This window comes from Bacillus sp. P4_E1 (genome assembly GCF_056401715.1).
The window spans coordinates 1-56,485 of the sequence record NZ_JBFUIV010000018.1; the positions used below are offsets into that span (position 1 = coordinate 1).

General features: G+C 37.0%; 65 protein-coding genes, 1 riboswitch and 1 other annotated feature. Of the genes, 16 read left to right on the forward strand and 49 right to left on the reverse strand.

Annotated features, from left to right (window positions below; all coding sequences use genetic code 11):
• The first annotated feature begins 482 nt into the window (after positions 1 to 482).
• Positions 483 to 1,064, forward strand: a complete 582-nt coding sequence (locus tag AC1DS7_RS21650; protein ID WP_215588589.1) for an NAD(P)H-dependent oxidoreductase — start codon at positions 483 to 485, stop codon at positions 1,062 to 1,064.
• Positions 1,065 to 1,096: 32 nt separating this feature from the next.
• On the opposite strand, the gene AC1DS7_RS21655 is transcribed toward AC1DS7_RS21650, so the two are convergent.
• The 4 genes from AC1DS7_RS21655 to AC1DS7_RS21670 all read right to left on the reverse strand — a co-directional run bounded on the left by AC1DS7_RS21655 (position 1,097) and on the right by AC1DS7_RS21670 (position 3,763).
• Entirely contained in the window at positions 1,097 to 1,627 is a 531-nt protein-coding gene (locus tag AC1DS7_RS21655) for a hypothetical protein (protein WP_002184742.1), read from the reverse strand.
• Positions 1,628 to 1,739: 112 nt separating this feature from the next.
• A complete protein-coding gene (locus tag AC1DS7_RS21660) occupies positions 1,740 to 2,504 on the reverse strand; it encodes a TIGR01457 family HAD-type hydrolase (RefSeq protein WP_002129729.1) in 765 nt (254 codons plus the stop codon).
• A gap of 107 nt (positions 2,505 to 2,611) precedes the next feature.
• Positions 2,612 to 3,244: a helix-turn-helix transcriptional regulator gene (locus AC1DS7_RS21665; protein ID WP_002015909.1), complete on the reverse strand. Its 633-nt coding sequence runs from the start codon at positions 3,242 to 3,244 to the stop codon at positions 2,612 to 2,614.
• A gap of 78 nt (positions 3,245 to 3,322) precedes the next feature.
• A complete protein-coding gene (locus AC1DS7_RS21670) occupies positions 3,323 to 3,763 on the reverse strand; it encodes a DUF86 domain-containing protein (protein ID WP_002015910.1) in 441 nt (146 codons plus the stop codon).
• Positions 3,764 to 3,910: 147 nt separating this feature from the next.
• Between AC1DS7_RS21670 and glpX the strand changes: the two genes are divergently transcribed.
• The 3 genes from glpX (at position 3,911) to AC1DS7_RS21685 (ending at position 6,034) form a co-directional block, all read left to right on the forward strand.
• Positions 3,911 to 4,882 (forward strand): class II fructose-bisphosphatase, encoded by a 972-nt coding sequence (glpX, locus tag AC1DS7_RS21675; RefSeq protein ID WP_002015911.1) that lies wholly within the window; start codon positions 3,911 to 3,913, stop codon positions 4,880 to 4,882.
• Positions 4,883 to 4,898: 16 nt separating this feature from the next.
• Entirely contained in the window at positions 4,899 to 5,165 is a 267-nt protein-coding gene (locus tag AC1DS7_RS21680) for a DUF3055 domain-containing protein (RefSeq protein ID WP_002015912.1), read from the forward strand.
• A 371-nt stretch (positions 5,166 to 5,536) separates the two neighbouring features.
• Positions 5,537 to 6,034, forward strand: coding sequence for a hypothetical protein (locus AC1DS7_RS21685; RefSeq protein ID WP_016102218.1), 498 nt, complete (start codon positions 5,537 to 5,539; stop codon positions 6,032 to 6,034).
• A 133-nt stretch (positions 6,035 to 6,167) separates the two neighbouring features.
• Here the strand turns inward: AC1DS7_RS21685 and AC1DS7_RS21690 are convergent, their stop codons facing one another.
• Positions 6,168 to 6,470: a YutD family protein gene (locus AC1DS7_RS21690; protein WP_002015914.1), complete on the reverse strand. Its 303-nt coding sequence runs from the start codon at positions 6,468 to 6,470 to the stop codon at positions 6,168 to 6,170.
• Positions 6,471 to 6,588: 118 nt separating this feature from the next.
• On the opposite strand from AC1DS7_RS21690, the gene AC1DS7_RS21695 reads away from it, so the two are divergent.
• Entirely contained in the window at positions 6,589 to 7,167 is a 579-nt protein-coding gene (locus tag AC1DS7_RS21695) for a YhcN/YlaJ family sporulation lipoprotein (RefSeq protein WP_002015915.1), read from the forward strand.
• Positions 7,168 to 7,195: 28 nt separating this feature from the next.
• Here AC1DS7_RS21695 and AC1DS7_RS21700 read toward each other — a convergent pair whose 3' ends face one another.
• Positions 7,196 to 7,927 carry a MerR family transcriptional regulator gene (locus AC1DS7_RS21700; protein ID WP_016102219.1) on the reverse strand — a complete coding sequence of 244 codons (732 nt, stop codon included), beginning with the start codon at positions 7,925 to 7,927 and terminating at the stop codon, positions 7,196 to 7,198.
• A gap of 99 nt (positions 7,928 to 8,026) precedes the next feature.
• Between AC1DS7_RS21700 and AC1DS7_RS21705 the strand changes: the two genes are divergently transcribed.
• Positions 8,027 to 8,842, forward strand: coding sequence for a YhfC family intramembrane metalloprotease (locus AC1DS7_RS21705; protein WP_016102220.1), 816 nt, complete (start codon positions 8,027 to 8,029; stop codon positions 8,840 to 8,842).
• A 23-nt stretch (positions 8,843 to 8,865) separates the two neighbouring features.
• Here the strand turns inward: AC1DS7_RS21705 and AC1DS7_RS21710 are convergent, their stop codons facing one another.
• On the reverse strand, positions 8,866 to 9,309 hold the full coding sequence (locus tag AC1DS7_RS21710) for a hypothetical protein (protein WP_016102221.1): 444 nt from the start codon (positions 9,307 to 9,309) through the stop codon (positions 8,866 to 8,868).
• A 133-nt stretch (positions 9,310 to 9,442) separates the two neighbouring features.
• Between AC1DS7_RS21710 and AC1DS7_RS21715 the strand changes: the two genes are divergently transcribed.
• Positions 9,443 to 9,997 carry a histidine phosphatase family protein gene (locus AC1DS7_RS21715; RefSeq protein ID WP_002143627.1) on the forward strand — a complete coding sequence of 185 codons (555 nt, stop codon included), beginning with the start codon at positions 9,443 to 9,445 and terminating at the stop codon, positions 9,995 to 9,997.
• A gap of 82 nt (positions 9,998 to 10,079) precedes the next feature.
• On the forward strand, positions 10,080 to 10,559 hold the full coding sequence (locus tag AC1DS7_RS21720; RefSeq protein WP_002089362.1) for a YbaK/EbsC family protein: 480 nt from the start codon (positions 10,080 to 10,082) through the stop codon (positions 10,557 to 10,559).
• 20 nt (positions 10,560 to 10,579) lie between these two features.
• Here the strand turns inward: AC1DS7_RS21720 and lipA are convergent, their stop codons facing one another.
• Positions 10,580 to 11,476 (reverse strand): lipoyl synthase, encoded by an 897-nt coding sequence (lipA, locus tag AC1DS7_RS21725; RefSeq protein ID WP_002015922.1) that lies wholly within the window; start codon positions 11,474 to 11,476, stop codon positions 10,580 to 10,582.
• A 189-nt stretch (positions 11,477 to 11,665) separates the two neighbouring features.
• On the opposite strand from lipA, the gene AC1DS7_RS21730 reads away from it, so the two are divergent.
• Positions 11,666 to 12,649, forward strand: a complete 984-nt coding sequence (locus tag AC1DS7_RS21730; protein WP_002184733.1) for a M23 family metallopeptidase — start codon at positions 11,666 to 11,668, stop codon at positions 12,647 to 12,649.
• Positions 12,650 to 12,705: 56 nt separating this feature from the next.
• On the opposite strand, the gene yunB is transcribed toward AC1DS7_RS21730, so the two are convergent.
• The 18 genes from yunB to AC1DS7_RS21820 form a co-directional block, all read right to left on the reverse strand.
• On the reverse strand, positions 12,706 to 13,437 hold the full coding sequence (yunB, locus tag AC1DS7_RS21735; RefSeq protein ID WP_002129745.1) for a sporulation protein YunB: 732 nt from the start codon (positions 13,435 to 13,437) through the stop codon (positions 12,706 to 12,708).
• A 55-nt stretch (positions 13,438 to 13,492) separates the two neighbouring features.
• Positions 13,493 to 13,795, reverse strand: a complete 303-nt coding sequence (locus AC1DS7_RS21740) for a YunC family protein (RefSeq protein ID WP_002015926.1) — start codon at positions 13,793 to 13,795, stop codon at positions 13,493 to 13,495.
• Positions 13,796 to 13,860: 65 nt separating this feature from the next.
• The gene (locus tag AC1DS7_RS21745; RefSeq protein ID WP_206764595.1) at positions 13,861 to 15,276 is read right to left on the reverse strand and encodes a bifunctional metallophosphatase/5'-nucleotidase; all 1,416 of its coding nucleotides are present in this window, start codon (positions 15,274 to 15,276) and stop codon (positions 13,861 to 13,863) included.
• Positions 15,277 to 15,991: 715 nt separating this feature from the next.
• On the reverse strand, positions 15,992 to 17,389 hold the full coding sequence (sufB, locus tag AC1DS7_RS21750; protein ID WP_002015928.1) for a Fe-S cluster assembly protein SufB: 1,398 nt from the start codon (positions 17,387 to 17,389) through the stop codon (positions 15,992 to 15,994).
• 48 nt (positions 17,390 to 17,437) lie between these two features.
• A complete protein-coding gene (sufU, locus tag AC1DS7_RS21755; RefSeq protein WP_002089369.1) occupies positions 17,438 to 17,869 on the reverse strand; it encodes a Fe-S cluster assembly sulfur transfer protein SufU in 432 nt (143 codons plus the stop codon).
• Positions 17,859 to 19,079 (reverse strand): cysteine desulfurase SufS, encoded by a 1,221-nt coding sequence (sufS, locus tag AC1DS7_RS21760; RefSeq protein ID WP_002015930.1) that lies wholly within the window; start codon positions 19,077 to 19,079, stop codon positions 17,859 to 17,861. Before sufS ends, sufU begins: the two co-directional genes overlap by 11 nt.
• A complete protein-coding gene (gene sufD, locus AC1DS7_RS21765) occupies positions 19,079 to 20,371 on the reverse strand; it encodes a Fe-S cluster assembly protein SufD (protein ID WP_476999205.1) in 1,293 nt (430 codons plus the stop codon). Before sufD ends, sufS begins: the two co-directional genes overlap by 1 nt.
• A 15-nt stretch (positions 20,372 to 20,386) precedes the next feature.
• Complete coding sequence (sufC, locus tag AC1DS7_RS21770; protein ID WP_002034576.1) at positions 20,387 to 21,172, reverse strand: Fe-S cluster assembly ATPase SufC; 786 nt, start codon at positions 21,170 to 21,172, stop codon at positions 20,387 to 20,389.
• A 237-nt stretch (positions 21,173 to 21,409) separates the two neighbouring features.
• Positions 21,410 to 22,216, reverse strand: coding sequence for a methionine ABC transporter substrate-binding lipoprotein MetQ (gene metQ / locus AC1DS7_RS21775; protein WP_002129752.1), 807 nt, complete (start codon positions 22,214 to 22,216; stop codon positions 21,410 to 21,412).
• Between the two features lie 71 nt (positions 22,217 to 22,287).
• Positions 22,288 to 23,100: a methionine ABC transporter substrate-binding lipoprotein MetQ gene (gene metQ, locus AC1DS7_RS21780; protein ID WP_002015935.1), complete on the reverse strand. Its 813-nt coding sequence runs from the start codon at positions 23,098 to 23,100 to the stop codon at positions 22,288 to 22,290.
• A gap of 22 nt (positions 23,101 to 23,122) precedes the next feature.
• Positions 23,123 to 23,788: a methionine ABC transporter permease gene (locus AC1DS7_RS21785; RefSeq protein WP_002129754.1), complete on the reverse strand. Its 666-nt coding sequence runs from the start codon at positions 23,786 to 23,788 to the stop codon at positions 23,123 to 23,125.
• Entirely contained in the window at positions 23,781 to 24,806 is a 1,026-nt protein-coding gene (locus tag AC1DS7_RS21790) for a methionine ABC transporter ATP-binding protein (protein WP_002015938.1), read from the reverse strand. Before AC1DS7_RS21790 ends, AC1DS7_RS21785 begins: the two co-directional genes overlap by 8 nt.
• Before the next feature lie 308 nt (positions 24,807 to 25,114).
• Positions 25,115 to 25,222: riboswitch (SAM riboswitch) on the reverse strand.
• 125 nt (positions 25,223 to 25,347) lie between these two features.
• On the reverse strand, positions 25,348 to 25,692 hold the full coding sequence (locus AC1DS7_RS21795) for a hypothetical protein (RefSeq protein WP_002015939.1): 345 nt from the start codon (positions 25,690 to 25,692) through the stop codon (positions 25,348 to 25,350).
• Positions 25,693 to 25,844: 152 nt separating this feature from the next.
• Positions 25,845 to 26,153, reverse strand: coding sequence for a thioredoxin family protein (locus AC1DS7_RS21800; RefSeq protein WP_002015940.1), 309 nt, complete (start codon positions 26,151 to 26,153; stop codon positions 25,845 to 25,847).
• Positions 26,154 to 26,156: 3 nt separating this feature from the next.
• The gene (locus AC1DS7_RS21805) at positions 26,157 to 26,501 is read right to left on the reverse strand and encodes a toprim domain-containing protein (RefSeq protein ID WP_000640865.1); all 345 of its coding nucleotides are present in this window, start codon (positions 26,499 to 26,501) and stop codon (positions 26,157 to 26,159) included.
• 373 nt (positions 26,502 to 26,874) lie between these two features.
• Positions 26,875 to 27,258 (reverse strand): glycine cleavage system protein GcvH, encoded by a 384-nt coding sequence (gcvH, locus tag AC1DS7_RS21810; RefSeq protein WP_000026895.1) that lies wholly within the window; start codon positions 27,256 to 27,258, stop codon positions 26,875 to 26,877.
• Between the two features lie 41 nt (positions 27,259 to 27,299).
• Complete coding sequence (locus AC1DS7_RS21815; RefSeq protein WP_002129756.1) at positions 27,300 to 27,665, reverse strand: arsenate reductase family protein; 366 nt, start codon at positions 27,663 to 27,665, stop codon at positions 27,300 to 27,302.
• Positions 27,666 to 28,085: 420 nt separating this feature from the next.
• Complete coding sequence (locus tag AC1DS7_RS21820; protein ID WP_476999206.1) at positions 28,086 to 28,613, reverse strand: hypothetical protein; 528 nt, start codon at positions 28,611 to 28,613, stop codon at positions 28,086 to 28,088.
• Between the two features lie 144 nt (positions 28,614 to 28,757).
• Here AC1DS7_RS21820 and AC1DS7_RS21825 point away from each other — a divergent pair, with 144 nt between their 5' ends.
• Positions 28,758 to 29,405 (forward strand): phosphatase PAP2 family protein, encoded by a 648-nt coding sequence (locus tag AC1DS7_RS21825; protein WP_016102225.1) that lies wholly within the window; start codon positions 28,758 to 28,760, stop codon positions 29,403 to 29,405.
• Positions 29,406 to 29,462: 57 nt separating this feature from the next.
• On the opposite strand, the gene AC1DS7_RS21830 is transcribed toward AC1DS7_RS21825, so the two are convergent.
• The 8 genes from AC1DS7_RS21830 to AC1DS7_RS21865 all read right to left on the reverse strand — a co-directional run bounded on the left by AC1DS7_RS21830 (position 29,463) and on the right by AC1DS7_RS21865 (position 38,970).
• Entirely contained in the window at positions 29,463 to 30,476 is a 1,014-nt protein-coding gene (locus AC1DS7_RS21830; protein WP_002143642.1) for a PTS sugar transporter subunit IIC, read from the reverse strand.
• A gap of 22 nt (positions 30,477 to 30,498) precedes the next feature.
• Positions 30,499 to 31,449, reverse strand: coding sequence for an L-lactate dehydrogenase (locus tag AC1DS7_RS21835; protein WP_002034621.1), 951 nt, complete (start codon positions 31,447 to 31,449; stop codon positions 30,499 to 30,501).
• A 247-nt stretch (positions 31,450 to 31,696) separates the two neighbouring features.
• Positions 31,697 to 31,945: a spore coat protein gene (locus tag AC1DS7_RS21840; RefSeq protein ID WP_002034620.1), complete on the reverse strand. Its 249-nt coding sequence runs from the start codon at positions 31,943 to 31,945 to the stop codon at positions 31,697 to 31,699.
• Positions 31,946 to 31,958: 13 nt separating this feature from the next.
• Positions 31,959 to 32,144 (reverse strand): hypothetical protein, encoded by a 186-nt coding sequence (locus AC1DS7_RS21845; protein WP_001180550.1) that lies wholly within the window; start codon positions 32,142 to 32,144, stop codon positions 31,959 to 31,961.
• Positions 32,145 to 32,383: 239 nt separating this feature from the next.
• Positions 32,384 to 33,106, reverse strand: a complete 723-nt coding sequence (locus AC1DS7_RS21850; RefSeq protein ID WP_215588591.1) for an MBL fold metallo-hydrolase — start codon at positions 33,104 to 33,106, stop codon at positions 32,384 to 32,386.
• A 116-nt stretch (positions 33,107 to 33,222) separates the two neighbouring features.
• Positions 33,223 to 35,007: an acyl-CoA dehydrogenase family protein gene (locus AC1DS7_RS21855; protein ID WP_002145035.1), complete on the reverse strand. Its 1,785-nt coding sequence runs from the start codon at positions 35,005 to 35,007 to the stop codon at positions 33,223 to 33,225.
• A gap of 387 nt (positions 35,008 to 35,394) precedes the next feature.
• Positions 35,395 to 36,567: an acetyl-CoA C-acetyltransferase gene (locus AC1DS7_RS21860; RefSeq protein WP_001206332.1), complete on the reverse strand. Its 1,173-nt coding sequence runs from the start codon at positions 36,565 to 36,567 to the stop codon at positions 35,395 to 35,397.
• A 21-nt stretch (positions 36,568 to 36,588) separates the two neighbouring features.
• A complete protein-coding gene (locus AC1DS7_RS21865) occupies positions 36,589 to 38,970 on the reverse strand; it encodes a 3-hydroxyacyl-CoA dehydrogenase/enoyl-CoA hydratase family protein (protein ID WP_061673679.1) in 2,382 nt (793 codons plus the stop codon).
• Positions 38,971 to 39,207: 237 nt separating this feature from the next.
• Between AC1DS7_RS21865 and AC1DS7_RS21870 the strand changes: the two genes are divergently transcribed.
• Both AC1DS7_RS21870 and AC1DS7_RS21875 read left to right on the forward strand, forming a co-directional pair.
• A complete protein-coding gene (locus AC1DS7_RS21870) occupies positions 39,208 to 39,354 on the forward strand; it encodes a YuzL family protein (protein ID WP_002129775.1) in 147 nt (48 codons plus the stop codon).
• A 97-nt stretch (positions 39,355 to 39,451) separates the two neighbouring features.
• Positions 39,452 to 40,291, forward strand: coding sequence for a D-alanyl-D-alanine carboxypeptidase family protein (locus tag AC1DS7_RS21875; protein WP_002143652.1), 840 nt, complete (start codon positions 39,452 to 39,454; stop codon positions 40,289 to 40,291).
• A gap of 22 nt (positions 40,292 to 40,313) precedes the next feature.
• Here AC1DS7_RS21875 and AC1DS7_RS21880 read toward each other — a convergent pair whose 3' ends face one another.
• From AC1DS7_RS21880 to AC1DS7_RS21895, 4 genes are all read right to left on the reverse strand, one after another.
• Positions 40,314 to 41,231 carry a proline dehydrogenase family protein gene (locus AC1DS7_RS21880; protein WP_002034609.1) on the reverse strand — a complete coding sequence of 306 codons (918 nt, stop codon included), beginning with the start codon at positions 41,229 to 41,231 and terminating at the stop codon, positions 40,314 to 40,316.
• A 310-nt stretch (positions 41,232 to 41,541) separates the two neighbouring features.
• Positions 41,542 to 41,787, reverse strand: a complete 246-nt coding sequence (locus tag AC1DS7_RS21885) for a YusU family protein (protein ID WP_001290599.1) — start codon at positions 41,785 to 41,787, stop codon at positions 41,542 to 41,544.
• Positions 41,788 to 41,835: 48 nt separating this feature from the next.
• Positions 41,836 to 42,138, reverse strand: coding sequence for an MTH1187 family thiamine-binding protein (locus AC1DS7_RS21890; RefSeq protein WP_001018862.1), 303 nt, complete (start codon positions 42,136 to 42,138; stop codon positions 41,836 to 41,838).
• A 77-nt stretch (positions 42,139 to 42,215) separates the two neighbouring features.
• On the reverse strand, positions 42,216 to 44,216 hold the full coding sequence (locus AC1DS7_RS21895; protein WP_476999207.1) for a methyl-accepting chemotaxis protein: 2,001 nt from the start codon (positions 44,214 to 44,216) through the stop codon (positions 42,216 to 42,218).
• A 208-nt stretch (positions 44,217 to 44,424) separates the two neighbouring features.
• On the opposite strand from AC1DS7_RS21895, the gene AC1DS7_RS21900 reads away from it, so the two are divergent.
• Positions 44,425 to 45,183: a TrmB family transcriptional regulator gene (locus AC1DS7_RS21900; RefSeq protein WP_002034606.1), complete on the forward strand. Its 759-nt coding sequence runs from the start codon at positions 44,425 to 44,427 to the stop codon at positions 45,181 to 45,183.
• 180 nt (positions 45,184 to 45,363) lie between these two features.
• On the opposite strand, the gene AC1DS7_RS21905 is transcribed toward AC1DS7_RS21900, so the two are convergent.
• The 3 genes from AC1DS7_RS21905 to AC1DS7_RS21915 all read right to left on the reverse strand — a co-directional run bounded on the left by AC1DS7_RS21905 (position 45,364) and on the right by AC1DS7_RS21915 (position 48,223).
• Complete coding sequence (locus tag AC1DS7_RS21905; protein WP_476999208.1) at positions 45,364 to 45,537, reverse strand: hypothetical protein; 174 nt, start codon at positions 45,535 to 45,537, stop codon at positions 45,364 to 45,366.
• Between the two features lie 77 nt (positions 45,538 to 45,614).
• Positions 45,615 to 46,910, reverse strand: coding sequence for an MFS transporter (locus tag AC1DS7_RS21910; protein ID WP_476999209.1), 1,296 nt, complete (start codon positions 46,908 to 46,910; stop codon positions 45,615 to 45,617).
• Complete coding sequence (locus AC1DS7_RS21915; protein WP_476999210.1) at positions 46,910 to 48,223, reverse strand: APC family permease; 1,314 nt, start codon at positions 48,221 to 48,223, stop codon at positions 46,910 to 46,912. Before AC1DS7_RS21915 ends, AC1DS7_RS21910 begins: the two co-directional genes overlap by 1 nt.
• Before the next feature lie 65 nt (positions 48,224 to 48,288).
• Positions 48,289 to 48,525 (reverse strand) — a binding site (T-box leader).
• 165 nt (positions 48,526 to 48,690) lie between these two features.
• Here AC1DS7_RS21915 and AC1DS7_RS21920 point away from each other — a divergent pair.
• Positions 48,691 to 48,918: a hypothetical protein gene (locus AC1DS7_RS21920; protein WP_044439236.1), complete on the forward strand. Its 228-nt coding sequence runs from the start codon at positions 48,691 to 48,693 to the stop codon at positions 48,916 to 48,918.
• 90 nt (positions 48,919 to 49,008) lie between these two features.
• Here AC1DS7_RS21920 and AC1DS7_RS21925 read toward each other — a convergent pair whose 3' ends face one another.
• The 3 genes from AC1DS7_RS21925 to AC1DS7_RS21935 form a co-directional block, all read right to left on the reverse strand.
• Positions 49,009 to 49,974: a hypothetical protein gene (locus AC1DS7_RS21925; protein WP_476999211.1), complete on the reverse strand. Its 966-nt coding sequence runs from the start codon at positions 49,972 to 49,974 to the stop codon at positions 49,009 to 49,011.
• A gap of 129 nt (positions 49,975 to 50,103) precedes the next feature.
• Positions 50,104 to 50,886: a membrane protein insertase YidC gene (yidC, locus tag AC1DS7_RS21930; RefSeq protein ID WP_002015966.1), complete on the reverse strand. Its 783-nt coding sequence runs from the start codon at positions 50,884 to 50,886 to the stop codon at positions 50,104 to 50,106.
• 28 nt (positions 50,887 to 50,914) lie between these two features.
• Positions 50,915 to 51,199 (reverse strand): hypothetical protein, encoded by a 285-nt coding sequence (locus tag AC1DS7_RS21935; protein ID WP_002015967.1) that lies wholly within the window; start codon positions 51,197 to 51,199, stop codon positions 50,915 to 50,917.
• 274 nt (positions 51,200 to 51,473) lie between these two features.
• On the opposite strand from AC1DS7_RS21935, the gene AC1DS7_RS21940 reads away from it, so the two are divergent.
• A complete protein-coding gene (locus AC1DS7_RS21940) occupies positions 51,474 to 52,367 on the forward strand; it encodes a YitT family protein (protein WP_000530031.1) in 894 nt (297 codons plus the stop codon).
• Positions 52,368 to 52,707: 340 nt separating this feature from the next.
• Entirely contained in the window at positions 52,708 to 53,094 is a 387-nt protein-coding gene (locus tag AC1DS7_RS21945; RefSeq protein WP_016102233.1) for a DUF3938 domain-containing protein, read from the forward strand.
• A 225-nt stretch (positions 53,095 to 53,319) separates the two neighbouring features.
• Here AC1DS7_RS21945 and AC1DS7_RS21950 read toward each other — a convergent pair whose 3' ends face one another.
• From AC1DS7_RS21950 to AC1DS7_RS21970, 5 genes are all read right to left on the reverse strand, one after another.
• Entirely contained in the window at positions 53,320 to 53,460 is a 141-nt protein-coding gene (locus AC1DS7_RS21950; RefSeq protein WP_429683702.1) for a DUF3985 family protein, read from the reverse strand.
• A gap of 85 nt (positions 53,461 to 53,545) precedes the next feature.
• On the reverse strand, positions 53,546 to 54,598 hold the full coding sequence (locus AC1DS7_RS21955) for a site-2 protease family protein (RefSeq protein WP_016102234.1): 1,053 nt from the start codon (positions 54,596 to 54,598) through the stop codon (positions 53,546 to 53,548).
• A 42-nt stretch (positions 54,599 to 54,640) separates the two neighbouring features.
• The gene (locus AC1DS7_RS21960; protein ID WP_033715183.1) at positions 54,641 to 55,348 is read right to left on the reverse strand and encodes a DUF3169 family protein; all 708 of its coding nucleotides are present in this window, start codon (positions 55,346 to 55,348) and stop codon (positions 54,641 to 54,643) included.
• On the reverse strand, positions 55,338 to 55,583 hold the full coding sequence (locus tag AC1DS7_RS21965) for a helix-turn-helix transcriptional regulator (RefSeq protein WP_002067963.1): 246 nt from the start codon (positions 55,581 to 55,583) through the stop codon (positions 55,338 to 55,340). The genes AC1DS7_RS21960 and AC1DS7_RS21965 overlap by 11 nt, the downstream gene beginning before the upstream one ends.
• Positions 55,584 to 55,857: 274 nt before the next feature.
• Positions 55,858 to 56,472, reverse strand: a complete 615-nt coding sequence (locus tag AC1DS7_RS21970) for a DedA family protein (protein ID WP_002143668.1) — start codon at positions 56,470 to 56,472, stop codon at positions 55,858 to 55,860.
• Positions 56,473 to 56,485: the final 13 nt, after the last annotated feature.

Sequence of the window (56,485 nt, forward strand, 5' to 3'; positions counted from 1 at the left end):
CATTTTCCACCTTGCATTCTGTATGACCAGTTGCGTAAGTATACTTCACAACCCCAGCCTCCACAGCCTTTTACAATATCTGATGCATTCCCAAACTCTACTACCTCTGGCGCTACATATTTCTTTTTCATTTTCATTACCTCCGTTTTTTGTTATTTATTACTTCATCTTCTAATTCTTTTCACAAGATTTATTTTTTCATCTCCTTCGTTTATATTTTTAATTGCTTTACACTTGTAGTGTAGTATAAATAAAAATTGAAACACACCTCGCAAAATGGCATACTTTCAGTTTTTTAATAATTTTCCGTTAATTCAACCGAAATATATCTCTCTACCTCCTATAATCCTTTATCAATAGTAGCCCTATACAAATGCAAATCATTTGACTAAAGTACCCATCATAACGAAAATAATTACATCAGTATGTTATTACACCTCGAGAACAAGCTATTCACATATCCACAAATAGGAGGAAGAACAATGAAACATGTAATCGTTTATGCACATCCGAATACAGAAAGCTTCAACCATGCTATTTTAGAAACTGTAAAAAGTGAATTAGAAGAAAAAGGTCATGAAGTACGCGTTCGTGATTTATACGAATTAAACTTCAATCCAGTATTAGGCGCTTCCGATTTCATCTCATTTTCCAAAGGAAATACACCAGAAGATATTAAAGAAGAACAAGAGCATATCTCTTGGGCTGATAGCATTACATTTATTTATCCAGTTTGGTGGGCGGGACTTCCTGCTATTTTAAAAGGATACGTTGACCGTGTATTTAGCCACGGCTTCGCTTATGCTTACGGCGAAAATGGTATTGAAAAACTATTAAGCGGTAAAAAAGGATTATTATTATCTACAATGGGAAATACGAAAGAAGCATACACAGCAGGCGGTATGTTTGACGCAATGAAGAAAACAGCAGATGTTGGTATTTTTGAATTTACAGGAATTGAAACACTTGAGCATACATTCTATACAAGTGTTCCTTCTGTGGATGACAGTGTGCGTAAACAATATCTTGAAGAAGTTAAAGACGTAGTGAATCGTGCGTTTTAATAAAAAAACTCCGGTTATAACAACCGGAGTTTTTATTTCATCATCAATTTCGGAATATATCTTTGAAGAATGCTTTCTAATTCATTCATATCTTCCTGTCTAATAAGTAAATTCACATTATCATTCATTTTTTCTCGCCCGCGATATAAAAATATATTTTCTTTTGGATTTTCCCATGTTGATGTTTTATAGCCTTTTAATTCTTCGTATGAATAATAGTTCAATCCGTCTATTACGCCTTTTTCATATATTTGTACACTTTTAATAAGATTGATCGCTATTAAAATCATAAAACAACTTGCTACAGCATAACTACCTGACTGAATGAGAAACTGTTCAAATGTACCAATATCACCACTTACGTATTGAGCATATATATACATACATTGTCCGATAAAGTACGCTGGTCCAAGTAAGGCAATCCAACGTCGTTTCACCCGAGGATATGCTGCAATAAGCTTTCCCGCGCTTTTTTTCATTTCATTTATTTTATATATCTTCCATAGAACAAAGAATAAAACACATAATGTAAAAATAAACATAATACATGACATCCAGTACACTCTTATCCCCCTTTTTCATCATTATATATAAATTTTACATTTCAAATCCCTATAGTACATATGCAATTGTGCATAAAAAAACAGGCAACCGCTCCCGGTTACCTGCATTTCATTACATCTTCTCAATCCACTCCGTCAAGTTGTGCACAACTTGCGTCGGTTGTACTTCATATTCTGTTAACTTGTCCACAGTTGTTACTCCAGTGTGGACAAGAAGGGTATGCATACTAGCATTTATCCCCGCTAAAATGTCTGTATCGTAGTTATCCCCAACCATTAAAGCTTCTTCTTTTCCTATGCCAAGCACTTTTAACGCTTGTTCCATAATGATTGATTCTGGTTTACCAATAAAGATTGGGTCCACACCTGTTGATACTGCAACAACTGATGTTAATGAACCGTTACCTGGTAATAATCCGCGCTCAGTCGGAATTGCGATATCCCCATTTGTTGAAATAAACGTTGCACCGTTACGCACAGCAAGGCACGCTTTTGCTAATTTTTCATATGTGATATCGCGATCTAAACCAACAATGACGAAATCAGGATTTTCATCCACAATTTCAAATCCCTTTTCCACAAGAGCAGCGTGTAAGCCCTCTTCACCAATCATATATACAGTCGCATCTTGTTTACGCTCATAAATAAAGTTCGCTGTAGCCATACTCGTTGTGAATACTTGCTCCGCTTTCGCTGGAATATCGAAACGAACAAGCTTTTCTGCAACTTGTTCTGGTTTACGAGTTGAGTTATTTGTAACGAATAAATATGGAATACCGCGCTCTCCTAACGCTTTTACGAAGTCGCTTGCTTCTTCAATTTGCTCTTCACCGCGATACATTGTACCGTCTAAGTCAATTAAATAGCCTTTATACATCTGTTTGTCTCTCCTTCTATGCTAACGTTCTCATCTATCATACCACTCTTATATTAACCCCTTTTTCAAAAGAAAAAAACGCTTTACCTTAAAGCGTCCCATAACGTTCATTTTTTCTCTTTTATTTGGTACGAACAATTACAATCGCCCACGCACATGTTCGTTAGCGCTTTCACATTTGCACCTGCTAATAACCGCTTGTACATATCTTTTTCATCTTCACACACTTGCGGGTATTTCTCGGCTATTTCCTTTAACGGACAGTTTTGCTTTTCAAGTATGAAAGAGCGTTCCCCATCTCTCTTTATTTGAACCATATAACCATTTTTCTCTTGCATAGCAGCTATTTCTTGTACTTTATAGGCTAAATTACTTTGGTTACTTATCTTCTTTTTTAACTGTTCTTCCATTCGTTTCGTTCTCGCTTGTAAAACGTAACGAAGTATTTTTTCATCGCCCATTCGAGCTAAATCATCTAATATTTCAATAGCAAACTGCTTATATTCTTTCGGGAATGTATCTTCTCCCTTTTGACTTAATCCATACAAATATGTTGGGCGTCCAACATGCTGCCTTACCATCTTTGAATAAATTAGCTCATCATTTTCTAGTTTACTTAAATGTCGACGAATCGCCATCTCTGTAATTTCTAAAGCTTCGGCTAATTCTGCTACAGTATGCTCTCCTTTTATCTTCAGTAATTGTACAATCTCTTCTCTCGTAGTACGTGCTTCCCCCATAGCTCACCCTTCTCCCTTTTCTTTCTCCTATACAATATAAGATCCCCAAAGGAATTCCCGGGGATCTTATAAGCACAATTATTCTGGTACAAATGCAGATACAGGTCCTAATTCCTTTTCTAAATAACTGTGAATATTCGCTGGGTATTTCTCTACCACGGCGATATGTTTTTGAATCGTCTTATATAATTCATCATGATTCATTTGAATATAATCTTGCGTAAGCATTTTTCGAAGAAGAATAATTTCTTTAATATGCGCTCCCTCTTCTCCACTTATAACTCTCTCGTCCATTAAAATATCAATAATATCTTCGTAACTTCCTGGATCGCGCATAATAAATCCATCAATCATCGCATTCCCTACATCTAATATACAATCGATAATAAGATGCGCCATGCGCTCTAATGCGTAAAATTCAAACTCGGTTTCATATGTCTTTTTCTCTTGAAATGTATTTGTTGCTCGTTCTAAACATACTAGCATTTGTTCTATTTTTTTTCTGTCTACGAAGTACATGAATGTCACCTACCTGGAAATTAAAGCATTTACATTTTAATTGTAACGCTTTCTTCTGAAAAAATCGACAATTTTTCGAATTCACCTTTTCCTCGTTATTTGTTATAGTTATATTTGTATGATTTTTGAAATTGGAGGAATGCAACCTTGGAACGTGAACTCGCACTAGAAATTGTCCGTGTAACAGAAGCAGCAGCCTTAGCATCCGCACAGTGGATGGGCCGCGGAAAGAAAAACGAAGCAGATGATGCAGCAACTACAGCTATGCGTGATATGTTCGATTCAGTAAACATGGCAGGTACAGTTGTAATTGGTGAAGGAGAACTTGATGAAGCACCGATGTTATATATTGGTGAAGAACTAGGAACAGGTAACGGTCCAGAAGTAGATATCGCCGTTGACCCATTAGAAGGCACAAACATCGTTGCAAAAGGTCTTGCAAATGCAATGGCAGTTATTGCAATCGCGGATAAAGGAAACCTTCTTCATGCTCCTGATATGTACATGGAAAAAATCGCGGTTGGTCCAAAAGCAGCTGGTAAAATTAGCTTAGATGATCCAATTGAAAAAACAATTGATATTGTAGCAGAAGCAAACAATAAAAAAATTCGTGACCTAACGGTTATCATCCAAGAACGTGAACGTCATCAAGATATTATTGACCGTGTTCGTGCAAAAGGTGCACGCGTAAAACTATTTGGTGATGGAGATGTTGGTGCATCAATCGCAACAGCTTTACCTGGAACAGGTATCGACTTATTCGTAGGTGTTGGCGGAGCTCCAGAAGGCGTTATCTCTGCAGCAGCATTAAAATGCCTTGAAGGTGAAATGCAAGCTCGCTTAGTTCCAATGAACGAAGAAGAAGAAGCTCGTTGTCGTGAAATGGGATTAGAAGATCCTCGTCAACTTCTTATGTTAGATGACTTAGTATCTGGTGATGATGCAATCTTCTCAGCAACAGGTGTATCTGCTGGTGAATTATTAGACGGCGTGAAATTCCTTGGCGGAGATTTAGCTGAAACATATTCTATCGTAATGCGTTACAAAACAAGAACAGTACGTTTCATTAAAACGCATCACCATTTAGATCATAAACCACACTTAAACTTAGATATTTAATAAAGGAGCCATGTGTATGGAAGAACGTTTCTTTCTGTACGACGATACAGTCGCTACAAGAACTCGTTTCGTTAGCTTTTTGGGGGAAAATGAGCGTCATGATTTAGCGCTTTTATACTCCGATCGTCATTACGGTAAAACGATAGTCCTTGATATGCAAAGCAACAAATTTGCTATCATTGGTCCTGACGATTTAAACGAACAAGGCTACTTAGAGCATGCATTTTCGATGTCTGAAGAAAATGCAGAAGAATTACGCTCATTTTTATTTGAACTTATATAATTTATCTGGTGCACCAGCTATTTTAGCTGGTGTTTTTTTACAATTTATATTTTGAATTTTCAATCTTATGTGTTATACTTATGAACAAATCTATTTGGATGGAAAGGACGTTATCTACGTATGCCAACATTTACTTTGTAGTGGACCAGCAATTGGATAGCATTACTCTCAAAAAAGCACCACGCTTTTTCAAGGGAGTAGTCTGCCCATTCCCATTACAAAGGAGCGTAACGCATCTGTAGTATGATGTTTACGGAGCTTCCTAAGGGAAGCTCCTTTTATTTTTGTCTTTTTATCATGTCTTCATACTGCAAGACATCCAAATAACTGTATTACGTTCCTTTTACCACTACTATAAGAGGTGAAGGAAAATGCAAAAAGCACAACTTTCTTGGAGTTTATATGAAAATGAGCAAAACACAATCGAAAAGTATTGTAAAAATTGCAGACGCACTACCCTATTTACTGACACGAATATTCGTAGGCATAACGCCAACGGAAAAAATATATACCGCTTTGCCATTTATAAATGTCCGAAAGATCATACGTGGAATCAAAAACTTCGTATTTATAAAGCATTTACTGATCACGTTGAAACAGTCGATATGACCCAGCAGGATCAAACAGAAACAACTACTACCATTTCCATTACGCAACATAAAGAAAACGGCATAGCCGAAATAACGATCGTATTAGACATAGTTTTCGGTTCCCACAGGATTGATAAAGTGTTATCCACATATATTTCAGATTGGAGCCGCACTATCATTGTGGATAAAATTAAAAATGGGCATATCCAATTGAACGGACAACAAATGAAACCAAACAAAGCTCTTTCTGAAGGTGATTACATTTCAATCTGTTTGTAAGGAGGACTCTCATGTTAAAGGTGAGAAAAGGTACGATTGATTTATTGAATGACTTAGATGTAATGTAAACAGTCTCCTCATAATTGGTATAATTGCTATGAAAAAATCCTCTTACAATCGTAAGAGGATTTTTTCATTTCTTCACTTTTCGTAATACAAAGTGTGCACAACCGAAGTTACAGTACTCGTATAAATACTCTGATAAAGTACTAATTTTCGTATCATATGTCGAACGTTGATTACTATCATCAAAGAATCCGCGCAATCTAAGTTGCTCATAACCCCAGTCTCCAACGATATAATCATATTTATTTAAAATTTCTGCATAGCGCTCTTTAAGTGCTTCTTCACTAAAACCGTCACGAAAGTTTTTAATTACTTCGTACTGAACATTATTAACGCTCACCGTAGTATGAATCTCTTGCTTTTGCTCCATTATGAACTTCCTCTCTAAGCATTCTTCTTTTTATCGTATCACAAAGCATAACAACCAACAATTTCAAATACAAAAAATTGAAAATTAGTGCATGCTATGGAGAAGGAGGTGCTACATCGTGAAAAAACAAATTATACTCTCTCTTCTCACTCTTTCCTTATTTGCAGGCTGCCAATCAACTAATAAAGCCGAAATGGAGCGTGAAGAAGGAAGTCGTGTTCTTGTTTCCAACAAAAACGACATGTATCATACGGAAAATACAAATACACGGCTCACAAGGGTGGGCTATTCATCTAAACAAAAACATGAAGTATCTAACAAACAAGTAGGCGCCATTAACCGTGAGAAAGTCGCTGAAATGATTACAAGCATGACAGTCAAACTTCCTGACGTCACCAATGCCGCTACACTCGTTACCGACGACGAAGTGTTCGTTGTATACCGTGCAAACACAACAGATCCGAAACTCGTAACAGATCAAGTATATAAAACTGCTTTGTCCATCGTTCCTCGCTATTATAAAGCATATGTATCAACAAACCAAAAGTTGATTTCTCAAATTCAAGGTCTTCAATCTGGTAGCTTAAACGATAAAGAATATGAACAAAGTCTTGATATGTTAAAACGTGAGATGAGCGATAATCCTCATTTGAACAATACAGGGGATCAAACTTTGAATGATATGATTAAAAAATAAAAAGGTGGAGAAAACCTCCACCTTTTTACTATTTCTTACGATTCGCATAAACCTCCATCGCATCACACATAAACTGCGCTAAACCTTCACCAAACTTATCAATATTTTTCGTAAAACGCTCATCAGCAACATACATTTGACCGAGCCCCTTAAAGGCTTCTAATGAATATTCACCAAAGTTTTGCAAGTAATCGTACCATACCCCGATTGCGGATTGCGCCTCTTTAGAATCAGGTGCTCCATTTCGAAGTGTTGCTAGATTTCTGTAAATATTATTAAACTCCTCCTGTTTCTCTTTAGACATCCCCTTCGCTGTTTTATTCGCTTTATCTACAGCCTCATCTCCCCATCGTTCACGTGCTTCTTCTTCGTACGGATTATGGCTGAAATCGAAGCCTTCAAATTTCTCTTTATTCGTCATTTCAATCTCTCCTTTTGTATGCTGAATTGTTTTATTAATCGTCGCTATCACCTTATCTAACCTGGCACGCTTTTCAAGAAGCATTTTCTTATGAAGCTGTAGCGCTTCTTCATGATCAAATGATGGACTCATGATAATTTCTTTAATCTTCTTCAAAGGGAAGCCTAGCTCTTTAAAAAACAAAATTTGCTGCAGTGTCTCTAAATTTTCATTGGAATACAGACGATATCCGGACTCTGTCGTCTCGTCTGGGGTTAATAACCCAATTTCATCGTAATGATGCAGTGTGCGCACACTAATTCCAACTAAATTAGCTACTTCTTTTACCCTCATTGTCATGCGTATCTCCCCCTTAATACATACGATAAAGTATGACGCAACGTTAGAGTCAATAAGTAAATTCATTTATCTCTAAAAGTTTCATCTCTCCCATATTTCATGCATAATAGATATGTACATATATTAGAAAGCGGTGAAAGTATGGTTTCAAATACTGTAATTGCCAGCATCATATTTCAACTCGTTGTTTCGGTTCTGGTCCCAATTATTGTACTCGTTTATTTCCGTAAAAAATATAATATTAATTGGAAAGTGGTCGGCGTTGGTGTTCTTATCTTTATTGGATTTACCCAAATTCTCGAAACACCGTTCCACCTATTTATGCGTGGTAATCCAGCAATCGCTCCATTTTTAGAAAATCCGTATGTCTTTGCAATTTATGGCGGACTAACTGCTGGTATTTTTGAAGAATTAGGACGCTTCGTTGCCTTCTTCTTCCTACTAAAAAAATATCTAGAATATAAAGATGGCTTCGCTTATGGAATTGGTCATGGCGGGATTGAATCCATTTTAGTTGGCGGATTCTCTGCATTGCAGACACTTATATTCGCTAATGCTATTAACAATGGTAGCTTCGCTCAAATGGCAGAAAAACTACCACAATTAAATCTTGTAAAGGATATGTTAATAGAACAACCTGCTTATTTATACTTCCTTGGCAGCTTGGAAAGAATTATGGCTCTTGTATTGCAAATTGCCTTCACAATGCTTGTCGTATACGCAGTAAAACAAAAGAAATACATTTTCCTCGTATACGCTATACTATTCCACGCACTTGTAGACTTTTTCGCAGCACTTTACCAAACAAAAACAATTAACATCTTTGTTGCAGAAGGAATTACTCTTCTCTTCGCGATTGGTGGTTTCATTCTTATTCGTAAAATGAAAGAGAAATTAGTAAGTGTGCCAGAATAAAAAATAACCCACCAGTTGGTGAGTTATTTTTTATATGGATTTTCGTAGTGGTGATAACTTTTCCCCCCTTGCAGCTCCCTCTTTGTTTCTGCATCTATAACGATGTACTTATGAAACTCTTCTATTTCATTTTGAGTAAAAGAAGCAAAAAAGTACACTTGGCGATCAGGGTGAACGAAAGAATCGTCCATCGTCATTTTACTGTGACAGTCGGCATTTGTTTTTTGCCTAAAAATAAATTCCTCATCAGCCACTTCTTTAAATGAAACTTTTTTACGAACGCTATACGCTGCATTTTCATATTCTTTATAAATTTTCTTATCTAACTGTTCATAAAACACATCCTCACTCACAAATGGCTTATTTCGATTGCTTGGATAGTCTAATTTTTGATTTGATTGTGCATATGTTGTGGACAATTGCGCGAGAAAACAAATACTGAATACAATGCATATCATTTTTTTCATAATTGCACCTCAAATTTTCATTATCCACATTACTTTTCCACATACTTAGATCACTATTCCGTTTCCAATAAAAAGGAATTTTTTCCGCATTTGTCGAAGTATATATGGTCAACTTGAAAGATGGGGATGAATTATGAAGAAAATTATTGTAATACGACATTGTTCCGCAACTGGACAAGAGCGTAATGCCGAATTAACAAACATGGGAAGAGACCAATCAAACACCGTTGCTACATTCCTCATGGAAAATCATCTACAAATAGATCATATTATTTCAAGCCCATTTGTCCGAGCTATCGATTCTATTCGGCCATATGCCCTCCAAGCTAATTTATCTATTCAAGAAGATGAACGGTTAGCAGAACGCATATTAAGCACTGTTTCAATGGATGATTGGCTTCAAAAACTAGAATACACTTTTACCAATATAGATATTGCCTTTTCGGGCGGAGAGTCAACAAAACAAGCGATGGATCGCGCCATCTCACTTATTCAGGAAGTTTTAAAACTAGAGCATGACACAACATTACTCGTTACACATGGAAACTTACTTACGCTCATTTTAAAGCACTTTGATCGTACGATCGGCTTTAATGAATGGAAAACTTTAACGAATCCTGATATTTATGAAATTACACTTGATGAACAATCTATCATAAAACGATTATGGGAAGCGCCATCCAAGTAATATCCCTTTCCAATACATTCAGTTGACACCGCGAGGAGATATGGTAGAACTGCAGTAAACATAGAGAGGGGTAACATTCAATATGTACGAAGACGTACTTTCTTTACTACATAAAACAAATGCTTCTTATGAAAAATTTGAACACGAACCAGTACTTGACTATGAAACAGATCGTATCGTTCGTGAAAGACTTGGTTTGCAAGGCACTCCAAGTAAAAGCTTATTTTTAAAATCAAAATCCGGGGAGCATTACGTATTCTTTACGTTAGAAGGCACTCGCCTCAACCGAGGAGAGATGAAGGAAATAACAGGAGAGAACTTATCTCTCTGTTCTCCTAATGAGCTAAGAGAAGAAACTGGTTGCACTCCTGGATGTGTAGCTCCTTTCGGTTATTCACAAGATGTAACGATTATTGTGGACAGTTCAATTTATACTTACGATAAAATTTTAATTACACCTGGTGTACCTGAATTTACAATTGAATTATCCACAGAGGAATTAAAAAAGATTTTATCCACATGTCAAAATAAAGTTTTAGAGTATAAGAAAAAAGAGAGCTAATGATTAGCTCTCTTTTTTCATTATTTCGCTTCTGCTACTTTTTCTTTTGCAGAACGTACTTGCTCGTCCGCATGATAAGAAGAACGTACAAGTGGGCCAGCTTCACAGTGGCTAAATCCTTTGCTAAGTGCAATTTCTTTTAGCTCTGCAAATTCTGCTGGTGGATAATATTTAATAACTGGTAAATGCTTCTTAGATGGTTGCAGGTATTGTCCAAGAGTTAAAATATCCACATTGTTTGCACGTAAGTCATCCATTGCTTCAATTAAATCTTCTCTCGTTTCACCTAAGCCCAGCATAATGCTCGATTTAGTTGGAATATCAGGCTGCATTTCTTTTGCTCGACGTAAAAACTCTAATGAACGGTCATATTTTGCTCTAGCGCGAACTCGGTTAGATAATCGACGTACTGTTTCAATGTTATGGTTCAAAATATCTGGTTTTGCATCCATTAACATTTTTAAGTTTTCTTCTACCCCACCCATATCAGATGGTAATACTTCGATAGACGTGAATGGATTTTCACGACGAACAGCGCGTACTGTTTCAGCAAAAACAGCTGCTCCGCCGTCCTTTAAATCATCACGTGCAACCGCTGTTATAACAACGTGCTTTAAGCCCATTTGTACTACAGAATCTGCTACGCGTTCTGGCTCTTGTAAATCAAGCTCAGTTGGTAAGCCTGTTTTAACCGCACAAAAACGACAAGCACGTGTACAAACCGCACCTAAGATCATAAATGTTGCTGTTTTCCTTACAGCCCAGCATTCATGAATATTCGGACATTTCGCCTCTTCACAAACTGTATGAAGATTCTTAGAACGCATCATTTTCTTTAAGCCTGTATAGTTTTCATTCGTGTTTAACTTAATTTTCAACCATTCGGGCTTGCGCTTATACTCTGTTTGTTTTGTCATGGTTATCAACTCCGCACAATATGAAATAGTTTACCGTGTTCGCTTCTTTCAATGTAACATATCTATTCTAACGTATGAAAGCGATTTGCTCAAATGAAGATTCTAAGATTTTTTCCAATCGTTCCCTATAATGAAATACTCCGTATATCCCACACTAAAAAGAGTGATGTTGTGAAAGGAGTCTATTTCATGCTTCGAAAAATTTCTCTTTTGCTTTCGATTTGCTTTCTTCTCCACCAAAACATCGCTTACGGTGAAGATAATCAGCAAAGCATATATGAAAAGCGCATGGCACTATATAAAGAAACTGAGCAATCTTCCGGTATTCCGTGGTATTACTTAGCCGCAATGGATCAATACGAAAGAAACATACGGAGCGTAAGAAAAAATATACCGAAAAAACCAGATGCCATCATTTCCCTTTATTTCAAACCTGAAATATGGGCTGGACCTGTTAATAGTAATGATACTCTCCCCCATACAATTTCTCTATTTGGCGGAATGGGTTTAGATGGTGACAAAGATGGATTTGCAAATGCAAATAACGACCGTGATCTTCTGCATACAGCAGCAACTATTTTAAAGAAACAAGGAACGTCGGAAGACCGTATTAACATTATGCTTTGGGAATATTATAGACGTGCAAAAACAGTTGAATTAATTACAGAATACGCCCGAATTTATAAACATTATGGACGCATTAATTTAGAAGGTAATGCTTTCCCTCTCCCGATTCGCAGTGACCATAGCTATCGTAGTACTTTCGGTGCTGGTAGAAGCTTTGGCGGCAGGAGGATTCATGAAGGAACCGATATTTTTGCTGGATATGGCGTACCAGTACGATCAACTTGCTATGGCGTTATTGAAACAAAAGGATGGAATCGTCTTGGTGGATGGCGCATTGGTATTCGTGACCTTCATAATAATTACCACTATTACGCTCATTTAGGCGGGTTCTCTAAAGAAATACAGCTCGGACAAATTGTCGAACCAGGAAAAGTAATCGGATTTGTCGGTAGTACCGGCTACGGTCCTCCTGGTACAGCTGGAAAATTCCCGCCCCACTTACATTTCGGCATGTATAAAGACAATGGCTATACAGAATGGGCTTTCGATCCATACATGCATTTAAGCCTTTGGGAACGAAAAGAACGAGCAAATACAAAACGATAACCGTAGCAAATTGCTACGGTTATTTTTATAAATATAAATCAATAGAACACTACTGACTAATTATCCGTTTTCTTTTTATCTGGTACAACAACTCCCCCGCTTCCGTAATAAGTAGGCACTTCACCTTGAACGATGCGCGTCGCAATCGGAATGTTTTGCTTCACTTTAATTTCTTTCGTGCGTAACGGAATCATAACTTGTAACGTCACTTCCACTTCCATAATAATTTTGATCGCTGTATTATTAATTCCTTGCGGCTCAACTAATTGTTTAATATCCGTATTCACATGACCAATTGGCGTAAAATTAATCGGAATATCTGGTCCTATATTACCAAGAAGCGCATTATCAGTTATGCGTCCAAAAGGAACTGACATAGATACCCCATTCTCTTCAAAAATACCAAGTGCTTTCGTATCCCCTTTTTCTACTTGTTGTAAATATTTTTCTATGTATGCAGTAGTCGATGTTAATATTTCATTTACTTGTTTTGTATTTAAATCAATTGTAGATACTTTCCCGTTCCTATCCGTTTGTACTTTCATTAATGAATCTACATCAAACCCTTCATTAATTCGGTCTTTTACCGCTTTCGTCATAACTGCTGTTGCCATTTTATGAGTCTCTGTTTCCCCATACTTAATTAACGTTGGCTGAATACTTTTATTTACAATCCATAAACCTTGAACTACCATTACGATAAAAATAATAAATGAAATAAGCAGTATATACCGAAAGGAAATCGGTCCCCTTCGAAACCGCGAATTTTTCGAACGAAATATGCCCATAAGAAAACCCTCCTTCTTATATTATTTCTATGCAAGAAAGAGGGACGATATATGCTTATCTCATTTTTAATAGTGCATCTTTTCCGATTGTGCCTACCGGAATACCTAAAGCTTCGGCTCCAGTCGTTACTGATTCCAGCGGTGCTTCAAGAAGTTGTTCAATCGTTCTTACACCAACCGCACGGCCAGCAATAATTCCTCGATCACCTAACTTCTCATTTAGAAGACCTACATCTAAAGCACCGCACATAATATATCCTTTATCGCTCATTACAGCTAGCAAATTTGTCTTTGGAAGTTTTACGCTAACAGCAATGAACGTATAGTTATCAATTATAATTGGCTCTACATTAACCATAGTTCACACTCCTCTCTTTCTTATCTTTATGACAAGAGAAAAATGAGTGTTACAAGTTAACTAGCCTATAGTTTGACTGAAGATGTATAAGTTATCAACATGTCTGTTAGTACATCTCTAAGCAATTCCGGCATATAATATTGTTTGTCAGAAAGTGTGGATAGCTCTGGGTATAAGTATCCGAATGTAAACATATCAATCGTCCCTACCGTATATATCCGGTCTAATTCCAGCGATTCGCCGTTAATCAATACATCTTCTAGTAAAATTTTATTCCCTGGAATCGTATCTGGAATCACTTCCAAACCATCGTAAATCATTTTCCCCATTACTTTTCCACGAAATCCGAATCCTTTCACCTCAAGGTTCTCCATATTCGGACGACGCGCTTTCAAAATAACTTCTCGTAACGTTTTTCCTGGCACTTTTAATAAACATGGATTAATTGGATGTGGACAAATTCTGTGAATATCTCCGCGCGTCACAACACCTTCATTTAATCCCTCAAGAAGTACACCAGCATTCACCATCCCAACATCCGCATTACACCACTCTTTAAGTGCACTTGCCAACATATGAGAAAACGTCGTCTCCTTAAACCAATCAACCGGCAATGATTCTTTTAAATGAACGACAGGCTCAGCCATTATCTGTTTACTTTCTTCCTTTAGCATTTCAATTGTGGATAACGGCTCGCTATAAGCACCTAACCGTTCTGTCTTAATCGCTCTACCGTCTTTTTTCAACAGTCTCTTCGTCTCTTTATCCACAGTAAGCTGAACGTGACCAACGTAATGTCCCCACTTTTCACAACAGCAAAGCAAAGTATTATCCACAAGAACACCGCGCTCAAATAAATGATGCGTATGTGCCCCTAAAATAACATCTATATCATAATGCTCCGCCATATACTCATCCATACTTTTTCCAAGATGAGAAAGCACAACAGTAATATGAGCTGTATCCTTAACTTCTTCTAAAATAGACTCTAAATGGATGATTGGATCTTCAATATGCCAATCTAACATATGATAAAACTCTGGATAAGCTACCGTTAATCCAATAAAGGCAATCGTAATCCCATCTGTCGTTGTATGTAATTTATAAGGCTGCGCCCACGCTGGACGTACACCTTCTTTTTCAAATAAATTCGCTACGAGCACCTCAAACCCAGCATCATCATATAGACGATTCAAATGCTCTTTCGCCAATGTAATTCCTTCATTATTTCCGATCGTTACATAATCATATAACGCCTCATTTAATAATTTTGTATTCCCAAGTCCATTTGTCGCTTCCGAAATACTATGAAAACGATCCACATGATCGCCAATATCCACAGTTAAAACAGTCTCTCCCGCTTCCTGTCTTCGCCTTTTCTCCCCTTGTACAAACCGAGAAATTTGCGGCCAATTTTCAAAATGACTATGTATATCGTTTGTATGATAAAGGTGGATGATTGTTTCTTTATTTATATTCAGAGAAAAAACCTCCTCTCAGTTCCTTACTGCCATTTACGCTATACGTACGCAATAATCCTGTAAATACTTTTCGTCTTTTCTTGCTATTCTACATTGTACTCGCATTATAAGAAAAAGCCAAAGATTGCCCTTTTAATATGGAAAACTTTATTTTACTTTTTCTAGTCTGTTGATTAGTTTGAGGGGGGAATTTTTGTGAAATGATTCTAGTTGGTGGGGGGAGGAGATTTGTCAGTATCTTTGTCTTACTTCCATATAGGTGCTCCTCTCGTATTTAAATGTTGAGGGGGATATGAGGGATTTCTTTTGTCTTACTTTGTCGACAAATCGATATTCCTTGTCGAACCGCTGATATATTGAAATAATCGTCGATATATTTCATTAAACACCAACCCGGGTATCTTACAGTCGAACCCGAATATACAACATAAAAAAGCGCCCTGCTATGCAGGGCGCTTTCTTCATACATATATTATCCAGTTCCAGCGGATAGAATGTTCGGTGGCTTCACTTCTTCCTATGAGGCAAAAAGCGCCTCTACGTCAGAAGCTCCATCCCCCTCACATTCTGAACGAGCCGCTTCCACTTTAAATATGTCCAGCTTCGTCTCCTAGACCCTCATGTCTAAGAACCTTCCGCACCAGAAGATAAAAAGCATCTTCTGTGCGAAAGAACCTTAGCCAACGGGTCTGAACAGTCGGCTCCGCATTTCTATTTAACCGATAGAACCTTCCATCTCAAACTTGATTAGACGGTTCATTTCAACTGCGTATTCCATTGGAAGTTCGCGAGTGAATGGCTCGATGAAGCCCATTACGATCATTTCTGTAGCTTCTTGCTCAGAAATACCGCGGCTCATTAGGTAGAATAATTGTTCTTCTGATACTTTAGATACTTTCGCTTCGTGCTCAAGTGAAACGTAATCGTTTTTGATTTCGTTGTAAGGAATTGTATCAGATGTAGATTGGTTATCCATGATTAACGTGTCACACTCGATGTTAGAGCGAGAGTTTTTCGCTTTTGGTCCGAATTGTACGATACCACGGTAAGTTACTTTACCACCATGCTTCGCAATCGATTTAGAAACGATTGTTGAAGACGTGTTTGGTGCTAAGTGAATCATTTTCGCACCAGCATCTTGGTGTTGGCCTTTACCAGCAATCGCGATAGATAATGTTAAACCACGAGCGCCTTCGCCTTTTAAGATAACTGCTGGGTATTTCATCGTTAATTTAGATCCGATGTTACCGTCAATCCATTCCATCGTTGCGTTTTCTTCACAAACCGCACGTTTTGTAACTAGGTTGTATACGTTGTTCGCCCAGTTTTGGATTGTTGTATAACGGCAATATGCATCTTTCTTAATGATGATTTCTACTACCGCACTATGAAGTGAGTTAGTCGTGTAAACAGGTGCTGTACAACCTTCTACGTAGTGTACGTGTGCGCCTTCGTCTACGATGATAAGCGTACGCTCGAATTGTCCCATATTTTCAGAGTTAATACGGAAATACGCTTGAAGTGGTGTATCAACTTTAATACCTTTTGGAACGTAGATGAATGATCCACCAGACCAAACTGCAGAGTTTAATGCAGAGAATTTGTTGTCTGTTGGTGGGATTACTTTTCCGAAATGCTCACGGAAAATATCTTCGTTCTCTTTTAATGCGCTATCTGTATCTTTGAAGACGACTCCTAGATCTTCTAGGTCTTCTTTCATGTTGTGGTATACAACTTCAGATTCGTACTGTGCAGATACACCAGCTAAATATTTTTGCTCAGCTTCAGGAATACCTAATTTATCAAATGTCGCTTTAATTTCCTCAGGTACTTCATCCCAAGACTTCTCAGATTTCTCAGATGGTTTTACGTAGTACGTAATTTCATCGAAATCTAAGTCGTTTAAGTCGCCGCCCCATTGTGGCATTGGCATTTCATAGAACTTATCCAGTGATTTTAAACGGAAGTCTAACATCCACTGTGGTTCTTCTTTCATACGTGAAATCTCTTCAACGATTTCTTTTGTTAAACCGCGTCCAGCACGGAAAATCGAAACGTCTTTATCCTTGAAACCATATTTATAATCGCCGATATCTGGCAGTTGCTTCGCCATGTTGGTGTGTCCCTCCTTATATAACCTCGTTTTTAGGAACCTTTAACATTACTTATCTTCGTTTAAGCCCTTTTCTAACGCTTTCCACGCTAATGTTGCACATTTAATACGTGCCGGGAACTTGCATACGCCTTGTAATGCTTCAATATCTCCTAAATCAATGCTGTCATCATACTCTTTTCCTAGCATCATGTCAGAGAAAATTTTAGAAAGCTTAAGGGCCTCTTCAATTTTCTTTCCTTTTACTGCTTGTGTCATCATTGAAGCTGAAGACATTGAAATTGAACATCCTTCGCCTTCAAACTTCGCTTCTTGTACAATACCCTCTTCTACTTTCATCGTAAGTTGAATACGATCGCCGCAAGTTGGATTGTTCAAGTTAACGGTAACACTATCTTCTAACACGCCATGGTTACGAGGATTTTTATAATGATCCATAATAACTTGACGATATAACGTATCTAAATTATTAAATGACATTTGTGAAATACTCCTTTGTCTTGATTAGTGATTCAACAAATGTATCAATTTCTTCTTTTGTATTATATAAATAGAAGCTCGCACGTGCTGTAGAAGAAGCTTTTAGCCACTTCATAAGCGGTTGTGCACAGTGATGTCCTGCGCGAACCGCAATGCCTTCTACATCTAATACAGTTGCTACATCGTGAGGATGTACGTCTTCAATATTAAATGTAACTAGACCAGCGCGATGCTTTGGACCATAAATTGTAACGCCATCTACTTCTGATAGTCTCTCTAAAGCGTATTGCGCTAATTCATGTTCATGCTTTTCAATATTATGAAGACCGATTTCTTCTAGGAAATCAATTGCCGCACCAAGTCCGATTGCATTACCGATAATCGGTGTACCTGCTTCGAACTTCCACGGAAGCTCTTTCCAAGTAGACTCTTGTAAGTCTACGAAATCAATCATTTCACCACCAAATTCAATTGGTTCCATATTGTTTAGCAATTCTTTCTTACCATATAATACGCCGACACCTGTTGGTCCGCACATCTTATGAGCAGATAATGCGTAGAAATCACAGTTTAAATCTTGTACATCCACTTTCATATGAGGTGCACTTTGTGCTCCATCAACGATCATGATTGCACCGTTTTCATGTGCGATTGCTCCGATTTCTTTTACAGGGTTAATCGTTCCAAGTACGTTAGAAACGTGCATGATAGAAACGATTTTTGTATTCGGTGTAACTGTTTGACGAACATCTTCTAAAGAAATTGTACCGTCTAGTTGAAGCGGAAGGTATTTTAAAGTTGCACCAGTTTTCTTCGCAACTTGTTGCCACGGAATGATGTTACTATGGTGCTCCATGTAAGAGATGACGATTTCATCGCCTTCTTTTACATTATCAAGACCATAGCTAGCTGCTACTGTATTTAATGCAGTTGTCGTTCCGCGCGTGAAAATAATCTCTTCCATTGATTTCGCATTAATAAACTTGCGAACTTTCTCACGTGCACCTTCATACGCGTCGGTAGCTTTCGTACCGAGCGTATGAACACCGCGATGCACGTTAGAATTATATTCTTTATAATAACGTTCTAACGTTTCAATGACTTGAATTGGTTTTTGAGAAGTTGCTGCACTATCGAAATAAACAAGTTGTTTGCCGTTCACTTTTTGATCAAGAATTGGAAACTGTTTGCGTATTTCATGAATATTCATTAGCGAACTTTCCTTTCAATTACCTCAACAAGCTGTGCCTTTACTCCTTCAATTGGAAGCTCATTTACTACAGGTGCTAAGAATCCATGGATGACTAAACGTTCTGCTTCGCGTTTTGGAATCCCACGGCTCATCAAGTAGTATAATTGGTATGGATCTACGCGGCCTACTGAAGCTGCGTGACCTGCCATTACATCATCTTCGTCGATTAAAAGAATTGGGTTTGCATCACCGCGAGCTTTCTCATCTAACATAAGAACGCGAGAAGATTGTTGTGCATTTGATTTAGATGCACCGTGTTCAATCTTACCAATTCCGTTAAAGATAGATGTTGCACTATCTTTTTGTACACCGTGTTTTAAAATCCAACCTTCAGAGTGTTTACCGAAGTGAACAACTTTAGTTGTAAAGTTTTGTGTTTGGTTACCACGACCAATTGTTACTGTTTTTGTATCAGCATATGATCCGTCGCCCATTAAGTTCGTAACGTTCTCTGAGATTGTATTTCCGTCATTCATAAGGCCTAGAGCCCAATCAATGCGGCCGTCGCGTCCAACAATTCCGCGGCGGTTAACGTAAGTTGTTACGTCTTTTGCTAATAGATCAACCGCACCGAATTTCACTTGTGAGCCTTGTTCCACGATTACTTCTGCTACGATATTTGCAATACCTTTAGCATTTTCATTTGCAACGTAGTTTTCTACATATGTTACAGTACTGTTCGCATCAGCTACGAATAATACGTGGTTATATACGTTAGCTTCTTCGCCGTCTACTAAGAATACAGCTTGAAGTGGAGTTTCAAGAACAACGTTTTTCGGAACATATACGAATGCACCGCCGTTGATTAATGCAGCATGAAGTGCAGTTAGACGATGCTCGTCTACTTTCACGCCGTCTTTCATTAAGTACTTTTGTACTAATTCAGCATGCTCTGTTGCAGCTGTTACGATGTCTGTAAAAATAACACCTTTTTCTTTTGCTTCGTCTGCTAAAGAAACGAAAGCAGTTGTACCAGTACGTTGTACTAATACGCTGTTATTTTCATCGATTAAGTTTTTCACTGCTTCTGGAAGCTCTGTTAAAGAACTTACAGGCTCTTGCTTAGCAGCGTCGCCTTTTCCGATAAAGTCCCATTTTTCAATTTTCGTTTTATCAGGCGTTGGCATTGGAAGTTCAGTTGCTTGTGCAAGAGCTTGTAAGCGGAACTCAGTCAACCAAGCAGCTTCGTTTACTTCGCTTGCGCGCTGACGGATTGTTTCTTGATCGAAAGGTAATGTACCGATTGTCATGTTTATGCTCCTCTCTTACGCTTCTTGCTCTGCTGTTTCGTCTTCAATACCTAATTCTTTTTTAATCCAGTCGTAACCTTCAGCTTCTAGACGTTGTGCAAGCTCAGGGCCACCAGATTTAACGATACGACCGTTCATCATAACGTGAACGAAGTCTGGAGTGATGTAGTTTAATAAACGTTGGTAATGCGTAATCATTAGGCAGCCGAACTCTTCGCCGCGCATTTGGTTAATACCTTTAGATACAACTTTTAATGCATCGATATCAAGACCTGAGTCGATTTCATCTAAGATTGCGATTTTTGGCTCAATCATCATTAATTGAAGAATTTCGTTACGTTTTTTCTCTCCACCAGAGAAACCTTCGTTTAAGTAACGTTGTGCCATTTCTGGATCCATTTCTAGGAATTCCATGTTTTTATCTAAAGTACGGATAAATTTCATAAGAGAAATTTCATCGCCTTCTTCACGACGTGCATTAATTGCAGAACGTAAGAAGTCCGCGTTTGTTACTCCGCTAATTTCACTTGGATATTGCATTGCTAAGAATAGACCTGCTAGCGCACGCTCATCTACTTCCATTTCTAATACATCTTCACCGTCGATGATGATGCTACCTTCTGTTACTTCATACTTTGGGTGACCCATAATCGCAGAAGATAAAGTTGATTTACCTGTTCCGTTAGGTCCCATAATTGCGTGAATTTCTCCACCTTTTACTTCAAGGTTTACACCTTTTAAAATTTCTTTGCCATCGATTGATACGTGTAAGTCTTTAACCGTTAATGTAGAACCAGCCATCTCAATACCTCCATTAATCCTCTATATACATTTTAAAAATTACTAAAACGTTCATATTCTCATTTTATTCTCATTCTAATCTTATATCAAATAAAATGATATCGCAAACACTAAGAAAATGTAACAATTTTTTCACAAATGTATATAAGTATTTCCTTTACATCCTCTTATGATACACCTTTCTTCTTATATATATAAAGAAAAAAGGACTGGATGATTCCCAGTCCTTCCCAGCACCTATTCATTTACTGGAAGTACAGCACCTTTATATTCTTTATTGATAAAGTCTTGAATTTCTTTTGAATGCAATGCGTCTACTAACTCTTTAATTTCTTTTTTCTTCTCGTCACCTTTACGAACTGCGATAATATTTGCATAAGGAGAGTCTGATCCTTCAATTGCAATTGCATCCTTTGTTGGATTTAATTTCGCATCAATTGCATAGTTTGAATTAATAAATAAAGCATCACCTTCATTGTTTTCGTACAGCTTCGGTGAAAGTCCAGGTTCTACATCTGTTTTAAACTTTAAATTTTTCGGATTTTCTACAACATCTTTTACTGTTGCTTTAACAACATCTACACCGTCTTTTAATTTAATAACGCCGCCTTTTTGTAACAATGCGAGCATACGGCCACGCTCCGCTACGTTATTACTCATAATAACTGTTCCGCCATCTGGAAGTTCTTTTAAGCTTTTATATTTCTTAGAATAAATGCCCATTGGCTCTAAATGAATTTTTCCTGCATTTACAATTTTGTATCCTTTTTCTTGAATCTCTTTATCTAAATAAGGGATATGTTGAAAATAATTTGCATCGATTTCTTTATCAGCTAATGCCTTATTTGGTAAAACATAATCCTGGAATTTTTTTATCTCTAACTTAATGCCCTTTTTCTCTAATATTGGCTGTGCCTTTTCTAAAATAACAGCGTGCGGTATATTAGAAGCGCCAACGACAAGCTTATTCTCATCTTTCCCCCCGCAAGCAGCTAATGTAAATACAGACAGTGCTGTAACAACTGACAATAGAATCTTTTTCATATGATGTCCCCTTCTCCCCTATAGTTATGTAGTAAAAAAAGGACCGGCATACACCAGCCCTTTTTCCACAATTATTCTTTTACAGGAACAACTGCCCCTTTATATTCTTTAGTAATAAAGTCTTCAATTTCTTTAGAATGCAGTACTTCTATAAGAGCTTTAATCTCTTTTTTATCTTTATCGCCTTTACGAACAGCTACTACGTTTGCGTATGGAGAATCATTTCCTTCAATTGCAATCGCGTCTTTTTCTGGGTTTAATTTCGCATCAATTGCATAGTTAGAATTAATTAGAACCGCATCGCCTTCTTTATTGTTATACACTTGTGGCAATAAACCAGGCTCGATATCTGTTTTGAACTTTAAGTTTTTCGGATTATCCGCAATATCTTTTGGAGTTGCTTTAACTGGCTCTACTCCGTCTTTAATTTTTAAAATGCCTTCTTTTTGTAAAATTGCTAAACCACGACCATGATCAGTAACAGAATTACTCATAATAATTGTCGCCCCGTTTGGAAGTTCTTTTAAGCTCTTATATTTTTGAGAATACACACCAATCGGTTCTAAATGAATTTTTCCTGCTATTTCAAAATCATATTTCTTATCTTTAATCTCTTTTTCTAAATACGGAATGTGCTGGAAGTAGTTTGCATCTAATTCCTTATCCGCTAACGATTTATTTGGTAATACGTAGTCTTGGAATTTTTTAATTTCTAACTCAATTCCTTTTTTCTCAAGTAACGGTTTTGCCTTTTCTAAAATTTCAGCGTGCGGTACGTTAGAAGCACCAACAACAAGTTTCTTTTCATCTTTATCTTTCCCGCCACAAGCAGCTAACCCAAAAATTGAAGTTGAAATAAGTGCTGTAAGTAATAATTTTTTCATTTGAAATATCCCCCTGTTTTCATTATCTTTTATCTATTCGAGTCGTTAAACTATCACCAATCCACTGAATTAAAAATACAACGAGTAATACACAAATTGTCGCAACGATTGTTACATCGTTATTTCCACGCTGGAATCCCTCTAAGTAAGCAAGTGTTCCAAGACCACCAGCACCAACAACACCTGCCATTGCTGTATAGCCTACTAAAGCAATAGTCGTAACCGTAATACCAGATACTAACGCTGGTAACGATTCTGGAATTAACACCTTCAAAATAATTGTGCTTGTTTTTGCTCCCATCGCTTTTGAAGCTTCAATTACACCTTTATCAATCTCACGAAGCGCGATTTCAACCATTCTCGCGTAAAATGGTGCCGCTCCAATAATTAAAGCTGGCAGCGCTGCACTCGCTCCGAGTATTGTTCCAAGAAGAATCTTTGTGAACGGGATTAATAAAATAATTAAAATGATGAACGGTATAGAACGGAAAATGTTTACGAACGCTCCAATCACCGTATTAATCGCTTTATTTTCCCATAAATTATCTTTCGCTGTCATAAAGAGTAATAGTCCTAAAATAAGTCCTAAAACAAATGTGGCAAGTGCTGCGATTGCCGTCATATATAACGTTTCACCAGTTGCTTCTAACATTTGATTCCAATCAATATTTGCGATTAACTTATCCATGTGCAATCACCTCCAGCTCTACTTGATCTTGATGAATCCCTTCTATTGCTTGCTGGATCGCTGTTTCTTCACCATTTAAATGAACGACTAAACTTCCGTAAGATCCGTTATTCGTTTGCGCGATATTTCCTTGCAAAATGCTAACTTCTATATCACCGCGCTGCATTAACCTTTGAAGTACCGGTCTTTCTACCGCTTCACCGACAAACTGCAAACGAATTACTTTTCCATCTGGATACTTTTCTATTAAACTTTCAATCGTTTCATTCGTATCTTCAGAATCAGTTAACTGCTGTACAAATCGTTTTGTAATGTCTTGCTGTGGATTACGGAATACGTCAAGTACTGGACCCGTTTCTACGATCTTCCCTTTCTCCATTACAGCAACTCGATTACAAATTTTGCGAATAACGTGCATCTCATGCGTAATCAATACAATTGTTAAGCCGAGACGCTTATTAATATCTAACAATAAATCTAAAATTTGATCTGTCGTTTCCGGATCAAGAGCTGACGTTGCTTCATCACATAAAAGTACTTGTGGATTATTTGCTAACGCTCTTGCAATCCCGACGCGCTGCTTTTGTCCACCACTTAGCTGAGATGGGTACGCGTCTCCTCTTCCTTCTAATCCAACAAGATGAATTAACTCATCGACACGTTTTCTTCTCTCCGCCTTATCGACACCTGCAATTTCAAGTGGGAATGCGATATTTTCACGCACAGTTCGTGACCAAAGTAAGTTGAAATGCTGAAAAATCATTCCGATTTCTTGTCTTGCCTTACGAAGTTCATTTCCAGTAATCGCTGAAATCACACGATTCGCAATTGTAATTTGGCCAGAAGTTGGTTTCTCTAACTGATTAAACAATCTGATTAACGAACTTTTCCCAGCGCCACTATATCCAATAACACCAAATATTTCACCCTTATCTACTTTTAAGTTGGCGTTATCTACAGCAGTGACATCACCGCTTTTTGCCTTATATATTTTCTTTACATTTTCTAATAAGATCATGATGTTCACCCCTTTTTTAAATAAAAAGCGCAAGCGGCTCGTTTAGAATGTGAAGTGGATGGAGCTTCTGACGTAGAGGCGCTTTTTGCCTCATAGGAAGAAGCGAAGCCATCGAACATTCTAGCCGCTGGAGCTGGATTTCATAAAACTTTGGATAGACTCCGCATTTTTTTATTTTTCATGCGTGTAGTCCATCGTTATAGCTCCTCTTATTATTTGAATGTCCTCCGCATTCAAACAACAAAAAACCTTTCCGCTTCTAGAGAAGCAGAAAGGTTTATATGCGTATATAACAACATTATCCCTCTCTCTCATCTCTCAAAGCATTTGCTTTGCAGGAATTGGCACCATTTCAACATAAGTTGACGGTTGCCGGGCTTCACAGGGCACAGTCCCTCCACCTCTCTTAATAAGAGAAATCAGATTAAATTTTCGTCTGATTTAAAATTTATGAAATTGTCTATATTTTATGAATTGAATTGTATCAATATCCACACGCTCTGTCAACAGAAATTTTCGTAAAAAAAGAAACTTCAGAATTTTAAGCTCCGACTGACATCGGTTTACATATATGAAACATCGATTCAACTAATAACATCGTTCGATACGTTCCAGAATATTGTACCCGTCCATCACTCATTAACTTTTGCAACCTCATATTTCCAGTCACTAATTTTTGTACATCCTCTTCCTCTAAACAAACGATTTGTTCCGTTCCTCTCGCCTCTTTCAAAAGTTCTATATAATCTCTTGAAATTTGTAACGAACAGCATTCATCTCCAAAACGAAAATTAACAGTTCTTTCTCCTTGCCTTAAAAGCGGTTCTAAATGATATTGACCATTAGCGTAATTTACAAATGATTGAAGCAAAGAATATAATTTCATCCTAAACCACATCCCTCATATCACTTTCTATTACATACCATTCCCTCTTATTAAAGGGCAATCCTGTTATTTTCGCTCGACAAATACTGTATCTATCACGCATGTCGACATATTTCCCAAGAAATATGTCGAGGCGGCAAAAACTTTGCCGCCTACTTTAATTCCGTATATAAATATTCAACCGAATGAAATGCATATATTTTCTTCATCAGTGTCCCATTTTCAAAAATAAGTAAACACGGTACACTTTCTATCCCATACTCTTTCGCTAAATGCGGGGCATAATTTAAATCTAACATTCCAATTTTCAAATCTTCAATCGTCATCTCAACGACCGTTAACATCTTCTTTGCCAATTGGCATGTTCCACACATTGGTGTATACACATATAACACTGTTTTTTCTTCATTTCCTATTAGGGCTGTAGCTTCGGCACCTGTCCAATCAATCACTTCTATCATTCCTTACCGTAAATATTCTGTATAAACGTCAATGTCTGCTCCCCATAATACATTTGCTAAATGTGAAGAAGGTGCAGTCGCCACCTCGCGATACGAGCGATCAATATAAATATGCTCTGCTTGCGGAAATTCTTTTCGGAATTGTTTCCTTAACTTTTCTCCTGCATCATCAGCATCCACTAGCACATATACGTCCTTATCAAAAAATTGATCAATGAGCTCATCCATTTTCGACAAACCAATTGTACCATTTGTACAAACAATTTCCACTGGTTCACGAATAATAGATTCAATCTTTCTTCTATCCGATTTACCTTCTACAATAATGACTTTTTCCACATAAATCATATGTCATCACCCGATCACCATATACTATACAACCTTTAACTTAGTATATAGTATATTCGTTATTTTCATGTTGTTTCCTGTTTATTTTTGCAAAAGAAAAGCGCAAGCGGCTCGTTCAGATTGTGAGGGGGATGGAGCTTCTGACGTAGAGGCGCCTTTTGCCTCACAGGAAGACGCGAAGCCACCGAACAATCTAGCCCGCTGGAGCTAGACAATGAAAACCGCAAGCGGCTCGCTCAGCATGAAGCCTCCATGAAAAAAGTTTTTCAAAAACGTTCTCCTACATAATAATTAATATATATGTTTTTAAATTCATTATGTACACAACATAAAAAAGGACAGCACAAAGGCTGTCCTTTTTCTTCGACTATAATTAGTCTTGGTTTGTCATTTCTGCATATTTTTCTGCAGTTAATAACTTCTCAACTTGGCTTGCATCAGAAAGTTCAACTTTAACCATCCATGCACCCTCGTATGGAGATTCGTTAACTAGTTCTGGTTGGTCACTTAATTCTTCGTTTACTGCTACAACTTTACCACTTACAGGTGCGTATAACTCAGAAACTGTTTTAACAGATTCTACACTTCCGAATGGCTCGTCAGCTTGGATTGTTGCACCTACTTCAGGAAGTTCAACGAATACGATATCGCCTAACTCACCTTGCGCAAAATGAGTAATACCGATAACAACCGCATTACCTTCTGTTTTTACCCATTCGTGTTCTTCAGAGTAACGTAAATTATTTGGAATGCTCATGACTGTACCTCCAGTGAATGTATTAATTATGTAAAAATACCTTATTGGTACTTTTTCCACACACTTTCAAACTGCTCTTCGTTAAAACCAAGTGTTACACTCGTTCCATCTGTTACAATTGGACGTTTAATTAACATGCCATCAGATGCTAAAAGCTCATACATTTCGTCTTCGCTTGCATCCTTTAACTTATCTTTTAAACCAAGTTCGCGGTAACGCATTCCACTTGTATTAAAGAATTTTTTTAATGGTAATTCACTTTTCTCATGTAAATTACGTAAATCTTCTTTTGACGGTGGATTTTCAACAATATGAATCATCTCATATGCTACATCGTTTGCCTCAAACCATTTCTTTGCTTTTTGACATGTGCCACATTTTGGATATGAATAAAATGTTACTGTCATAAATTCACCTACTTTTTTACTAACCTTTACCTTTATCATATAGAAAACATTTTATTATTTCAAACGATTATTCGCTAAACTTTTACTTATTTCGTGATAATTTTTAATAATCCTGCTAATTTTTCTTATTTTTCCGCCATTTATTAAGAAAAAATAAATATATAATTTTTTTAAAATTTTTTCTCATCCCACGCCGAACATATATCTTAAACAAACGTTTGATTAATTTCATATTTTTCTACCTCAACCTTTGGAATACGTAGATTCTTTTATACCGAACATATACCTTAAACAAACGTTTGATTAATTTCATGTTTTTCTACCCCAACCTTTGGAATACATGAATTCTTCCATACCGAACATACCTCTTAAACAAACGTTTATTTAAAAATAAAAAGAGCCCTTTTACAGGCTCCTTCATCATCGACTTAAATAGTCCGAAATTGTTTGAAATACTATGATATACATATTATGAATACTTTGATCGGAAACAGTATCATTATATAACCCCATACCCCAATACTGTCCTTCAGGGCTTCCCATGTTTACAAACCCTTGCGTATACATCATCGCTCTATCTCTTGGCGCATTGTCATAATCTAAATCTTTTTCAGTAAAAATCAAATATGGTCTATCCTTTAAACCGATAAAAAACACTGGTTTCTTTAATGATAAAAATAAGTCCGTATACTGTTCCTTTGATGCTTCTTGAAAATATTCTTTCATGACGAGAAAACCATCAACCTTTGCTGATTTCTCGTGCATCTCCTCTAACTTAACGTTTTCAAACTTTATATTTCTAAACGTATCTTTCGGCTTTTCACCAACAACTCCAATTACGAGTGCTCTCCCGTTGTATTCTAATTTCTCTCCTTCTTTATCCTTTGCACACCCAGTACTCACTAGGCATAACAATATAAAAACTAAGAAATAAAATGAACGCTTCATATAGCACCCTCCCCCTCTTTTTAGTCAAGTGACAAAAATGTAAGGTGAATTCAAGAAAATGTAAGTAAAATCGATAGCCCAATTGGATTTTCTATATTATAATCAATTGAATTTATTTACATTACTAAAACATAGGAGATTATCATGAAGAAATTTAAACTTTCATCTCTTCTTCCGTTAAGTTATATACTTCTACTCGTACTCGTAAGTCCCCTTTACGATGTATTAAATAAATCTACTGTTCACGCAGTAGATGTAACAACTGTAGTAGATGATTGGATTCCATTTGTGAAAGCATTTATTATTCCTTACTTACTTTGGTTTCCATACTTATACGGTGCACTTATTTATTACTGTTTTGCTGATCGAAAGCAATATTATGTCACTTTAAGTAGTGTAATTCTTGGAAAACTTGCTTGTTTTTCGATTTATTTTTTTTGGCAGACAACTGTACCACGCCCAACCGTCGTTGGAACAGACGTATTTTCCGAACTAGTCCGCTATATTTATAGTATTGATCATCCAGTAAACTGTTTCCCAAGCATTCATGTCCTTACGACATTTGTAATTATGTTAGCTGCCTTTAAGCGCAAGGAACAGCATACTTTGGAATATTACATCCTTACTTTCTTCGGTACGCTTATTATTTTATCAACATTATTTACGAAGCAGCATGCATTTGTAGACGCCATTTCTGGAATGACGCTCGCAAGCGTACTATACTTCGGTGTCCAGCTCTTATTAGCAAAAGAAACAGTAACAGTTCCAGTAAAACAAAATCATAAAATGTAAAAAAGCAGACTGTGTCTTCTCAGTCTGCTTTTATCTATTATTAAGGAGATTTTCAAATTAAGATTGCGGTACAGTCATATCACCAGAATGAATACGACCTGCTTTTTTAAGAGCAATGTACAGTATATAAGAAACAGCTACTGGAATGATGATATAAGTGATTACCATCGCTGGGACAACTTCCCACCCTTGGCTGGAAATTAAATTAATTGGTGCGATAAGAGAGCTTAATCCAAGACCTGCAATTTCTTTTCCTGCTTCCAGTTGGAAAATTAATGCTGATACTGGACCCACTATAGCACTGGCGACGACAGTTGGGATGAGAATCATTGGATTTTTAGTAATGTTCGGCAACTGTACTTTTGGAGTACAAAGTGCCTGAGCTAATATGCCACCTAAATTATTCTCTTTCGCTGAAATAACAGAGAATCCGATAAACTGAGCAACACATCCTGCAAGTGCTGCACCGCCTGCAACGCCGTCTAAGCTAAGTGCTATCGCTAACGCAGCTGATGAAGCTGGAGAGATAAGTAACAATCCCCAAACTACAGCAATCACGATAGAAGCGATAAACGGGCTACCAGCTGAACTATCTTTAATGAATGCTCCAACTGTATTTAAAACTGGGCTAATATTTTGAGCTAACCAAATACCGACTAAACCAGAACCTAATATTGCTGCAAATGGAACGAGCATCATATCTAAAGCAGTTTTTCCACTTAATCGTTTACCAATATAAACTGCTAAAGTCGCTGTTAATAATGCACCGATTGGTTCACCTGTTTTAATGATGAGACCAGCTTCAGTAATTGAAATTGAACCAGCTCCAATTGCTCCAGCTACCATCGCTGAGAAAATTACGAGTCCGTTTGCACCGAGCATAAAGGCAATCCCGGCTCCAATTGCTGGTGCCATAAGTGATTTTGCAACAACTCCGATTGTAATAAGTAATGGTATATCAACAATTCTTCCTATATTTTCGATCAGTAAACCAATTCCAAGGGATACGAAAATACCCTGTGCGATTCCGGCAGAAGCTTTAAACACACGAGACATTATATATTCCTTCATTTGTTTCACCTTCTCCTATAATTTAGTAACCAATTGTTTTCATATAATCGCGTAAAACATCGTTTGATTTTGCAAAGCGACTTTCTTCATCTTCTGATAAGTTTAGTTCTACCACTTCTCTTACACCGTCTCTAGTAATAATTGCTGGTACTCCTGTACAAATATCATATTCGCCATATTCACCATCTAAAATAGCTGAAACAGCGATAACACGGTGATCATCATTGAAAATTGAGCGAGCAATATAAGCTAAAGAATTTCCGATTCCGTAATAAGTAGTTCCTTTGCGCTTATAAATTTCCCATCCAGCTTTTGCAGTCTTCTCAACAATTTCATCTAAATCTATTTCACCAAATTGGTCTTTTTTCTCTTCTAAAATTTGTAAAATCGGTTTTCCACCAACAGTTACGTGAGACCAAGCAACCATTTGAGAATCACCATGTTCTCCTAATGAATACCCATGAATACTACGAGGGTCTACATGTAACATTTCAGATAAAATTGTTCTTAAGCGAGAAGAATCTAGTGATGTACCTGTACCAATCACACGATTTCTAGGTAATCCAGATAGCTTCCACACTTGATATGTAATAATGTCAACTGGGTTCGATGCGAGTAAGAAAATGCCATCAAATCCACTTTCCATTACGCCGCCAACAACACCCTCCATAATCTTAGCGCTTGCTCCTAAAGTGTCTAAACGACTTTGTCCAGGCTTCGGCGCTGGTCCTGCTGTAATAATGACAATGTCCATATCTTTGCAGTCTTCATAACTTCCTGCATATACTTTTGTTCTTGTATTTGTAAAGTTAATGCAATGTGATAAGTCCATCGCTTCTCCAACTGCACGTTCATGATTTATATCAATTAACAATAGCTCTTCGCAAATCCCTTGGTTTACAATGGAATACGCACAGCTTGATCCAACTAATCCAGTACCGATAATTGCAATTTTTCTTGTGTTTCTATTCATAGCAATCTCTCCTAATTGATCATGTAGTCTATTTCTTTCGTTCTTTACACCCCTAATTATAGAGGTTCTCACGATAGAAACCATGGATACTTTGTGAAATATTGAGCAAAGTTTTTGTCCTTTTTGTGAATTGTTATATTTAATTTTCGTCATATTTGTTACAACTGAAAAAATATTTATTATGTATTTATTGACATATACCAAACAAAAAAACGAGCGAATCCATTCGCTCGTTTTTTTCATCACACTATTCCGCACTTAATTGACTTTTCAATTGCTGCACAATCATTGGATTAGCAGGTGCTGCCGGCTTATAATAACTTTTTTGCTTTGCATATTCATACATATTACGTTGACGGGATTCATCTTGATTACGAATTTGAATTAACGTTTGATGTAACTGTTCATTATCAGACTGAGAAATATAATTTGCATAACTTGTTAAACTTGAATTTAACCCTGCTAAATAATCATTTACCATATCTTTTTCATTCATTTCTCTTTTCCCCCTATCCTAAAAAAGTCATTAATTGCTGTTTCGTATTTCGTGCATCTTGTGCATCCTTTTGTAGCATTTGCTTTAGCTGTGGATCTGTACAAGCCTGTGCATACTGGTCCAATTTGTTAATAATCGTCGCATGACCACCAATTAAATGACGTAAGTTTTCAACTTCAAGCTCTGTTAAGTTTTGCATAAAATACTCCTACCTTTCTTTGTTCATTCACCATTTATTATTTGATTCTTTTTAAATCATATTCATAAAAAAAAGACATCTAGAAATACCACTAGAATGTCTTATAAACACTCAAAAAAATTATGATCCGAATCCAAGCCAAGACCCTTTCGTATTTATGTTTTTCAACTTCGTATTAGCGATATATACATTTCTAAAGCCTACAAAATAATATCATCTAGCAAAAAAGAGCCTCAAAATTATTTGAGGCTCTTTCTCATTAAATTCCTTTCCGCTTCTTCAATCGCTTTCTGCATTTGCACTAACGGATCTTTAATCATCTTCCCATGCCCCGTCGCCAATATAGACGGCTTATACTCCAGCAATTTCTGAGCGCTTGTTAATGAAACTTCTGCATCCCAAGTACCAAACATAGGAAACGGAAAAAGCCACTTCAATTGCCCCGCTACCGCTATCCCGCCCCTCGTTTGAAATGCATCTCCAACAATTAGTGCATCGTTCCTCGTATCTAAAAACGCCATTGAACCTGGTGTATGACCTGGAGTCTCAATCGCTAAAAGAGAACCAATCTGATCACCCTCTTGAAGAAGAATATCTGGAATCGTCTTTATCTTTTTGGACACACCCACTTTTATCGGTGTGTTTCGTTCTCCATTTTGCAGTGCCATATCTCCTTCAAGTAAATGAGCATCTCTTTTAGAAATATAAACCGTAACATCCGGCAGCTCTTGTTTTATCGCATCAAGTGCTCCTATATGGTCATCATGCGCATGTGTAATAACGATATTCGTAATCGGTTTCCCTATTTTTCGAGCCGCTTCTAAAATCTTCTTTGCACAAAATGGTAAAGCAGCATCAATTAAAGTTAATCCTGTTTCTTCTTCGACAAAGTAACAGTTAATTGGAAAGAGACGCGGTAAAAATGCGAGCTGATGAACTGTTCCTACTCTTATTAACTTCATCTCCTTTACCTCCATTAAAAAAATCCGTTTACAAATACATATGTAAAACAGCCCTTCTCAAGAATCCATCGATAAAAAAACCAGCAGCCAACAGGCCACTGGTTCTCTCTTATCTATTAAACTGTATAACGCTCATCTTCTAAAATTTTCGCAGCAATTTCACGTTTCTTCGGAATTACATTAAGTGGTGTGTGGCGAGTTAATTTGCGTAATGATGATAACATCATGCGCAGCATGTCGCCATTTTCAACTGCGATAAGTGTTTCTTTCGCATCTGCTTCGATTTCGTTGAATGCTTCTTGGCAGAATACTTCAGTGTATAACACTTTTTGTTTATTCTTTTCAAGACCAGTTGTTTTAATTGCTTTTTCTGTACGAAGAAGAGCTGATTCCATTGCGTAAAGATTGCTTACGATGTCAGCGATATTCACAAGAATTTCTTGCTCTTTATCTAATGCTTTACCGTATTTTTGAGCAGCTAATCCAGCTACCATTAAGCCGATTTTCTTCGCGTTCTTTACTAAATATTTTTGAAGTGCTAATGGCTCATCGCCTACTTCTTCTGGCATCATCATCATTAACTCTTCTTGTAATTTTTGTGCTTTTTGTAGTAATGGTAATTCACCTTTCATCGCTTTACGTAAGAACGTACCTGGTACGATTAGGCGGTTAATTTCGTTCGTGCCTTCGAAAATACGGTTAATACGAGAATCGCGGTACATTCTTTCAATCTCGTACTCTGCCATAAATCCGTAACCACCGTGAATTTGAACACCTTCATCTACTGTATAATCTAACACTTCAGAACCGAATACTTTATTTAAAGAGCACTCGATTGCATATTCAGCGATAGAAGCTGCTACTGCTTTACCGTCCTTTACTTCTTCTTCAGATAATGTGCTCATGCGGCTTTCGAATAAACCTACTGTACGATATACAGAGCTTTCAGCTGCATATGTTTTCGCTGCCATATTCGCAAGTTTCTCTTGAATTAATGGGAAGCGAGCGATTGGTTGTTTGAATTGTTGACGTTGATTTGCATATTGTGCTGAAATTTCTACTGCACGTTTCGCAGATCCAACTGTACCAACACCTAATTTATAACGACCGATATTTAAAATGTTGAACGCGATAATATGACCTTTACCGATTTCACCAAGTAAGTTTTCTTTCGGTACTAATGCATCTTCTAAAATTAACGTACGAGTTGAAGAACATTTAATACCCATTTTCTTTTCTTCTGGGCTTGTAGATACGCCAGCATATTCTTTCTCTACGATAAATGCTGAGAAGTGCTCTCCATCAATTTTTGCGTATACGATAAATACGTCAGCGAATGCAGAGTTTGTAATCCATTGTTTTTCACCATTTAATACGTAATGTGTACCTTCTGCATTTAAACGTGCAGTTGTTTTCGCACCTAATGCGTCAGATCCTGAACCTGGCTCAGTTAATGCGTATGCCGCTAATTTTTCACCAGTTGCAAGTAGTGGTAAATATTTTTTCTTTTGCTCTTCGTTACCGAATAATACGATTGGTAAAGATCCGATACCAACGTGAGCACCGTGAGTGATTGCAAAACCACCAGCGCGCGAGAATTTCTCTGCGATTAACGCTGAGCTTACTTTATCAAGACCAATTCCGCCGTACTCTTCTGGTACGTCAGCACCTAGTAAACCAAGTTCACCAGCTTCTTTTAAAAGACGAACAGAACGATCAAACTCGTGTTGCTCTAAATATTCAAGCTCTGGAAGAACTTCATTTACGATAAAGTCCTCTGTCGTTTTTGCAATCATTTTATGCTCAGATGAAAAATCTTCTGGCGTAAACACTTGATCAATTGTAATTTCCTCTACTAAAAAGCTACCGCCTTTAACCGCATTTCCTACTGTTTTTTCCATGAAAATTTCCTCCTTCATATTTTCATAAGCCGCTTCTCTCATTTTGAAAGAAGCTGGCTCTCAATTTTATTTTTTATAAACCTTTGTTGCTTCCATTCTTTGCTTTAGCGCCCTCTTGTTCTGAGCAAGCCACTTCCACTTTTTTTATAATCCAGTTCCAGTGGCTAGAACAGTCGGTCGTTTCACCCCTTCCTGTGAGGCAAACAGCGCCTCTTCGTCAGGGCTTCCAACGCCCTCCTGTTCTGAGCAAGCCACTTCCACTTTTTTTATAATCCAGTTCCAGCGGCTAGAATGTTCGATGGCTTCGCTTCTTCCTACGAGGCAAACAGCGCCTCTTCGTCTGAAGCTCCATCCCCCTCACATTCTGAGCGAGCCGCTTCCACTTTTTTATAGTAATTCAAACACTCCCGCTGCTCCCATTCCGCCGCCGATACACATTGTTACGATACCGAATTGTTGGTTGCGACGTTTCATTTCGTGAATAAGAGATAGTGTTAGTTTTGCTCCTGTACAGCCAAGTGGATGTCCAAGTGCGATTGCACCGCCGTTTACGTTTACTTTTTCTTCATCTAGACCAAGTTCACGAATAACTTGGATAGATTGAGAAGCGAATGCTTCATTTAGTTCAAATAGACCGATATCAGATAGCTCTAAACCAGCTAATTTTAACGCTTTCGGAATTGCAGCAATTGGGCCGATTCCCATTACTTCTGGTGGTACTCCAGCTACTGCGAATGAACGGAATTTTGCAAGTGGCTTCATGCCATCGCTCACTGCTTTTTCACGATCCATTAATAGTACAGATGCTGCACCGTCACTCATTTGTGAAGAGTTACCAGCCGTTACAGAACCGCGAACGTTAAATGCTGGACGTAATTTACCTAAAATGTCTAGCGTCGTCTCTGCTCTTACACCTTCGTCTTGTGCGAAAATGATTGTTTCTTCTTGCAGTTTGTTGTTTGATCCAACCGAGCGTAACGTCACATCTACAGATACTGTTTCATCCGCAAAGTTCCCTGCAGCTAATGCTTTCGCAGCACGTTGATGACTTCTTACTGCAAATGCATCTTGTTCTTCACGAGAAATTCCATATTTCACAGCAACTTGCTCTGCTGTATGTCCCATACCCATATAATATTCTGGAGCAGCTTCTACAAGGCGACTGTTCGGACGAACAACGTGCCCCATCATTGGAACTAAACTCATTGATTCCGCTCCGCCTGATAATACAGCTTCAGAGTGACCAAGCATAATGCGCTCTGCTCCGTAAGCGATACTTTGTAAACCTGAAGAACAGTAACGGTTAATTGTAATAGCTGGAACATCGTAAGAAAGTCCTGCTAGCCCGCCGATATTACGAGCCATATTTAAACCTTGCTCTGCTTCTGGCATCGCACAACCGAAAATTAAATCATCAATTGGTCCTTCATAATTCGCACGCTTTAACGTTTCTTTTACTACTAACGCCCCTAGATCGTCAGGACGAACTGTTTTTAATGAACCCCTCTTTGCTTTTCCAATTGGTGTTCTTGCTCCCGCAACAATGACAGCTTCTCTCATGAACGATATCTCCCCTCGTTATTAGTTACGTAATGGTTTTCCTTTTACAAGCATGTGCTGCATTCTTGCTTGTGATTTCATCTCACTTACTAAGCTAATAAATGCTTCACGTTCTACATCTAATAAATACTGCTCATCAACTTCTGTTCCGTACGGTACTTTTCCGCCCGCAATGACATATGCCAGTTTCTTCGCAATGTGCAGATCATGTTCAGAAATGTAACCTGATAAATGCATTGCCTCTGCACCAAGTACAAGCGCTGCATATCCTGTCTCACCAACAACTGGTATCTTTTTGCGGATAGGTGCTTTATAACCTGCTTCATATAAAGAAAGTGCTTTTTGTTTCGCATCATATAGTAAGTGATCACCATTCACACTAATACCGTCTTTATCGCCTAAGAAGTTGTTCGATACAGCTTCTTGTGCTGATGTAGAAACTTTCGCCATCGCTACAGATTCGAATACTTTATTCGCAACTTTTTGTAAGTCAAATTCTACACCGTTTGCCATTTTGTTTAAGTGTTTAATGTATAACTCTTTGTTACCGCCTCCGCCAGGGATTAAGCCAACACCTACTTCTACTAAGCCCATATATGTTTCGCTAGAAGCTTGAATGCTCGCTGCTGGTAAACAAACTTCTGTACCGCCGCCAAGCGTCATACCATATGGCGCCGCTACAACTGGCTTAGAAGAGTACTTAATTTTCGTCATTGCATCTTGGAAGTTTTTCACAACCCACTCAATTTCAAAGTAGTTGTCGTCTTGTGCTTCCATTAAGATCATTGCAAGGTTCGCACCAACGCAGAAGTTCTTCGATTGGTTTCCGATAACAAGACCTTTATAATTTTTCTCTACTTCATCAACAGCGTAGTTAATCATTTGCGTAATATCCATACCGATTGCATTGCTCTTCGAATGGAATTCTAAGCAAAGGATACCATCGCCTAAATCGATTAAGCTCGCTCCGCTATTTTTCTTTAATACGCCATTTTTCGCTTTTAATTGTTTAAGAGAAATTGCCTTTTTATTACGTTCGATTAGCTTATATTCGCCATTATCGTAATAGTAGCTATCTCCGTTATCGTGTTTGTAGAAAGTAGTGAAACCTTTCTCTACCATTTCTTTCACCCAAGTCGGAACAACTACGCCGTTTTCTTCCATCTTTTGAACGGACTTTTCAACGCCGATTGCATCCCAAACTTCAAATGGCCCTTGCTCCCAGCCGAAGCCCCACTTCATCGCTTGGTCAATTGCAACGATATCGTCAGCAATTTCTTTATGAAGTTTTGCAGAGTATAAAAGAGTTGGTGTGATGATGTTCCATAACAACTCTCCTGCGCGGTCTTTCGCGTATACAAGCGCTTTCAATTTATTCGATAAACCTTTTTCTTGTTTACTTAACTCGATAGATGCAGCTTTTAATTTCTTGCGAGCTTCGTATTCCATCGTTTCAGGATTTAGTTCTAAAATTTCTTTTCCTTGTTTTAAGAAGAAGCCTTGACCTGTTTTGCTTCCAAGCCATTTTTTATCAAGCATGTCATGCATGAAAGCAGGTACTTTAAATACATCACGCTCTTCTTCTTGTACATTTTCATATACGTTATTTGCAACGTGTACAAATGTATCTAAACCAACAACATCTAATGTACGGAACGTTGCGCTCTTCGGACGACCAATTAATGGACCTGTTACAGAGTCAACTTCTCCAATGCTATAGCCACGCTTAATCATTTCTTGAAGCGTTACAAGCAATCCATACGTACCGATGCGGTTTCCAATAAAGTTTGGTGTGTCTTTTGCGATAACAACGCCTTTTCCAAGAACGTCTTCGCCAAATAGTTTCATGAAGCTTAATACTTGTGGATCAGTTTCTTTCGTCGGTATTACCTCTAGAAGTTTTAAATATCGTGGTGGGTTAAAAAAGTGTGTTCCTAAGAAGTGTTTCTGGAAGTCGTCTGAACGACCCTCTGCCATTTTTTCAACGGAAATGCCTGATGTATTTGAGCTCACAATTGAGCCTGGTTTACGAACAGCATCTACTTTTTCAAATAGTTTCTTCTTTATATCTAAGTTTTCAACTACTACTTCAATAATCCAATCTACATCAGCTAGACGCTCAAGATCATCTTCTAAGTTACCTGCTTCAATCAGTGCTAAATTTCCTTTCACTGTCAGAGGAGCTGGTTTTTGCTTTAATAGTTTTTGCACAGCCGTATTACTAAAACGATTTCTCACACTTTTATGTTCTAATGTAAGTCCCTTCGCCTCTTCTTCTTTCGTAAGCGCAGGTGGTACAATATCAAGCAATAATGTCGGAATACCAATATTAGCTAAGTGTGCCGCAATCCCTGAACCCATTACGCCTGAACCTAGAACAGCAGCCTTTTTAATTTGGAACATCCATTTCTCCCCCTATTCTTGAATGAATGCTCATTCAATTTTTCGACATAAGTCGCAATCAATGAGTGAGCCTCTACTAATAAATATATGATACAGTTTGAATTTTCGCAATATATTTATTGATAAAATTTTCTGAAATAAATATATTTCTTTCATTTGACTATGCTATACATGTGTATTTTCTTCATCAAAATGCACTTTTCCTTTTTATAATCTGACGAAACTGGAGGAATATATATGGCAAAACTTAAGAAGAACCCTTCAAAAGCTGGAATTAGCGCAGCAAGTGTAACTGGAAATGCAGGTCCGCATAATCACAGTGTTGAAAAAGGGCGTCAAAGTAATAACCAACAATATAAGAAGCATAATATGGGCGAAAAATAACGGTATATTTTTGGGCAGAGAACGTGGCATAATGATTAATGGCTGCTTTTTCTGCCCAATTTATTTGTACATATGGAAAACAAAAGAGGGAACGACGATGAAACGAACAATAATTATGATTGTAATGATTGCCACACTATTTACAGGGATGATTTTCTTCTCTTATGCACAAAGGCAACAAGTTGTAAGAGCAGATCAGCCTAACATTACTGGGCAATACGGGATTACAATCGATGCAGACACAGGTGAAATTTTGTATGGAAAACGGGAAGATGAACGCTCTTATCCGGCTAGTATAGGGAAAATGATGACTACCTTACTCTTACTAGAAAATGTGAAAGAAGATGAAGAAATTACGGTTACAGAGAATGCGATTAAAACGGAAAGTCAAAGTAAGAAGATTAAGCTTCGCGCGGGTGAAAAATTAAAACGTGATGAGGCATTAAAACTTATGCTTATTATTAGTGCAGACCCAATCGCTGAGTCAATTGCAGAACATATCGCAGGATCAAAAAATGAGTTTGTGAAAATGATGAACGCTAGGGCGAAGGAACTTGGGACAAAACATGCGACTTTCAAAAACGCAAGCGGTGCTGATGCACTTGGAAATAAAGTATCACCATATGACATTGCTATTATTACGAAAGAAGCCTTGAAGTATCCGATCGTTTTAGAATATATGAATTCAATACATACAACACTACATACTTCAGAGCGTTCTCCGAAAATCGCAAACTATGGACGGGAAGAACTATATGATGATTCATATGCGATTGGAAGTAAAAGCGGTTTATCAGCACTCGGAAAATACACAGTCGTAACAGTTGATGAAAAAGACGGTAAACGCGTCATTAACGTCGTGTTATCTTCTACTCGTACGCAGCTATATCCTGATACGAAGAAAATGGCGCACTACGCATTTCAGCAATTAAAATAACCAAGGAGTATTTTCTCCTTGGTTATTTTTTGATCATACCTTTTAATACGAACGCAACGTTTGCTGGACGTTCTGCTAGACGGCGCATGAAATAGCCATACCAGTCGTTTCCATAAGGCACGTAAACGCGCATTTTGTAACCTTCTTTTACTAGCTCAAGTTGACGCTCTGTACGAATACCAAATAACATTTGGAATTCAAATTGATCCCTTGGAATGTTGTGTTCTTCCGCAAGTTTTTTCGTATATTCAATAATCGCTTCGTCATGTGAAGCAATTGCAGTGTAATTTCCATTTAATAAGTGCATTTTAATAATTTTTTTATAATTGTCATCTACATCTTTCTTATCCGGGAACGCTACCTCTTCAGGTTCTTTATAAGCTCCTTTTACAAGACGTAAATTAGGACTATAAGCATTTAATTCTTCCATATCTTTTTCTGTACGATATAAGTAAGCTTGAATAACTGTACCAATATTATCGTATTCAGATTTTAATTGTTTAAAGATATCAATTGTTTTTCCGCAGCGCGTATAGTCTTCCATATCAATTGTAATAAACACACCGTTTTCTTTTCCAGCTTCTAAAATACGGCGCATATTGTTCATTACGATTTCATCAGAGATATCTAATCCCATAGAAGTCATCTTTAAAGAAAGCTGCGAATTAAGACCTTCTCTTCCAATTGCACGAATCGCTTCAATCGATTCGCTAGCCATTTCATTTGCTTCCGCTTCGTTATCAACGAATTCACCTAAATAATCGATCGTTACACAAAGACCTTGCTTATTTAATGCTTTAATTGCAGCTGTCGCTAATTCAATCGTTTCCCCTGCGACGAAGCGACCTGCACCAAAGCGTAAACCGTACTTTTTAGCCAGTTTTGTTAGCGCTTTATTTTTAGATAAGAAAAGAAACGAATTTCGCATTAATTGTTCCATGTAATTCACCCCTACGACTATAATTTATCTGTTTTTTACCCCTCTTCGAAATTATATCACTGTTTAAAATTATTTGATACAAATAATTATTTAGATAATTTATAAAATACTATCAAAACATTTAAAACTCTATATTCTCGTTTGTAAATATGAAGAAACTATTTTTCGACATTCAGAAAAAACGGGTTTACTAGGGAAAAAATGAGCATGCCGAAAATATTCGACATGCTCACAAAACCATTTATATTTCCTGTAAATTATATAAGGATATTAATAACAAAAACTTGAGGTAACATTATCTCAAGCCTTCTTACTTCTCATTTCGCTTCTCATCATTCAGCTTTTTAATATTCGTAATTAACTGTACCATCTCTTCTTTTGCATCTGGATACGTCTCATTCCAATGTTTCACTAAAGCTGGCATCGTCTTAGCCATATAAGAATAAAGTGCCCATTTCTGTACCTGCTCTTTTCGCTCTTCGTTGCTCTCTCCAAGTAATAGTTCCGTGTATTTCTCTAGCAAGCCATCAAACTGCTCATTAAACTTTTCACTCATCTTATTTTCCTCCTATATGAAAAAAGCAGCGAAGATCGCTGCTTTTTCTTATAATTTTGATCGAACAGAGTTTAATTTCTTCTCCATCGTACTTACTTTATCACGGCGATCATCGATACGAATTGTTGTCGCAACGCGCTGTGCACCTTTCGTGTATGGAACTTCATGCATTTGTTGAATGACTTCTAAAATGACAGGAAGATCTCCTTCAATTACTGTATTCATCGGTGTTAATTGATACTTCACGCGATCAGCATTTTTCTCTAGTACCTTTTGTACTTCTGCTACATATTCACTAACACTTGGATTACCTGTTCCTACTGGAATAATCGATACATCAACAATTGCCATAATAATCTTCCTCCTATTACTGCTTCTTATATATCCATTGTCTATTTTACCGAAATTCTCATCATTTTACTAATACGTTACTCTTCTACTTTAAACTGCTCAACCAATCTTTCTAAGTCCTGCATATTCTCTGTCAAACTTTCCATCGTATGAGCTACTTTTTCTAAATGATTCACTTGTGACTCAGTTGCTGCATTTACCTCTTCAGAAACAGCCGCACTCTCTTGACTCGTGCTAGCAATTGTTTGCATAACTTCTGTAATTTCTTCTTGCTCGTGACCTATATTATTTACCTCTTCTACAATTTTTTCAACTGAGGCACTAATAGTATTTACAACTGACATAATTGTGCGGAATTCTGTCTCCGCCTCTGTCGTAACTTTATTTTGTATATCCGCAATGTCTTTCAATTTACTTACAACTTCTACAACTCGCTTTACTTCTAACTGCACATCGCTAATCATTATTGTAATCTCACCCGTTGCCTCTTTTGATTGTTCAGCTAATTTCCGAACCTCTTCCGCAACAACAGCAAAGCCCTTACCTTGCTCACCTGCACGTGCTGCTTCAATTGAAGCGTTTAAAGCCAGTAAATTCGTTTGATCCGAAAGACCTTTTATAAGTTCTACCACATTTTGAATCGATCCAACCCTTTGCTCTAACTTACCGGACGCTTCTTCCGTATGAACAACGATAGAAGATGATTGTTCTCTTGTACGAACTAAATTACGCATCGTATTGAGTCCCTGCTTAGACGCTTCTTCCGCCTTACCAGTCACTCCCTTTATTTCACCAACGGAACTATTCATTTCTCCCATCGACTGCGCCATATTTTCAAGTTGCGCTGAAACCTCCTCTACACTATTAGCAAGAGTAGACGCGCCTCCGCTCACATCATCCATAGCACCTGAAACTTCTCTACTAGCTGCTACAGTTTCATTCGTTAAATAATGCAGATTGTGAGTCGATTTCTGTACTGTCGATACACTATTTTTAATTTTACTTACCATTTCATTCATTTGCTCAACCATATGATTAAAATGATTTGTCAGTTCTCCGACTTCATCCTTACTTGTCACTTTCATTTGCAACGTTAAGTCACCTTCTGCTACTTTTTGAACGTGATTTGTTAATAGTTGCAATGGTCTTGCTAATCTTCTTGAGAATACATATGAAGCTAATATTCCAATCAATAAACTTATACATGCCATTATAATAACTGTATTTCTCGTACTACTTAACAATCCATCAATCGTTTGTTTCGGATAAAAGATTCCTATCTTCCATTTCATCGCTTCAAATGACTGACTATAAACAACTACATCTTCACCTTTTAATGTAGTGACAGCATATTTTGTTACCTCTTTATTTAAACTCTTCATAAGTGGCTCTTTAGAAACATCTTTCCCTACTTTTTCTGGATAAACAAGAGCCATATTTTTATCATTTATAATAAACATTTCTCCGTCATTATTGTATTGAATATTGTGAAGCAATTTCTGAATTGTTCCGAGCGATACATCCATCGCAACAACGCCTAATACAGATCCATCTTGAGCTGTAATTGCTTTAGAAACCCCTACACTTAACTTTCCTGTCGCAATTTCATAAGAAGGTTGTCCCCAATGAACCCTTTTCACATCAGCCTCTGAATCTTTATACCACGTTCTTGTCGTTGGATCATATCCTTCTGGCACTTGCCCACCTTCAGCAAGATTGGCACTTAATGTTTTTTTATCTTTCGTACCAATATATAAATCTAAAATACCGGGATGATTCTTTTTATACTCTGCAAACTCTTTCGTTAAAAACGCTTCCTCTTCTGGAGTAACCCCATCTTGAATCATATTACGAATCATCTCACTGTTCGCGTAATACCCCATATCTTCATCAGTTCTTTGAACAAATGTCGTAAGTTGCTCTGTCACAAGGTCCATCGTATTTTGAGAATACTGGTCTAAGGAACGCACTTCCTTTTCTTTCTGTAATTGATACATAGCTGTACCTAATATTACGAACATCATAGAAATAAGTACCGAAAATACTACTGCAATTTTTAAACGTAAACTTCTCAACATATTCCCTCAAGCATCCCCTTCTCGGTAAAATTTAATCGTATTAATCACTATATTAAGTATAATAGATAAATTAGAAAGCTCAATCCATATAGTTTAAAAAATTGAAATTTATTCTCATTTCAATCAACTTACTTGTTATCTCAACACTTGTGTAAAAACAAATAGTTCATTATCCTTAACATATAATCTCATTCGTTCGGAGGGAACTATGCTACAAAAATTCGGTTTCTCACAATATGAAAGCCAAGCTTATGAAGTTGTCGTATCAAGCAATGACCCATTAGATGCAACAACTATCGTTAAACATTCAGGTGTTCCAAAAGCAAAAATATACGAAGTGTTAGCACGACTCATTGATAAAGGGATGGTAATGGATTCTGTTTCTGAAAAGAAAAAATTGTATACAGCATTACCACTCAAGCTAGCAATTGAAAAGTTAACGACAGAATTCCAATCTAATATTAAAGAACTTGAAAATAATATTTCTAAAAAATCATTTACAGATGACCGCGTTTGGAGTTTAAAAATGCAGTCTTCTATTAAAGTACAAAGTAGGCAACTTATAGAAGATGCGAAAGAATCCATACGCATCTCCGCATGGAACGATACCCTTTTAGAATATCTTCCTTTACTAGAACAAAAAGAAAAACAAGGCGTCCAAGTCGAGTCCCTCATAGTTGGAAAAGTGGAAACTGACTTAGAAAACATGCATTTTTTAATCCCAGCTCAAGAACCTAACGCATTAGAGCGTTATTTACTACTCATCGTTGACGATAGTGAAATTTTATTTGCTGGTGTAGAGCAAGAATCATGGCAAGCGATGAAAACAATGTCACAACCTTTCGTGAAGTTCTTTACGGAGTTCTTCTATCATGACGTTGCACTTGCGAAGATTACAGAGAAGCACCATGATCTCTTTATGCAGGATGAGGAAATTAAGGAATTGTTGATGAAGTTGAGATATTAACAAATCCCAAAATCGATTCTACCATTTGAATAGATAATATAATTTTTCATACAAAAAAAGCTGTACCAAACGGAGTTTTACATACTCATTTGGTACAGCTCTTTTTTACGCTTTCGCTAATTTAATTTTATGTAGTTGGTTTTTCGGATGGTTTTGATTTGTAAATACAGAACGTTCATTTCACGATTTTTTTTGCTCCTTTATCTCCATCAAAAGCTCAATAATCTTCTCATTTTGCTCTACTTGTTTCTCAGAATTTTGATAGATGAAACGAATCCATCTAAATACAAAAATAATAAGAAATAATGGGACTAAAGAAATTTGAAAACCAATAATTGAAAAATTAGACTCCATATACTATCACCTCGCTATATACTCCCTTCTCCATTTCTCTACTAACCCCTGCAATTTTTCACACAAAAAAGAACCTATCAAATGATAGATTCTTCTTTCGTAAGCTGATTCGAACGTCCTCTCGTAATAGAGAAAATCGCACAAAGCAGTGCCAATATAATGAAAACGCCGCCTACCCAAGCGTTATATATAACAGATGATTTCTCAATAACAACTCCGCCCACTGTTGAGCCAAGTGCAATTCCTAAATGAAGTGCAGAGTTATTTAAACCTTGCTGAATACCAGCTGATTCTGGCGCAATTTCAATTAAATAGTTTTGCTGTGCTGGCGAAATTGCCCAGCTCAGCATACTCCAAAGCCCCATCATAATAATGAAAAGCGGGAATGAGAATGTCATCATCGGCAACATAAAGATTGCACATGCAAATACGATAATGATGGAAATAATACTTTTCTTCGATCCCCATTTATCAGCAAGCCAGCCGCCAAGGCCACCTCCAAGTACCGCTGCAATTCCGAAAATGAAGTAAAACACACTAATCCAATTTGCTTCAACATGCATCACATCTTTTAAAAACGGTGTTAAATATGCGTATAGCGTTAAATGACCTGTTAAAAATAAAAATGATGTTAACTGTGCGCTTACAATTTTTTTATCCTTTAACGTAGCAATTTGTTCTCTTATTGATAATACCGATGTCGCTGGTACTTTCGTTAAGAATAATGAAATACAAGCAATCGCCATAACCGTTAATATTGAAATTAATACAAATGGTGCACGCCATCCATATGCATTTCCGAGCACAAGACCGAGCGGTACTCCAAGTACGAGTGATCCACTAATACCCATGAAAATGATTCCAATTGCACGCGCACGAAAATGCGGCTCTACTACACTAGAAGCAAGTGTAACCGATAGTGCAATAATAAGCGATCCACTCGCTGCACAAATTACTCTCGAGAACATTAACATCTCGTAATTCACACTAAATGCCGAAATGATATTTCCAATTAAGAAAATTGATAATGCCACAACATACAATTTCTTTCTTTCAAACTTGCCTGTTAATGCTAATAAAACTGGCCCTGATAGAGCGAATACTACTGAAAATATTGTAATAAGCTGACCAGCTGCACTAATCGACACACCTAAATCATTGGCAACTAAATCAAGCGTTCCTCCTATAATTAGCTCAACCGTTCCGACTACGAAAGCCGCAATAGCTAAAATATATACACGAAAATTCAAGTCTTCCCCCACACTTTCTCTTTTGGTTACTACCATTATAGTAACCAAAAGAGAAAGTGGACGCAAGTACAATTTTTTTACAGCGAAAAAAGCAGGCGTATAATACGCCTGCCCTTCAATCATTAAACTCCAGTTTCTTTCTTCTTATTTAAGTACCAATACACCGGAAGTCCAGTAAATACCATTCCAATTGATAAGAAACAACTTACCGGATCGTTAATAATCGCACTTCCAAGTACAAACAATGACCCTAAAATCGCAACGATTGGTACAATCGGGAATAACGGTACACTATATGCACGCTCTTTATCCTTGTTACGTCTTCGTAAAATGAAGACACCAATAAACGTCATTACGTAGAAAATATAAATAATGAATACGGAAATCTCAGATAGCTTATTCGGATCACTAATAAGCATTAAAATAATTCCTAAAATGATTTCAACAGTAATCGCATTTGCTGGTGTTTTAAATCTCGAATTTTCTTTTGCAATAAACTTAGAAAACGGAAGGTGTTCACGCTCTGCCATCGACATCGGAATACGTGGGAACGTTAAAATCTTTCCATTTAAACAACCGAAAATAGAAATGATAATACCGATACTAATAATTTTCCCGCCATATTCTCCAAGTAACATACCCGCAGCTGTCGCTGTTGCATTTTCTCCAAGGTCTACAATTTTCGCTGCTGGTAATACATTTAATAACGCTAAGTTAATTAACACGTAAGCAGCTGTTACAATTAAAATCCCAACTGTCATTGCCTTCGGTAATAACTTTGTTGGATTCTTCATTTCTCCGCCAATAGAAGCAAGCAAAATCCAGCCATCATAGGCAAATAAAGTTGCTAAAATTGCCATCCCGATACTTTGATTTTCTGATATCGGTACAACTACGTTGAAGATATCACTATTCCCTTTCCAAAACCCTAGCACAACAATTAATATAATTGGAATCATCTTCCCAACTGTCGTAACCGTTTGGACGATGCCCCCATATTTTGTTCCCAAACTATTTATAACGCCTAGGAACACAACTGTTCCAATTGCGATTGGTAAATTCCAGACTTTATCTAAATAGAAAAAATTGATCATTAAAGAACTAAAATACAAACCTAACGTTCCAATAATAGCTGGTCCATAAACAATTGTTTGCATCCAGCCAGATAAATACCCCCAAAAACTTCCGTAAATCTCCTCTAAATACGTATACAACCCACCATTTTTCGGAATTTGCGCTCCAATTTCGGCTACTGTTAAACCACTTGCTAACGTCAACAGACCACCAATTACCCAAGCAAGAATAGCCATATTAGAACTCCCTGAGTAATCTAATACGCTCCCTGGTTTCATAAACACACCAGACCCAATAATAGTTCCTACTACGATAGAAAGTGCTACTGTTAAACCAATTTTGTTTTTCTCATCATGATGCATGCTGCGTATCCTCCTTCCAATTCTAGTGTGATGCAAAAATGAAATAAAAAAACACTCCTCCCTAAAAAAGGGACGAGTGTTGTATTCGTGGTTCCACCCTTGTTTCAATTAGTAAAGTGACACACTTCACCAATTTCTCAAGTCTAAATAACGGTTTTTGCCGGCATGCAATTACTAGATATACGTTCACTGCTGCAGTTCAGAGGTGGTAATCGATTTTCCCGTATTAGGAAGCTCACAGCCAAAGGCCTCCCTCTCTGATAATCGTAAAAAACTGATCATATCCTCATCATCACTTCTTGATGTCGAATTTTGTAGTTGTTTCCCATTATATTGAATTGTTAGAAAAAATCAATATATTTTTTATATAACATAAGAAACATTTCTCTTCTTATATTATAACAGAAGTTACCATTTTTCTCTAATTCCCTAAAAATGGTATAATCAATGTAGAAGGTGTACTAATAATGATTGCTATTTTTTGTATCAACGCTACGGTTCTTTCTTTTATATTCGCTATCATGTATCGATATAAGTATCCTGGTTATAGCATTTTAGCGGTAGCTATTATACCAGCTGCTTCCTTCTACGTATTAGGTAAATACCGATATACTGAAGTGTTTATCGGTTTTGCAATCTTCTACTGCATCTTTGGATACATACTAACAATGAAAAGAATTTCAATGAATCATTAAAAGGGACCGATTTCTGCTTACAGAAATCGGTCCTCGCATTTGTCGTATGTACCTTTCGGTTGCCCACACGAAAGATACTACATAGTTCAATTATTTATCATCTTTTTTCATAAAAAATTTATGATTTGGAAGATCCACATTTAAATCTGTTAATTGTTTCTTTTCCTTTTCTAGAATCGCTTTCGCTTTTTCTTTTGTCACCTCATCTAAGTTTGCAAAGATGTCTTCATGCTTCCCTTTCTCTGGAAGATTCACACCTAGTTTTGTCAATTCTTCTTTCGCTTGCTCACGAGTTAATTTCCCGGACTTTTCTTGCTCAAAAATAGACTTCGCTTTTTCTTTTGTCGCCTCATCTAGATTCGCGAACATATCACCGTGCTTCCCTTTCTCTGGAAATTTCACACCTAGTTCTTTCAACTTCGCTTTCGCTTGCTCACGAGTTAGTGTTCCAGACTTCTCTTGCTTCAAAATTGCTTCCGCTTTTTCTTTTGTCGCCTCATCTAAATCCGCGAACATGTCACCGTGCTTCCCTTTCTCTGGAAGCGTTACGCCTAACTCTTTCAATTTCTCTTTCACTTGCTCATGCGTTAATGCTCCGGACTTTTCTTGCTCAAAAATGGACTTCGCTTTTTCTTTTGTCGCCTCATCTAAATTCGCGAATATATCTTTGTGCTTACCTTTCTCTGGGAATTTCACGCCTAGCTTTGTTAATTCCTCATTTGCTTGTTCGCGAGTTAATTTCCCGGATTTTTCTTGCTCTAGAATCGACTTCGCTTTTTCTTTTGTCGCCTCATCTAAGTCCGCAAGCATGTCTTTGCGTTTCTCCTTCTCTGGAAGTTTCACACCTAGTTCCTCTAACTGTTTCTTTGTATCGTCCATAATCGTTTTTACTTTTTGTTTTGTAGCCTCATCTAAATTCTTCTTTGCAGTTCCTTTTGTAACTTGCTCAGCTGCTGGAGTATTAGTTGCCGCAAACGCTGGTATACCAGCTCCTCCTACAATTCCAAATGATAGAGCACCTGCAATTACTAAATACCCAACTGTTTTCTTCTTCATAGGAAATTTCCTCCTTCATATTTCTAAAGCATGTACACTTTCGTATACAATGCCAATAGTAATGTTGGTTTCTTAAAATTTCCTTAACGATTTAAATAAAAAACACCGCTCATCACGAGCGGCGTTTTTCTAAGCTTTTTGTAATTGTAATTCTTCACGTTCCATTACTTTTCTTAATACAATTGTTTGTGTCATTGTAAATAAGTTACCTGTAATCCAATACAGCACCAGTCCTGATGGCGCCGCAAATCCCATAAATAGAATCATTGCAGGCATCATAATTTGCTGTATTTTCAGCATTTGAACTTGTTCTCCAGGCGTTACATTTGATTGGAACACCTTCATTTGAATAAATGTTGTTAACGCTGCGATAATCGGTAATATATGATATGGATCTGCATGTCCTAAGTTCACCCATAAAAATGAAGATGTACGAATCTCTTCAGTTCGGCTAATCGCATAATACAAAGCAGAGAAAATCGGCATTTGTATAAAGATTGGCCAGCACCCAGCTAACGGATTCCAACCGCCTGATTTCATTAGTTCTGACATTTCTTTTTGATACTGCTTTTGTTTTTCAAGATCTTTACCCACATCACCGTATTTCTGTTTCAGCTTCTGTAATTCAGGTTGCATTTTTTTCATTTTCGCTTGGCTACGATATTGCGAAACAGCTAATGGAATCATTGCTGAACGAATAACGAGCGTCATGATAATGATGGCAATCCCGAAGCTAGCTCCAGGTATATGATGAGCAACAAATTGAATCATAAATGAGATTGGATATACGAAATAATGGTTCCAAATTCCCGTACTATGTGAATCAATTGTACCTGCATTGCTGCAGCCAGATAAAACAAAAACAAGTAATAATGATAAACTAATGAGCCTAGCTCGGTATGATTTTAACATGTTCATTCCTCCAATGTTTCGTAATTAATTAGCGAAACATTGGTGTATACGGACCTACCTCGTCACTCTCTCCACTCGATTCTTGTCTGCGGACAGAACGAATCATTCCATATTTATAAAAAATAGAAAATAGCGGTACATTTCTTGTACCCTCTTCACACGTATCTACTAGTTTAAAAGCTCTCTGTCTACCGCTCGATGCTTGCTGACGCACAAAGCGAGAAACGTTAGCAAGAAAAAAGACTTCTAATACACAAAGCGCTGTCGTTACAAACGATATATATAGAATTGCATCCTGCAATAAAAATTCCATCGCTTCACATCCTTAATAAAGTCATTTTAGCATATTCAGCAAACATTCTCTATTTCCTTTTGTTCTCAAAAGTTTTTTTGCATATTTTCTCAAAAAATTATGCTAGAAAACCAATGTATTCGCTTTCTTTAGTATATTCACACGTATCTTTGAATAGGTTTAATTTGTTAGAAATTTATAAAATTTTTGCATTATAATAAAACTATTGCCAGTTTTTGAAAAAAGCTTTATTCTCTTCTTGTAATCAAAAATGAATATGGAGATGAAACATACTATGGGTCAACTAGGAGACGCCGATTACGTTCCCGACACCGCCTTTTTATCCTTCCCAGCAGCTAAAACATTTCATTTAGAATTCATCATACAGTTAGTTGTTATTTTTATAGCTTCTATTTTGTATGCAATTTCTATGAATATGTTTTTTATCCCGCATAATATGATTAGCGGTGGGTTCGCTGGTGTAGGGATGATTATCGGTTATTTAATGCACTACAATATCGGAGCACTTATCTTTTTACTAAACATTCCGCTTCTTATTTTAAGTCACTTTTACTTAGGAAAGAAGACAACCTTTTTAACGGCATACTTTGTAGCTGTATCATCTTTAGCGATGAACATTATCCCAGTACACCAAGTTTCAGATGATATTTTGCTGTCTTCTGTATTCGGTGGTGTCATCTGCGGTGCTGCCTCAGGAATCATATTCCGATTTGCTTCTTCAACAGGTGGTTTTGATGTTGTTGGATTGATTGTAGCGAAACATCGCGATGTTTCAATTGGAGCAATCATCTTTGGATTCAACTTAATCTTACTTGTTGCAGCAGGATTTATTTTCGGATGGGATATTACGCTTTATACGTTAATTAGTCGGTTTGTAGTCAGCAAAGTAATTGATGCCGTGCATACAAAACATATTAAATTAACGATAATGACAATTACAGAAAAAGGTGAGGAAATAAAAAGCTCACTATTACATCACGGCATACGTGGCGTAACAATGGTAGATGCTGTCGGCGGCTATACAAACCATAAGAAAAAAATGATTTACACTGTCGTAACTCGCTACGAGTTGGGCGAAATGAAACGTATTATCCGCCAAGTGGATAATAAAGCATTTATGAACATTACTGAAACAGTTGAAATTGTCGGCCGTTTCAAACGTATATAAAAAAGCGCAAGGAACTACAATTCCTTGCGTTTTTTATTTTTTACACTTATTACAAAATCAGATAATTCTATTATTGTATCACTAAATATGTTATAATAAAACTAGACTTACAAAAAAGAGTATATAGACTTGGAAGTTTCTCTTATTTTTATAAGCAAAAAGAAACGAGCAGTCGGGTATATTTCAGACACCATACACGTAACGGTTTAAAAAAACCGATCATCTTAGTTATTCTTCACTGATCTTTTTATAAAAGATACGTACAACTAAAATTCACTTCAATATACTATACCTACCTTTTTGACTTCCAAATCATCTTATTACATAAGGAGATGAACATATGAATCCATATATACGATACACACTAGCTGTCCTATTTGCGATCGTCGGCGGCGTGATCTGTTTCTGGACAAACACAGAGCTTGGAGAGAATATCATTTTTAATGGAATCGAAACCCTTGTAAGCGCTTCAATTTTAGGCGGATACATTTTCTTCCTCTTCAATCCAGAAGAAAATGCTCAAAAAACAATGTTATTAACAATGATCGGAATCGTTGGTGGATGTATTTCCTACTCAATGACAAACTATACATTACCACTTCAATTAAGCTCAGCTTTCTTCCACGGTCTATGGACTTGGTTTATCGCATTCTGCCTAGCAGACGTATTCAACCTATTACAGGACACTGAAGAAGAAAATGGTCGTCAAATTGAAAGTAACTCGTAAGCTGGAAGAAATTCTTCCAGCTTTTTTGTTTACTGTTCTTTCCTGTTCATACCCCATCACCAAAATAAAAAGAAGTTACCTCCACGGCAACTTCTTTCCCATATACCCCACTTAGTATTCAATTAAATATATCAACGATTTTTAAAATATATCGATCGTTTCTCCACTTATATCAGCGATTTTTTCATTATATCAACGGTTCGACACTCAAAACGCACAACATGCCTATCCCCCAAGTAACTTACTGCCGAACTCAACGATTAAAAAGATAATTAATAGGATCGCGAGTATCTTTAATGCTACATACGTCACTTTAAAAACAGCATAAATGAGCAAGACTATCAAAATAATCGATAAAATTTCCATATGTATCTCCTCCTATCTCTTTTATTCTACCTGTACTTCGTTTTTTATGAAATCGAATAAGATGACATATAAAAAAGAGGATACCTCACCCATCGTAAGATACCCTCGCCTGTAGCTGCTCAAACCATTCCCTCTCTACTTGTAAATATCCCATTCCACTCTTCTCAGCACTCTCCAATTCTTTATCAGCTTTCTTCATATAACAGCGGGAAGCTTCCATATCGTCCTCTAAATATTTAATAATTCCTTGTGTACGGTAATATCCGTTTAAATCCATTTTGGTAATGGCCTTTGCATGTTCCTTTGCTTCTTGCAGAGAAAGGCTATCCATCTGATAAAGAGCTTTATATAAAAGATACCAACTATGAAAACTACCAACGAAAAATTTATTTTCCTTCGTTACAGATAGCTGAACAATTTGTTCTATATACGGTATCGCTCTTTCCATTCCCTTTTGATCAGCTCGGGCATAAAAGACGAGCATAAGTCCGCTCATTATCTCTCTTATACTTTTATCCTCTTTTAATTTTTCCTCACTAAGTTCTACTAATCTCTCATCCCAATCTTTCGGTCTTTTATAACTAAATAACTCACTCGATATTTGAATCGTATATAAATGCTGCTTAGCTTTTTCATCATCTTTAATTAAAATGAGAAATTGCATGCCATCACTCAGAAGCGTTCCTTTTATCGGCACGATTGTAACTGCAAAAATCACAAAGTGGAAAACGGAAAAATATAAAAGATATTGATAATAGCTCACCATGTATATGTAACCTGAAGTAATACCGAATAATAAACTCATAATTGGCCCGCCTAAAGTCATCCACGCCCATTTCTTTGAAAGGTTCGGTGTCTCTATAGAAGACGGTGCTAACATCACCACACCACCAAAGTACGCCCATAATTTATTTTCTCGAATGCGTAATTTCCCCTTTTCTTTTTGAACAGTGATAGGTCCTACTGTCATAAATTTAAAATTCAAACCACCTATCAAACCAAATACTACGTGCCCTAGCTCATGAATGGCTAACACTAATAATACAATTCCAAATACTGCCGATATATTCAACATTACTTCTAATTTCCCAGTTCGAATTACTCCGTATAAAATGGACAGAACTAGCGCCGCCGTCATGGAACCAGCTGGCCTTCTTAAAATATCCACCTTTTTCTCCCCTTAATAAATCATTTTTCTCTGCATTTCGTACATGAATTTTCCGAGATGCAATATCCAAATAAATGAGATTAAGCCAATTAATACAAAATCGATATCACTAGCCCCTGTATATATAACGGCAGCCCACCATACATATGCCAATATTGTATTCGTAAATTCATATGCTTTATATCCAGCCTCATGCACAATGTGCTTTAATCCTTCATCTGCGTTTTTCGTCCACATTTTCATAGATTCCATATATGTTACACCTTGTTCAGGATATAGCTTATTATAACGATTTTTTGTTATGAGCCCGATAACCACTACAATAGTTAAACAGACAATAGAAGCTACTAAATTCCACACTGCAAATGACACATTTGTATCCTGTAACAGTGCACGTCTACATGCAATAACTGCATATACAAACCATGCCTGCGTAACTATATCACCTACACGTAAATATATACTTATAATGCCTAATTTTCTGCCTTGTACGCTCTCTTCTTCATCGCGTGCTTCCGCTAACATACGTGTATTCTTCCAAGTGTAGTACATCATTAAGATTCCAAAAATAGTACATACACCTATAAATGTATTAGATGATAATTTTCTCGGTTCATTCGAGAGTAAATTTAAAGCTATATAAGATGTTAAAAAGCCACCCATCATACTTAATGCTATTTTCCCCACAAAATCAAATTGTTTTCTTCGTTTACTCTTCATCTTCATCGTCCTCTTCCCCCTCCACCAACATAAATATCTCCTCCACTGGCGCTCCAAAAATTTGTGCGATTTTTAGCGATAACACAATAGATGGCGCATAATCTCCACGCTCAATTAAACTAATGGTTTGCCGTGATGAGCCAATCGCTTTCCCTAAATCCCCTTGTGATAAACGGTGCTTTGCTCGAAATTCCCTCACTCGATTTTGAAGCTTCATGTCTTCCCTCTTTTTCATTTATTTAATTAAAATTGTAAATAATATCCTTATCTTTGTCAATTATAATTGTCATTTTGACTTATATACATGTCAAAAATAAATCTATATTCTCCTAAATATATAACTTAGATAATAGATTTTAATAATCACATACGGAAAAAATAGGAACGTATTATATACCAGCCACCGGTGACGGTATCGATGGAAAAATAAAAGAAAACTGGAAAATACAATAAAAAAGGCAGTGCTTTTGCACTGCCTCCCTAAAATCTGACATAGAATGGATTCCATATTAACTTGCGTTTTGTAAAAATACTCGTTTTAGTTGTTTGCGGAAACGAATGCTTAACGTAATTGCTACAATGACAATCGCTCCGAAAATGATTTTGCCGATATGATCTCCCAGTAATCCGAAAATATCATGTAAGTTACCACCTAACCAGTAGCCGCCAATTAAGAAGAACGATACCCAGAATAAAGCACCTGAATAAATTGTAATTGCAAAGCGGCGAAACGGTAAGTTAATGATACCTGCAAAGTATCCTGTAAAATGACGTACACCAGGAATGAAGAAGCCAATAAAGATAAGGAAATATCCATATTTATCGAACCACATTCTCGTTAAATCAATTTTTCTTTGTGTTAAAAATACGTACTTCCCGTATTTTTGAACAAAAGGCATACCAAGCTTATTCCCTAAAAAGTATTGAATCGTCATTCCTACACTTGTCCCAATAAAGGATAGGATAATTAAAATAGGTAAACTTAGATCACCCTTCTGTGCTAAAAACCCCGCATATGCTAATGTTGGCTCTCCCGGAAACGGAAGTGCAATATATTCTAACAGCAGGCCTACAAGTACTACATAATACCCATATTGCTGAAATAATTCATGAACCCATTCCATGTCATCTCCCCTT

Coding starts and splice junctions, on each gene's coding strand:
- metQ (WP_002129752.1), bottom strand. CDS start 22,216: ATGAAAAAGATTCTATTGTCAGTTGTTACAGCACTGTCTGTATTTACA.
- sufB (WP_002015928.1), bottom strand. CDS start 17,389: ATGGCGAAGCAACTGCCAGATATCGGCGATTATAAATATGGTTTCAAG.
- AC1DS7_RS21885 (WP_001290599.1), bottom strand. CDS start 41,787: ATGAGTGAAAAGTTTAATGAGCAGTTTGATGGCTTGCTAGAGAAATAC.
- AC1DS7_RS21900 (WP_002034606.1), top strand. CDS start 44,425: ATGCTACAAAAATTCGGTTTCTCACAATATGAAAGCCAAGCTTATGAA.
- AC1DS7_RS21815 (WP_002129756.1), bottom strand. CDS start 27,665: ATGACAGTAACATTTTATTCATATCCAAAATGTGGCACATGTCAAAAA.
- AC1DS7_RS21950 (WP_429683702.1), bottom strand. CDS start 53,460: ATGGAAATTTTATCGATTATTTTGATAGTCTTGCTCATTTATGCTGTT.
- AC1DS7_RS21835 (WP_002034621.1), bottom strand. CDS start 31,449: ATGAATAGAAACACAAGAAAAATTGCAATTATCGGTACTGGATTAGTT.
- gcvH (WP_000026895.1), bottom strand. CDS start 27,258: ATGAGCATTCCAAATAATTTACGTTACTCTGAAGAACACGAATGGGTA.
- AC1DS7_RS21805 (WP_000640865.1), bottom strand. CDS start 26,501: ATGATTTATGTGGAAAAAGTCATTATTGTAGAAGGTAAATCGGATAGA.
- metQ (WP_002015935.1), bottom strand. CDS start 23,100: ATGAAAAAATTATTACTTACAGCACTTATTTCAACTTCAATTTTTGGG.
- sufD (WP_476999205.1), bottom strand. CDS start 20,371: ATGACAATCGGTACATTACCTTTCGATCAAGAAACAATCCGTCAGCGC.
- AC1DS7_RS21720 (WP_002089362.1), top strand. CDS start 10,080: ATGTACGAAGACGTACTTTCTTTACTACATAAAACAAATGCTTCTTAT.
- sufC (WP_002034576.1), bottom strand. CDS start 21,172: ATGGCTGGTTCTACATTAACGGTTAAAGACTTACACGTATCAATCGAT.
- AC1DS7_RS21690 (WP_002015914.1), bottom strand. CDS start 6,470: ATGGAGCAAAAGCAAGAGATTCATACTACGGTGAGCGTTAATAATGTT.
- AC1DS7_RS21650 (WP_215588589.1), top strand. CDS start 483: ATGAAACATGTAATCGTTTATGCACATCCGAATACAGAAAGCTTCAAC.
- AC1DS7_RS21865 (WP_061673679.1), bottom strand. CDS start 38,970: ATGTTCCAAATTAAAAAGGCTGCTGTTCTAGGTTCAGGCGTAATGGGT.
- AC1DS7_RS21790 (WP_002015938.1), bottom strand. CDS start 24,806: ATGATCTTATTAGAAAATGTAAAGAAAATATATAAGGCAAAAAGCGGT.
- AC1DS7_RS21915 (WP_476999210.1), bottom strand. CDS start 48,223: ATGCATCATGATGAGAAAAACAAAATTGGTTTAACAGTAGCACTTTCT.
- AC1DS7_RS21955 (WP_016102234.1), bottom strand. CDS start 54,598: ATGACGGCGGCGCTAGTTCTGTCCATTTTATACGGAGTAATTCGAACT.
- AC1DS7_RS21845 (WP_001180550.1), bottom strand. CDS start 32,144: ATGCAAAACTTAACAGAGCTTGAAGTTGAAAACTTACGTCATTTAATT.
- AC1DS7_RS21935 (WP_002015967.1), bottom strand. CDS start 51,199: ATGGAATTTTTATTGCAGGATGCAATTCTATATATATCGTTTGTAACG.
- AC1DS7_RS21920 (WP_044439236.1), top strand. CDS start 48,691: ATGATTGCTATTTTTTGTATCAACGCTACGGTTCTTTCTTTTATATTC.
- AC1DS7_RS21875 (WP_002143652.1), top strand. CDS start 39,452: ATGAAACGAACAATAATTATGATTGTAATGATTGCCACACTATTTACA.
- AC1DS7_RS21710 (WP_016102221.1), bottom strand. CDS start 9,309: ATGAAAAAAATGATATGCATTGTATTCAGTATTTGTTTTCTCGCGCAA.
- AC1DS7_RS21945 (WP_016102233.1), top strand. CDS start 52,708: ATGAATCCATATATACGATACACACTAGCTGTCCTATTTGCGATCGTC.
- AC1DS7_RS21965 (WP_002067963.1), bottom strand. CDS start 55,583: ATGAAAAAGAGGGAAGACATGAAGCTTCAAAATCGAGTGAGGGAATTT.
- AC1DS7_RS21680 (WP_002015912.1), top strand. CDS start 4,899: ATGGAAGAACGTTTCTTTCTGTACGACGATACAGTCGCTACAAGAACT.
- AC1DS7_RS21800 (WP_002015940.1), bottom strand. CDS start 26,153: ATGATAGAAGTGATTGATTGGACAGGTGCCGAAGCTACAGCCCTAATA.
- AC1DS7_RS21905 (WP_476999208.1), bottom strand. CDS start 45,537: ATGGAGTCTAATTTTTCAATTATTGGTTTTCAAATTTCTTTAGTCCCA.
- AC1DS7_RS21795 (WP_002015939.1), bottom strand. CDS start 25,692: ATGAAATTATATTCTTTGCTTCAATCATTTGTAAATTACGCTAATGGT.
- AC1DS7_RS21730 (WP_002184733.1), top strand. CDS start 11,666: ATGCTTCGAAAAATTTCTCTTTTGCTTTCGATTTGCTTTCTTCTCCAC.
- AC1DS7_RS21840 (WP_002034620.1), bottom strand. CDS start 31,945: ATGAATGAAAAAGATATGGTAAATGATTATTTAGCAGGGTTAAATTCA.
- yidC (WP_002015966.1), bottom strand. CDS start 50,886: ATGTTAAAATCATACCGAGCTAGGCTCATTAGTTTATCATTATTACTT.
- AC1DS7_RS21870 (WP_002129775.1), top strand. CDS start 39,208: ATGGCAAAACTTAAGAAGAACCCTTCAAAAGCTGGAATTAGCGCAGCA.
- AC1DS7_RS21830 (WP_002143642.1), bottom strand. CDS start 30,476: ATGAAGGAATATATAATGTCTCGTGTGTTTAAAGCTTCTGCCGGAATC.
- yunB (WP_002129745.1), bottom strand. CDS start 13,437: ATGGGCATATTTCGTTCGAAAAATTCGCGGTTTCGAAGGGGACCGATT.
- AC1DS7_RS21925 (WP_476999211.1), bottom strand. CDS start 49,974: ATGAAGAAGAAAACAGTTGGGTATTTAGTAATTGCAGGTGCTCTATCA.
- AC1DS7_RS21785 (WP_002129754.1), bottom strand. CDS start 23,788: ATGGATAAGTTAATCGCAAATATTGATTGGAATCAAATGTTAGAAGCA.
- lipA (WP_002015922.1), bottom strand. CDS start 11,476: ATGACAAAACAAACAGAGTATAAGCGCAAGCCCGAATGGTTGAAAATT.
- AC1DS7_RS21970 (WP_002143668.1), bottom strand. CDS start 56,472: ATGGAATGGGTTCATGAATTATTTCAGCAATATGGGTATTATGTAGTA.
- AC1DS7_RS21660 (WP_002129729.1), bottom strand. CDS start 2,504: ATGTATAAAGGCTATTTAATTGACTTAGACGGTACAATGTATCGCGGT.
- AC1DS7_RS21670 (WP_002015910.1), bottom strand. CDS start 3,763: ATGTACTTCGTAGACAGAAAAAAAATAGAACAAATGCTAGTATGTTTA.
- AC1DS7_RS21895 (WP_476999207.1), bottom strand. CDS start 44,216: ATGTTGAGAAGTTTACGTTTAAAAATTGCAGTAGTATTTTCGGTACTT.
- AC1DS7_RS21910 (WP_476999209.1), bottom strand. CDS start 46,910: ATGATTGAAGGGCAGGCGTATTATACGCCTGCTTTTTTCGCTGTAAAA.
- AC1DS7_RS21825 (WP_016102225.1), top strand. CDS start 28,758: ATGAAGAAATTTAAACTTTCATCTCTTCTTCCGTTAAGTTATATACTT.
- AC1DS7_RS21960 (WP_033715183.1), bottom strand. CDS start 55,348: ATGAAGAGTAAACGAAGAAAACAATTTGATTTTGTGGGGAAAATAGCA.
- AC1DS7_RS21700 (WP_016102219.1), bottom strand. CDS start 7,927: ATGACAATGAGGGTAAAAGAAGTAGCTAATTTAGTTGGAATTAGTGTG.
- AC1DS7_RS21705 (WP_016102220.1), top strand. CDS start 8,027: ATGCATAATAGATATGTACATATATTAGAAAGCGGTGAAAGTATGGTT.
- AC1DS7_RS21665 (WP_002015909.1), bottom strand. CDS start 3,244: ATGGGGGAAGCACGTACTACGAGAGAAGAGATTGTACAATTACTGAAG.
- AC1DS7_RS21860 (WP_001206332.1), bottom strand. CDS start 36,567: ATGAGAGAAGCTGTCATTGTTGCGGGAGCAAGAACACCAATTGGAAAA.
- AC1DS7_RS21855 (WP_002145035.1), bottom strand. CDS start 35,007: ATGGAAAAAACAGTAGGAAATGCGGTTAAAGGCGGTAGCTTTTTAGTA.
- sufU (WP_002089369.1), bottom strand. CDS start 17,869: ATGTCATTTAATAATTTAGATACGTTATATCGTCAAGTTATTATGGAT.
- AC1DS7_RS21940 (WP_000530031.1), top strand. CDS start 51,474: ATGGGTCAACTAGGAGACGCCGATTACGTTCCCGACACCGCCTTTTTA.
- AC1DS7_RS21820 (WP_476999206.1), bottom strand. CDS start 28,613: ATGAAGCGTTCATTTTATTTCTTAGTTTTTATATTGTTATGCCTAGTG.
- AC1DS7_RS21880 (WP_002034609.1), bottom strand. CDS start 41,231: ATGGAACAATTAATGCGAAATTCGTTTCTTTTCTTATCTAAAAATAAA.
- AC1DS7_RS21740 (WP_002015926.1), bottom strand. CDS start 13,795: ATGGTTAATGTAGAGCCAATTATAATTGATAACTATACGTTCATTGCT.
- AC1DS7_RS21850 (WP_215588591.1), bottom strand. CDS start 33,106: ATGAAGTTAATAAGAGTAGGAACAGTTCATCAGCTCGCATTTTTACCG.
- sufS (WP_002015930.1), bottom strand. CDS start 19,079: ATGAATATTCATGAAATACGCAAACAGTTTCCAATTCTTGATCAAAAA.
- AC1DS7_RS21715 (WP_002143627.1), top strand. CDS start 9,443: ATGAAGAAAATTATTGTAATACGACATTGTTCCGCAACTGGACAAGAG.
- AC1DS7_RS21890 (WP_001018862.1), bottom strand. CDS start 42,138: ATGGCAATTGTTGATGTATCGATTATTCCAGTAGGAACAGGTAATCCA.
- AC1DS7_RS21685 (WP_016102218.1), top strand. CDS start 5,537: ATGCAAAAAGCACAACTTTCTTGGAGTTTATATGAAAATGAGCAAAAC.